This is a genomic window from Collimonas sp. GW821-FHT07E08, from assembly GCF_059418905.1.
In genome coordinates, this window is sequence record NZ_JBWKQR010000002.1 from 288,358 (window position 1) to 346,028 (window position 57,671).

A 57,671-nucleotide genomic window follows, 5' to 3' on the forward strand; every position below is an offset into this window, starting at 1 on the left:
GTCAGCGTCACGGTGATTGCAAATTCGCGGAACAGGCGGCCGACGATGCCGCCCATCAGCAGCAGCGGGATGAACACCGCCACCAGCGAAACCGAAATCGAAATAATCGTAAAGCCGATTTCGCTCGCTCCCTTGTAAGCCGCTTCCATCGGCGACATGCCTTCTTCGACGTAGCGGTAGATATTCTCCAGCATCACGATCGCATCGTCGACCACGAAGCCGACCGCGATGGTGAGCGCCATCAGCGACAGGTTGTCGAGGCTGAAGCCGAGCAGGTACATGACGCCGGCAGTGCCGAGCAGCGCCAGCGGCACCGTCACGCTCGGGATCAGGGTGGCCGGGACGTTGCGCAGGAACAGGAAAATCACCAGCACCACCAGGGCGATGGTCAGCACCAGCGTGAATTCCACGTCGGCGACCGAAGCGCGGATGGTCTGGGTGCGGTCGATCAGGGTGTTGACCTGCACCGTCGGCGGGATTGCCGCCCGCAGGCGCGGCAAGGCAGCCTTGATGCGGTCCACGGTTTCGATCACGTTGGCGCCCGGCTGCTTGGTGATCGCCAGCACGATCGAACGGCCGTTGGTTATCGTGTTGCCGGCCGGCGCGGCGGCGCCGGCGTAGGCCCAGCCGGCGACCTTCAGGTTTTCCGCGGCATCGACGGCGACGCCGACATCGCGCACCCTGATCGGCGCCCCATTCTTGTATGCCAGCACCATGTCGTTCCACGGTTCAGCGCTCAGCAGCTGGTCGTTGGTGTACACGGTAAAGCTTTGCTTGGCGCCGTCCACCGTGCCCTTGGGCTGGTTGACGGTGAGGTTGGCGATCACGCCCCGGATATCTTCCAGGCTGATGCCTATCGCCGTCAGCTTGGTCGGATCGACCTGGATCCGGACCGATGGTTTTTGCACGCCGCCGATATTCACCAGGCCGACGCCGGGAATCTGCGAGATCTGCTGCGCCAGGATATTGTCGGCGTAGTCATTCACCTGGATCAGCGGCAGCGCGTCCGACTGCACCGACATCACCAGGATCGGCGAGTCGGCCGGGTTCACCTTGCGGAAGGTCGGCGGACTCGGCAGGTTGGCCGGCAGCTGGCCGCTGGCGGCGGTGATCGCCGCCTGCACGTCGAGCGCCGCGGCGTCGATGCTGCGGTTGAGGTCGAACTGCAGCGTGATCTGGGTAGAACCGAGCGAGCTGGTCGAAGTCATTTGCGACAGGCCGGCGATCAGGGAAAACTGCCGTTCCAGCGGCTGCGCCACGCTCGACGCCATGGTTTCCGGATTGCCGCCGGGCAGGTTGGCGGAGACCTGGATGGTCGGGAAGTCGACCTGCGGCAGCGGCGCCACCGGCAGCAGCGGCCACACCGCGGCGCCGATCAGGAAAATCGCGATGGCGAGCAGCGTGGTGCCGATCGGCCGTTTGATGAAGGCTGCGGAGATGCTCATTTGCTTGCCTTGCTTGCTTTTTCTGCCGTGGCTGCGGGAGCAGGGCTAGCAGCCGCGCCGGCTTCCATGATCTTGGCGCCGGGTTTCAGCTTGTACTGGCCGTCGACCACCACTCGCTGTCCCGCATCCAGTCCCTTGTCGATCACGGCCAGGCCGTCCTGGATGTTGGCGACCTGGATCGCCTGTATTTTCACCGTGCTGTCGGCGTTGACGACGTACGCATAGGTGCCGTCCTGGCTGCGCTGCACTGCCGCTGCCGGCACCGTCAGCGCCTGCTTGCGGTCGCCCAGGACCAGCCTGACATTGACATACTGGCCTGGCCACAGCACATGCGAAGGATTCTGGAAAATGCCTTTCAGCTGCACCGTGCCGGTGCTGGTGTCGATCTGGTTGTTGAGCAGCGCCAGGTTTCCCTGGGCCAGCAGGGCGCTGCTGTTGCGCGCATAGGTCAACACGCTGAGCGGTTTCTGGCTGCCGCGCAAGGCGCTGTTGATGCTCTGGAAGGTTTCTTCCGGCAGGGTGAACACCACCGCGATCGGATCGATCTGGTTGATGACCACCAGGCCGTTGGTGTCCGCGGCATGGACGATATTGCCCGGATCGACCAGGCGCGCGCCGACCCGGCCGCTGATCGGCGCCAGGATGCGGGTAAAGCTGAGCTGCACCTTGGCGTAGTTGATCTGCGCTTCATCGGCTTGCACGGCGGCCTGCAGCTGCGTGACCTGCGCCCGCGTGGCATCCAGCGTCTGTTGTGTCGCGGCGTCCTGCTGCACCAGGGTGGTGTAGCGCTGCAGGTCCAGCCTGGAGTTGGCCAGCTGCGCCTGGTCCTTGGCTTTTTGCGCGACGGCCTGGTCCAGCTGCGCCTGCAGGGTGCGCGGGTCGATCTGCGCCAGCAGCTGGCCGGCCTTGACATCCTGGCCTTCGATAAAACCGACCTTGTCGAGCTGGCCGTCGATGCGCGCCTTGACGGTGACGCTGGCATTCGAGGTAACGGTGCCGACTCCGCTCAGGTACATCGGCACATCCTGTTGCGAGACGCTGGCGGTGTTGACCGAGATCGGGCCGGCGGCAGCCTTCGGCGCCGTCTGGGCGTCGGCCTTGTGGACCATGGTCCAGCCGGCGGCGCCGATCAGGACCAGTATCGCGGCGGTGATCAGCAGCGTCGAACGCGGTTTGGAAAGTGTGGGGGTCATGTTTATCGGCTCGCGGAATTAATCTGTCGTTTTGTTTGTGTGCTGCGCATCGTTTTGCGCCTGGTCGCCGTTCAGCCGGCTGGCATCCCAGCCGCCGCCGACGGCCTTGATCAGCGCTACGCTCGCCAGCAGCTGGCGTCCCAGCAGCTGCACCAGGGTGCGCTCGTTGCTCAGGGCAAGGGTTTGCGCGGTGACCACGGTCAGGTAAGTCGCGGTGCCGGCGCGATACTGGCTCAGCGCCAGCCGTTCCGCCAGCTGCGAAGCCTGCACCGCCTGCTTCTGGGCGATCGCTTCCTGGTCCAGGACATTGAGCGTGGCCAGGTTGTCTTCCACTTCCTGGAAGCCGCCCAGCACGGTTTGCTTGTATTGCGCTACCGCGGCGTCGTAGGCGGCGATGGCCTGGTCGCTATGCGCGCGCCGCAGGCCGCCGTCGAAAATGGTTTCGGCCAGCGCTGCGCCGAGCGACCAGACCCGGCTTGGCGTATCGAACCACTGGGCCAGGCTGGCGCTATTGAAGCCGCCGCTGGCGCTCAGGGTCAGCGCCGGGAAAAAGGCTGACTTGGCGACGCCGATATTGGCGTTCGCTGCCGCCGCACGGCGTTCGGCGCTGGCGATGTCGGGGCGGCGTTCCAGCAGGTCGGATGGGAGGCCGGCCGGGACCGGCGGCAAGCCTGCCTGCATCTTGCTCAGCATTTGCGTGTCGGCCGGCAATGCCGCCAGGTTGAATCCGGAAGGCACCTTGCCGGTCAGGATCGCGATTGCATGCTCCAGCTGGCTGCGCTGCGCCTGCAGGTCAATGGCTTGCGCTTCCGCGGTTTTCAGCTGGCTTTCGGCCAGCGCCACGTCGGAGCGCAGCGCCACGCCGGCGGCGTACTGGCTCTGGGTCAGCTGCAGCGAACGGGCGTAGGCAGCCGTGGTGCGCGCGTACAAATCTTTCAGCAGGTCGGTGATGCGCAGTTGCAGGTAGTCTTGGGCCAGGGTCGCCTGGATGCTGAGGCGGGCGGCAGCCAGGTCGGCCGCGCTGGCCTGGCTGCCGGCATCGCCGGCTTCCACCGAGCGCCGCACGCTGCCCCAGATGTCGGGCTCCCAGCTGCCTTGCAGGCCGGCGTTGTAGCTGTTGCCGATCTTGACGCCATTGGTGTTGCTGCGCGAACGGTCTACCCCGGCGCTGACGCCCGCCGTCGGCCAGAAGCCGGCGCGCGCCGCGTCGCCGGCGGCACGCGCCTGGCGATATTGGGCCTCTGCCGCGCGGATGTTCTGGTTGGCCTGGTTGGCTTGCTGTATCAGGCCGTTCAGGGTGGCGTCGCCATAGACTTCCCACCAGTTGCCGCTGTCTATCTGTTGCGGCTGCGCCTGTTTCCACGGGCCGGTCTCTTTATAGGCGGCGGGCACATCCATGGCAGGGCGCACGTAATCGGGGCCGACTGCGCAGCCGGCCAGCGCGAACGCAACCGCGGCAGCCATGACGGTGGCTGAGAAAGTTCTTGGGGGAGGGGGAAAATTCATGAGTCCTGAGCTGACACGTTCGGCACATCGGATGAAATATCCGATGTGCAGGTCAACAACAAGCGCAGCATCGGACAGTATTTGGGAATACTTTAAAGCTTGCTGCGGTACGGGAGGCTGTCGCTAATATGACAATTCTGTCAGTTTCGCCCGTGTTTGATGCGCAATGCGCTGATGATGGTAGCAAGCAAGGTCGCGCTGGCCGCCAGCCATAAGGACATATGGACTGCGCTGGCGTCGATCTGGGCGGTGTCGGCCGCGGCCTGGGCGATGCTGGTCGCCGCCAGCACTACCGCGACCAGTGCGGCGCCCAGCGACTGGCCGAAGGTACGGGCAATCGCCAGCACGCCGGAAGCGGTGCCGCTGCGCGCGCGCGGCGCGTTGCTCAGCATTTCGCGATTGTTGGGGCTCTGGAAAAAACCGAAGCCGAGCCCGCAGACGAAGGCGCGCCACAGGATGTCCGGCACCGATGCGTGCGCACCGAGGCAGGCCAGCAGCACCAGGCCCAGCGTCAGCACCAGCAGGCCGCAGGTCGACAGCAGCGAGGCTGAATAGCGGTCGGCCAGGCGCCCGGCGATCGGCGCGGTGATGGCGATCGCCACCGGCCACGGTGTGAACAGGGCGGCCGACAGCAGCGGGCTGAAGCCGTATGCGCCCTGGAACAGGAACGGTAGTGCAATAAAGGCAATCCCTTGCCCGACAAAAGAGCAGAGCGAAGTGGCGACCGCCATCGAAAAGCGTTGCGATGCAAAAATGTCAAGCGGCAGCAGCGGTGCGGAATAACCTCGTTGTCTAATGATAAACAAAACCACCGACGCCAGGGCGATCCCGCCAAGCAGCAACTCCTGGCTCCAGCTGTCATGGCGCGACAGGCCGTCGACCGCCATGACGATGGCGCCCAAGGCCAGCGCCGAGAGCAGGGCGCCGAGCGCATCGAAGCGGCCGCCGCGGCCCGGATCGCGCGGCAGCACACGGCGCGCCAGCAGCAGGGTGAGGATGCCGATCGGCACGTTTACCGCAAACAGCCATTGCCAGCTCAGCACCGACAGCATCAGGCCGCCGATGGCCGGCCCGGCAGCGGTGGAGGAGGCCACCACCAGGGAGTTGATGCCAAGCGCCGCGCCCAGCAGGCGGGTCGGGAAGATATTGCGGTAGAGCGCCGGCCCGATGCTCATGGCGGCAGCGCCGCCGACGCCTTGCAAGAATCGCATGCCGTTCAGCATCGCCAGCGAGGGCGACAGGGCGCAGCCCAGCGAGGCCAGGGTGAACACCAGGATGCCGCTCATATATACACGGCGAAAGCCCAGCACTTCGCCCAGCGAGGCGAACGTGACCATGGTCATGGCGCCGGCAAGTATGTAAGCGTTGGCGATCCAGACCGCGGCGGCCGGGTCGACCTGCAGGCTGCGCGCGATCATGGGCAGCGCGACATTGACAATGGAGCCGTCCAGCACGGTCATGCTGGTGCCGAGGATCATGACGATGATCGCTACCCGGCGCGCCGCTCCGGGCAGGCCGTCATCCTCGGGCAGGTCGCCGAACAGCCGGCTCATGCAGCGAGGCGGCGCGGCTTTGGCGCAACACTTGTTTGAAATAATGGCGAGATAGGCACGGGCGACAATAGAATGAGGAAAGCATTGATTGGGCGGGGCGGAAGCCGCGAATTATCACATGAAGCGCAATTCCACGCAGGCACCGGGCCTGGCCGCCGGTCGGGCGATCGCGGGGCGGCCGGCAAAAAGGCGTTATTTTTCAGATCGCCGGCGGCTGCCGCGGCGCCTGTTTGATGTATAATTCGAATTTCCCGCATGTGCCGTTCGGCACCTTCCGTAATGACTAAGTTTGTATTTGTTACCGGCGGCGTTGTCTCTTCCCTTGGTAAAGGGATTGCAGCCGCCTCTCTCGCCGCGATTTTGGAATCGCGCGGCCTTAAAGTCACCCTTCTTAAACTTGATCCGTACATCAACGTCGATCCAGGCACCATGAGCCCGTTCCAGCACGGCGAAGTGTTTGTGACCGACGATGGCGCAGAGACCGACCTCGACCTCGGCCACTATGAGCGCTTCATTACGGCCAAGATGAAGAAGGTGAATAACTTCACTACCGGCCAGATCTACGAATCGGTGATCCGCAAGGAACGCCGCGGCGAGTACCTGGGCAAGACGGTGCAGGTTATTCCGCATATCACCAACGAGATCCAGGATTACATCTATCGCGGCGCCGAAGGTTTCGACGTGGCGCTGGTGGAAATCGGCGGCACCGTCGGCGATATCGAATCCTTGCCTTTCCTTGAAGCGGCGCGCCAGCTGAGCCTGCGCGCAGGCCGCAAGGCGGCGGCCTTCGTCCACCTGACGCTGGTGCCTTACCTGGTCTCGGCCGGCGAGCTGAAGACCAAGCCGACCCAGCACAGCGTGCAGAAACTGCGCGAGATCGGTATTTCGCCGGACGCCTTGCTGTGCCGCGCCGACCGTCCGATCCCGGATGACGAACGGGCCAAGATTTCCCTGTTCTCCAACGTCCAGGGCGATGCCGTGATTTCGGTGTGGGATGCCGACACCATCTACAAGATTCCGCAGATGCTGCACGACCAGGGGCTGGATGCGATCGTCTGCGAAAAGCTGGGCCTGTCGCCCAAGCCTGCCGACCTCTCGGTCTGGACCAAGCTGGTGCACGCACTGGAAAATCCAACCTACGAAGTCACCATCGGCATGGTCGGCAAATATGTCGACCTGACCGAATCGTACAAGTCGCTGACCGAGGCATTGCGCCACGCCGGCATCCATACCGGCAGCCGGGTCAATATCGAATACCTGGATTCCGAAGAAATCGAAGCCAGCGGCACCGGTGCATTGGCCAAGTACGATGCGATCCTGGTGCCGGGCGGTTTCGGCAAGCGCGGCGTCGAAGGCAAGATCGCGGCGGCGCGTTTCGCCCGCGAAAACAAGATCCCTTACCTGGGTATTTGCCTCGGCATGCAAGTCGCACTGCTCGAATATGCGCGTAACAAGGCCGGCCTGCCGCACGCCAATTCAACCGAATTCGATGCGCAGACCGACCAGCCGGTAGTGGCCCTGATCACCGAATGGCAGAATCACGACGGCAAGGTAGAGCTGCGCGACGTCAATTCCGACCTGGGCGGCACCATGCGCCTGGGCGCGCAGACCTGCGATGTCAAGCCGGACACCCTGGCCGCCGAAGTCTACGGCCCGACCGTGACCGAACGCCATCGTCATCGCTACGAAGCCAACAACCATTACCTGGACCGGATCGAAGCGGCCGGCCTGGTGGTGTCGGCCCGCACCCCGACTGAAGACCTGTGTGAAATCATGGAATTGCCGCGCACCGGCGAGAATGCCCATCCTTGGTATGTCGGCGTCCAGTATCACCCGGAATTCAAATCGACTCCGCGCGATGGCCATCCCTTGTTTATTTCGTTCATCAAGGCTGCGCTGGCGCACAAGCAAGCTAATACTGCAACTGCAGCGTAAGGAAAGAACATGAAACTTTGTGGCTTTGACATCGGCCTGGATCAGCCGTTTTTCCTGATCGCCGGTCCGTGCGTGATCGAATCGCGCCAGATGGCGCTCGACACTGCCGGGAAACTGAAAGAGATCACCAGCGAACTGGGCATCAACTTCATCTACAAATCGTCTTTCGACAAGGCGAACCGTTCTTCCGGTTCTTCTTTCCGCGGCCTCGGCATGGAAAAAGGGCTGGAGATCCTGGCTGAAGTCAAAGCGCAAATCGGCGTGCCGGTGCTGACCGATATCCATGAAATCTATGAAATCGAGCCGGTGTCGGCGGTGGTCGATGTCTTGCAGACACCCGCCTTCCTGTGCCGCCAGACCGATTTCATCAACGCTTGCGCCCAGTCGGGCAAGCCGGTGAATATCAAGAAGGGCCAGTTCCTGGCGCCGCACGACATGATCAATGTCATCGCCAAGGCGCGCTCCGCCGCCCGCGAAGCCGGCCTGCCTGAAGACAATTTCATGGCCTGCGAGCGCGGCGCTTCGTTTGGCTACAACAACCTGGTGTCCGACATGCGTTCGCTGGCGATCATGCGCGAAACCGGCTGCCCGGTGGTGTTCGACGCCACCCACTCCGTGCAGCTGCCAGGCGGCCAGGGCAGCACATCAGGCGGCCAGCGCGAATTCGTGCCGGTGCTGGCGCGCGCTGCTATCGCGGTGGGCGTGGCCGGCGTGTTCATGGAAACCCATCCGAATCCTGCCGAAGCCAAATCGGACGGACCGAATGCGGTGCCGCTGAACCGTATCAAAGAATTGTTGTCGACCATGATAGACCTGGACCGGGTCGTCAAGAAGAATGGCTTTATCGAAAGCAATTTCGGTTGATTGCTTGAGGGATGGAATATATCGCTGCCGCTATACAAGCAAGTGGCGGTGCGTGAAGTCTGGTCCCGCAAATGGTTTTAATATCGCGCATATTTTTATTTGATAGGGAAATACATGAGTGCAATCGTTGACATCATTGGCCGCGAAATCATTGATTCGCGCGGTAATCCGACAGTCGAATGCGACGTCCTGCTGGAATCCGGCGTCATGGGCCGTGCGGCCGTGCCGTCCGGCGCGTCCACCGGTTCGCGTGAAGCGATCGAACTGCGCGACGGCGACAAGAGCCGTTACGGCGGCAAGGGCGTTTTGAAAGCCTGCGAGCATATCAACACTGAAATTTCCGAAGCCATCATGGGCCTGGATGCCAGCGAACAAGCGTTCCTGGACCGCACCCTGATCGATCTCGACGGCACCGAAAACAAAGGCCGCCTGGGCGCCAACGCCATGCTGGCGGTATCGATGGCGGTGGCCAAGGCCGCAGCTGAGGAAGCCGGCCTGCCGCTGTACCGTTATTTCGGCGGCAGCGGCGCGATGCAGATGCCGGTGCCGATGATGAACGTCATCAACGGCGGCGAACATGCCGACAACAACCTGGATATCCAGGAATTCATGATCATCCCGGTTGGCGCACCGAGCTTCCGCGAAGCGCTGCGTTACGGCGCCGAAGTGTTCCACGCGCTGAAGAAAATCCTGCACGACAAGGGCTTGTCGACCGCGGTCGGCGATGAAGGCGGCTTTGCGCCGAACCTGGCCAGCCACGAAGAAGCACTGAAGCTGATCATCCAGGCGATCGAAGCCGCAGGCTACGAGCCAGGCACCCAGATCGCCCTCGGCCTGGATTGCGCCGCCAGCGAATTCTACAAAGACGGCAGCTATGTGCTGGCCGGCGAAAACATGACCCTGACCGGCGCTCAGTTCACCGGCCTGCTGGCGTCGTGGTGCGACAAGTACCCGATCATCAGCATCGAAGACGGCATGGCGGAAAACGACTGGGATGGCTGGAAACTGCTGACTGAAACCCTCGGCAAGAAGATCCAGCTGGTGGGCGACGACCTGTTCGTCACCAACACCAAGATCCTGAAGGAAGGCATCGAGAAAGACATCGCCAACTCGATCCTGATCAAGATCAACCAGATCGGCACCCTGACCGAAACTTTCGCTGCGATCGAAATGGCCAAGCGCGCCGGCTACACCGCGGTGATCTCGCACCGTTCGGGCGAGACCGAAGATTCGACCATTGCGGATATCGCGGTTGGCATGAACGCCTTGCAGATCAAGACCGGCTCGATGTCGCGTTCGGACCGCATGGCAAAATACAACCAGCTGCTGCGCATTGAAGAGGACCTGGGCGACATCGCCAGTTATCCTGGACGTGGCGCGTTTTACAATCTGAAGTAATCAAGCCGGGGTGGGCATCAGTGTCCGCCCCGATTTACATATAAGACAGTAGAACCAAGCCCGAAACGATGCGTCTGATTGCCATTTTCCTGACTGCCTTGCTGATACTGGTCCAGTACCCACTGTGGCTAGGCAAGGGCGGCTGGCTGCGCGTCTGGGACATGGACCAGCAGGTGCATGCGGCGCATGACAAGATCGACGAACTGAAAGCCCGCAACGCCAAGCTGGATTCGGAAGTGCACGATTTGAAAGAAGGCACCGGTGCGGTCGAAGAACGGGCGCGCACCGAACTGGGCATGATCAAGCAGGACGAGATCTTTATCCAGATCCTCGATCCGAACGGCAATCCGGCCGATGCGCCGGCGCCGCCCAATGCCGCATTGACGGCGGTAGAAAAGACCGTAGCGGTCGCCGTGCCGACGGAAAAGAAACCGGAACGCTGATATCCCTCAACCGGCAGGGCGCCCATGCAGTTGCAGCGCCCCGGTCCCCACTTGATTCTTAATGTTTGCTGCTGCCGGTGGGCAGCAGCGCTTCAACCGGCGCCGCGCTGGCAAACAGGTGCGCGCAATCGACTTTGTCGAACTCATAATGCTGGCCGCAGAAATCGCAGTCTACCGCCAGCTTGCCGAGGTCGGCGAGCGCTTCTTCGATTTCGGGCTGGCCCAGCATCTTCAGCATGTTGCCGACTTTTTCGCGTGAGCAGTTGCACTGGAAGCTAGGCTGCTGCGGTTCGAAAACACGGATGGTTTCTTCCCAGAACAAGCGGCGCAGCAAAGTCTGGATGTCGGTCGACAGCATTTCTTCAGGACGCAAGGTGCCGCCCAGCGCCAGGAAGCGGTTCCATGTTTCCAGCTCATCGTCGACCGGGACGTCGATGCCGCCGTGATTCGGCAGTTTCTGCAGCAGCAGGCCGCGTGCGACCTTGTCGTCGGCGGCCAGCCACAGCTTGGTGTCGAGCTGTTCCGAACGCAGCATGTAGTTTTCAATGACGGTCGCGACATTCTCTCCGTCCAGCGGCACGATGCCTTGGTAAGCCTGCTGGCCCGGCATCTTGTCTTGCGGGTCGAGCGTAATGGCAAAGCGGCCCTGGCCGTTCAGGTTGACCAGCTGCGGCATGCTGGCGTCGGGATCGATCACCGCGTCTGGCGCCAGCTTGGCGGTGGCGCGCATCTGCAGCTGCGAATCGCATTCGACCACCAGCAGCCGGATCGGGCCGTCGCCATGGATCTGCATGACGATGACGCCGTTGAATTTCAGGTTGGCCGACAGCAAGGCCGCTGCCGCCATCATCTCGCCCAGCAAGGTCTTTACCGGTGCCGGGTAGTGGCGGTGCGCCAGCACCTGCTGCCAGGTGGAAGACAACTCCACCAGCTCGCCGCGCACGGCGGCATTCTCCACCATGAATTTTTGCAGTGAATCGCCATGTGCATCGCCTGCATTCGTCATCTTTATTACGTCCATATTTTTTATCCGCTGATTTATTGCTTGATTACTGCTGCTTGTCACACGATTGTTACCCGATTTGCTTCAGGCCGTTCTTGTACTCTTGTCCGCGTTCCATGTAGTGCCTGGCGTTGCCGGCCAGCGCCGCCACGTCCTGCTCGCTCAGGGTGCGCACGGCTTTGGCCGGGCTGCCGATGATCAGCGAGTTGTCCGGGAATTCCTTGCCTTCGGTGACCAGCGCACCGGCGCCGACCAGGCAGTTCTTGCCGATCTTGGCGCCGTTCAGGATCACCGCCTGGATCCCGATCAAGGCGCCGTCGCCAATCGTGCATCCATGCAACATTGCCTGGTGGCCGACCGTCACGTTCTTGCCCAGCGTCAGCGGAAAACCCATGTCGGTATGCAATGTACAGCTCTCCTGCACGTTGCTGCCCTGGCCGACCGTGATCAGCTCGTTGTCGCCGCGGATGTTGACGCCGAACCAGACGCTGGCGCCGGCTTCAATCCTGACCTTGCCGATCAGGTTGGCGGAAGGCGCAATATACGCAGAAGGGTCAATATCGGGGGCATGTTCGCCCAATTGGTAGATGGCCATAAATTTCCGTAAAATGCTGGTTGCCGGGCATGGCCCTGATTCAATCCCTGTAGATAGGTCCAAGTTGCGATTTTTCAACCGTAGCGCCATTTTACCGCTGTCAACATGAACCATTCACTCTTTGCCGCGCCATCCGACTTGCGTAGGGCTGCCTTGCACTGTTTGTGCGAGGCTGATGTCGCTGCCAAGGTCGCCGGCGTCGAGGCGATGGCGACGGCCTGGGAGAATGCCGCCATGGCGCTGGACAGCGGGTGTGAATTGCGTCCGGGCCTGGGCATACCGGGGCGTCCGCCGCAGCCGCTGCTGGTCCCGCCGCGCGAGGTCAAGCATCGCTCCATGGCTACTGTGGAAGGGCGCGCCGCCATGATCCATGCCCTGGCGCATATCGAATTCAACGCCATCAACCTGGCGCTCGATGCGATCTGGCGCTTTGCCGGCATGCCGCGCGATTATTATGCCGACTGGCTGCGCGTGGCCAAGGAAGAAGCTTATCACTTTAGCCTGCTGGCAAGGCATTTGCGCAGCCTCGGGTTTGCCTACGGCGATTTCGCGGCGCATAACAGCTTGTGGGAGCTGACCGAGAAGACCAGCCATGACATCCTGGCCAGGATGGCGCTGGTGCCGCGCCTGATGGAAGCGCGTGGCCTGGATGCCTCGCCGCGCACCCGCGCCAAGCTGGCGCAGGCCGGCGACGAAGAGGCGGCGGCCATCATAGACATCATCCTGCGCGACGAGATCGGCCATGTGGCGATCGGCAACCGCTGGTATGGCTGGCTGTGCCAGGCGCGCGGACTGGAGCCGCTGGCGACATTCGCCGCCCTGGCCGTGCAGCACAAGGCGCCGCAGCTGCGCGGACCGTTCAATCTGGAGGCGAGGAGGGCGGCAGGTTTTTCCGAAGCAGAATTGCAGGTCTTGTTGCAGGAGATAGAGCAGGGCCTAAACGGCCATCCGGCCTAGGCCCTAGTGATACCACTTGTGCTTGCCGGGACGTTTGGCGATTTCCGCCATGTTGACCAGCTTGGTGCCGGCGATGCGGTCGTGCAGGAACTGGCGCTGCGGATCGAGGTAAACGGTCATCGCCCACAGCAGGAAATTCGCGGCCGGGATCCAGACCAGCATCCAGGTATGCGCGCCTAACGCCCACGCCAGCGCCAGCCCGGGCAGGAACCAGCACCAGCTGAGCAGGAAGCGGATGGCGGCGCGGCCGGCCTTGACTGCGCTGCCGTCGCGGTTGACCAGCTGGATACGCCAGGTTTTCATGGCCAGCGTTTGTCCGCCGTGGCTCCAGCACCAGACGAAATACAGGGTCAGCACAAGGAACAGCCAGGCTTGCTGGGCGTGCCGCAGGTACAGCGCGTGGCGCTGCTGCAGCAAGGTGGAAAAAATCCAGCCGGAAATGAACAGGATGCCGAACAGCAGCATGGATTCATACATGATGCTGCCGAAACGGCGTTTCAGCGATGGCGTTTGCTGCTGGCTGGGGGGCGCGCTGGTAGCGGAAGGATCCAAAATTCTTATTTCGCGGTTGGCGCCAGTACCGGGCCGGGGCCTGGCGCCGTCGCCGCCGCAGGAGCGACCACGGCAGTCTGTTCCTGGCCGGCCGCCGGCGTCAGGCTGGCTGGCGCGGCAGGCTTAGGTTTATTCAGTTTGGCCGCCGGCATGGTAGTTACCCGCTTGTGGTTCGGCGCGGCTTGTTCGGCCAGCTCTTTCTTTTGCTGTTCCGACAATTGCTGGTACTGCTGCCAGCGCAAGGCCCGTTGTTCGGTATCGAGCTTGTTGGCGCGGGCATAATTCTCGCGCGCGATACGGCGTTGTTCAGGAGTCAATGTTACCCAGCCGCGCATCCTCGCCTGCAGCCTCTCCTGCTCAGCCGGCGTCATGCTGGCGTAGCGGTTGCTGATTTCCAGCCATTTCTTGCGGGTAGCCGGCTTCAGCTTGTTCCAGTCGCCTGCCAGCGGCTCCAGCACATGCTGCTGGACAGCGCTCAATTCATTCCAGTTAGGCGCGGTGATGCCCACCACCTTGGTCATTTTTGGAGGGGGGAGCGGCGCCGGCTTGACGCTGGCCGCAGCCGGCTGCGCAGCTGCAGGCTGTGCAGCTGCCTGGGTCGACGTGAACGGCCCCAGCACCGCCAGCGCCGCGCCGCCGCTCACCAGCAGCGCGCAGGCGGCGCCGATCAGGCGCTTGCGGCGGCTGCTCAGCATGCCTGGCTTGGAAGAGGAGGTTGGCGTCATTGGTCTTGCTGCTGTTGGGCGAGATAGGCGCTAAAGCCGCTATCCAGGTAGGCCGACGGCGGCAATTCGTCCGACAGCACGGCAGCGTCGATGTCGGCGGTGGCGGCGATCCGGTGTTGCTGTTCATATTGGTACAGGCCCGACAGCAGCACCATGCCGACCAGGATAGGCGCAGCGACGCCGAGCCGCGTCAGCCAGGACAGGCGGTTGCCGAAAAAGCTGCCGGCGTGGCCCGCCAGCACGCCTTGGCGCGCCAGCACGCGGGTCGGCGCATCTTTTTTCTTGCGTGCCATGGCCGCCTTGCGGGCAGCCGCCAGGCGGTCGGCGGCAGGGGCCGGCAAATTGTCCAGGTTTTCATTCAGTGCGTGCCGCACCTTGAAAGCGAAATTGATTTGTTTGTGGTTCATAAACTGATTCCTTTGGCCTTGAGCGATAGCGCCAGAGCGTGCGTTGCGCGAGAGCAGTGCGTTTTCACGCTGCCTTCCGAGCATCCCATTGCGGCCGCGGTCTCGGCAACATCCATGTCCTCCCAATAACGCATCAGGAAGGCTTCTCGTTGACGCGCCGGCAGCTTCTGTACTTCTTCGTCGATGATGTTGAGAATTTGCTCACGTTCCAGCTTGTTGGCGCTGGATTCGGTCGCTTGCGAATCTTCATCCGACTCGAAGGTTTCGAGGACGTCGTAATCCTCGTCATTGGCGTTGTTGCGCCCCATGCTGGAAAACAGGCTGACCCAGGTGTTGCGTACTTTTTCCCTGCGGAAATAGTCGTGGATCGTGTTCTGCAAGATACGCTGGAACAGCATCGGCAGCTCAGCTGCAGGTTTGTCGCCGTATTTTTCCGCCAGCTTGATCATCGCGTCCTGGACGATGTCCAGCGCGGATTCGTCTTTGCGGACGGCGTAGACCGCCTGCTTGAAAGCCCGGCGTTCTACGTTTTCAAGGAAATCGGAAAGTTCTTTATCGGTGGCCATGCATCGCGGCGGATTGGGTCATACACTACTGCTGATTCAAGATTCTCAAAATTCTGTTATGCGGCCGGAACACAGTCACAGGCAGGGAGGCCCCGTGTTGACTGGTTTACGCTAGCCGCCCTTGGCCTGTGCCTGGAAATCGCGGTTCGCCTTGCCTTCATAACGATGGCTTACGATTAATTTCCAGACTGGCCGAATGCTAGCAAAAAAGGCGGGGTTTGTGGGCAAATCTACTGCAAAAGACACGATTTAACTCGGATTTCATGTAATTTGGCTTGACCGGAATGAAACTACGCATTATGGTAGCTATCCACTTCAGAACCCTGGAGTGCCAGCCTTTTCGCTGACGACTCAAGATGTTGTTCAACGGACAGGCATGCTTCACATTTGTAAGCTGTTTGCTCCAACCCGTGCCACAAGCGCGAGAAACAGGCAACGGCGTAATCAGAATTTTCGGCCGAACGAGTAGCGTTTAGCGCCATTTTGAATCGTATCTACGGCTACGCAACGGAATGACGTGATCGCACAAAAAAGGGACGCCGTGGCACTGGTACGCTGCGCCATTTCGTCAGGAAAGAGCATCCGATCAATTTCCAATGGACCTTGAAAGGATCTAGTCATCATGAACAAAGATACAAACCTGCCTGTTACCGGCGCGGAAATTCTCGTGCGCTGCCTGGCGGAAGAGGGTGTCGAACACGTGTTCGGTTATCCCGGCGGCGCAGTGCTGTACATCTACGACGCCATATTCCAGCAAGAAAAATTCCAGCATATCCTGGTACGTCATGAGCAAGCTGCGATTCACGCAGCCGATGCCTATTCCCGCAGTTCGAACAAGGTTGGCGTGGCCATCGTCACGTCCGGCCCCGGCGTCACCAATGCGGTGACCGGCCTGGCCACGGCCTACATGGACTCGATCCCGATGGTGGTGATTTCGGGCCAGGTGCCGTCGTATGCGATCGGCGAGGATGCGTTCCAGGAATGCGATACGGTCGGCATCACCCGTCCGTGCGTCAAGCACAACTTCCTGGTCAAGGATGTCAAGGACCTGGCGTCGACCATCAAGAAAGCTTTCTTTATCGCCAGAACCGGCCGTCCCGGCCCGGTATTGGTGGATATCCCTAAAGACATCTCCATGCACCGCCACGTTTTCGACTATCCGAAGGAAGTCGAAATGCGTTCCTACAAACCTGTCGACAAAGGCCACTCGGGCCAGATCCGCAAGGCGGTGCAACTGCTGCTGAGCGCGGAACGGCCGATGATCTACGCCGGCGGCGGCGTGATCCTGGCGAATGCCTCGCCTGAGCTGAACAAGCTGGTGGACCGCCTGGGCTACCCATGCACCACCACCTTGATGGGCCTCGGCGGCTACAAGTCGTCCAGCGACAAGTTTGTCGGCATGCCCGGCATGCATGGCACTTATGAAGCCAACATGGCGATGCAGAACAGCGATGTGCTGATCGCCATCGGCGCCCGCTTTGACGACCGCGTGATCGGCAATCCGAAGAATTTCACCTCGGTCTCGCGCAAGATCATCCATATCGATATCGATCCGTCGTCGATTTCGAAGCGCGTCAAGGTCGATATCCCTATCGTCGGCAACGTCAAGGATGTGCTGCAGGAACTGCTGGCGCAGCTGGATGCCGCCGAGACCCGGCCGAATGCGCCGGCCTTGTCCAACTGGTGGAAGCAGATCAACGACTGGCGCGGCCGCGAGTGCCTCAAGTTTGCCGATTCCAACGAAGTGATCAAACCGCAGTCCGTGGTGCAGAAGGTGTGGCAGATCACCGACGGCGACGCGTTCATCACCTCCGATGTCGGCCAGCACCAGATGTGGGCGGCGCAGTACTACGGCTTCGACAAGCCGCGCCGCTGGATCAATTCCGGCGGCCTCGGCACCATGGGTGTCGGCTTGCCGTATGCGATGGGCGTGCAGATGGCCAACCCGGGTTCGACCGTGGCCTGCATCACCGGCGAAGCATCGATCCAGATGTGCATCCAGGAACTGGCTACCTGCAAGCAATATCACCTGACGCCGAAGATCATCCTGCTCAACAACCGTTTCCTCGGCATGGTCCGGCAATGGCAGCAGATCGATTACGGTTCGCGCTATTCCGAGTCCTACATGGATTCGCTGCCGGATTTCACCAAGCTGGCGGAATCCTTCGGCCACGTCGGCATGAAGATCGAAAAGCCGGGCGACGTCGACGGCGCGCTGAAAGAGGCGTTCGGCTTGAAGGATCGCCTGGTATTCATGAATTTCATTACGGATCAAACCGAAAACGTCTGGCCTATGGTCAAGGCGGGCAAGGGCTTGACTGAAATGCTGCTCGGTTCGGAGGATCTGTAATCATGCGACACATCGTTTCTGTACTGCTGGAAAATGAAGCGGGCGCCCTGTCGCGCGTGGTCGGCCTGTTTTCCGCCCGTGGCTACAACATCGAGACATTGACGGTCGCACCGACCGAAGATGCCACCTTGTCACGCATGACCATCGTGACAAGCGGTTCGGATGACGTGATCGAACAGATCACCAAGCACCTGAACCGTCTGATTGAAGTCGTCAAAGTGGTCGACCTGACCGAAGGCGCACATATCGAACGCGAACTGATGCTGATCAAGGTGCGCGCAGTCGGCAAGGAACGTGAAGAAATGAAGCGCACCGCGGACATTTTCCGCGGCCGCATCATCGACGTCACCGACAAGTCCTATACCCTGGAACTGACAGGCAACAAGGGCAAGCTGGATGCGTTCATCGATTCGATCGACCGCGCGGCGATCCTGGAAACCGTCCGTACCGGCGGCTCGGGCATCGGTCGCGGCGAGCGCATCCTCAAAGTTTAAATAACATTTAAATAAGCAGTCATCGCGCTGGAGCGTCCAGCGCGTTTTACAGCAAAATTCACATCAAATTACATATATAGGATCCAAAATGAAAGTTTTCTACGACAAAGACAGCGACCTCTCCCTGATCAAAGGCAAGAACGTTGCCATCATCGGTTACGGTTCGCAGGGCCATGCCCATGCACAAAACCTGAACGATTCCGGCGTCAAGGTCACAGTCGGCCTGCGCAAGGGCGGCGCATCGTGGGACAAGGCAAAGAACGCCGGCCTGAACGTGGCTGAAGTGAACGATGCGGTGAAAGCCGCTGACGTCATCATGATCTTGCTGCCGGACGAAAACATCGCCCAGGTTTATGCGGAAAACGTCGCGCCGTTCGCCAAGCAAGGCGCTACGCTGGCATTCGCCCACGGCTTCAACGTGCACTACGGCCAAGTCGTGCCGCGCGCCGACCTGGACGTGATCATGATCGCTCCCAAGGCGCCTGGCCACACTGTGCGTGCGACCTACACCCAGGGCGGCGGCGTACCGCACCTGATCGCCGTCTATCAAGACAAGTCCGGCAGCGCCCGCGACATCGCCTTGTCGTATGCAACCGCCAACGGCGGCGGCCGTGCCGGCATCATTGAAACCAACTTCCGCGAAGAAACCGAGACCGACCTGTTCGGCGAACAAGCCGTGCTGTGCGGTGGTGCGGTGGAACTGATCAAGGCTGGTTTTGAAACCCTGGTGGAAGCCGGCTACGCGCCTGAAATGGCTTACTTCGAGTGCCTGCACGAACTGAAGCTGATCGTCGACCTGATCTATGAAGGCGGCATCGCCAACATGAACTACTCGATCTCCAACAACGCTGAATACGGCGAATACGTTACCGGCCCGCGCATCGTTACCGAAGATACCAAGAACGCCATGCGCCAGTGCCTGAAAGACATCCAGACCGGCGAATACGCGAAGAGCTTCATCCTGGAAAACAAGGCCGGCGCACCGACCCTGATTTCCCGTCGCCGCATCACTGCAGAACATCAGATCGAGCAAGTCGGTGAGCAGCTGCGTGGCATGATGCCTTGGATCAAAAAGAACAAGATGGTTGACCAGTCGAAGAACTAATCATAAGTCGATTGGCCCCAAAAAAAGGACGGCATTGCCGTCCTTTTTCATTTCAGGCGTCGGAGCGGAAGCAATTGACCCGCAACCGTACATTGTTTAGATTGTGGCATCACCAATCGCGTAATTTTCCTGGGCAATATGGCAACTAACACAATCGGCAGCAAATTCGGCAAGCCCGACCGCGGCTGGCGGGAGCGCCTGTACACGATTATTTTTGAGGCCGACACCGCCGCCGGGCGCCGCTTCGATACCGCCTTGCTGATCATCATCGTGCTCAGCGTGGCGACCGTGATCATCGACAGCGTCGGCGCCGTGCGTTCGCGCGATTTGCTTGCGCTGAATATTCTCGAATGGCTGTTCACCATCTTGTTCACCATCGAATACGTGGTGCGCCTGCTGTGCGTCAAGCGCCCCTTGCGCTATGCCCTCAGCCTGTTCGGCATCATCGACCTGATATCGATCCTGCCGACCTACCTGGCGATCCTGCTGCCGGAATTCCATTTCCTGATCGATGTCCGCCTGCTGCGCATGCTGCGCGTATTCCGCGTGATGAAGCTGCCGCGCTATTTCGACGAATCGCAGATCCTGCTGCAGGCGCTGCGCAACAGCCGCCACAAGATCCTGGTGTTCCTCGGCGTGGTGCTGATCATGAGCGTGATCCTGGGCACCATCATGTACGTGATCGAAGGGCCGGAAAACGGCTTTACCAGCATCCCGGTCGGCATGTACTGGTCGATCGTGACGCTCACCACCACCGGCTATGGCGACATCCATCCGAAAACGCCGATGGGCCAGCTGATTACTTCCTGCGCCATGCTGCTGGGCTACGGCATCATCGCCTTGCCGACCGGGATCGTCGGCGTGGAACTGGCGATGACCATGATGAAGGGCACGCCGACTACCCGCACCTGCAGCCATTGCCTGACCGAAGGGCATGAAGCCGATTCCCTGTTTTGCAAACACTGCGGCGAGAAGCTGGAGCCCTATCAATACGATGCCGCCGCAGCCGGCGCCGATCCGTTCAGCACGCTGGCGGAATTCAAAGGCCGCATGGGCCGCAATGTGCACCAGGATCCACCGAAAAAATAAGGCCGCGGCGCGGCTTTTTGCGATCTTGCGTTTGCCACCAACAACAGGCAATATTGTCAGCGAACTAATTCGACAGAACACAATCGAAAGTTGGTCTGTAATTGATAGTCGTTGGGGCGCACTTCCGGTAGCGCTCCATTTTTTCTTGGAGAAGAATATGTCGCGATCACGCAAATTGATGCTGTCGTCACTGTTGGCTGCAACGGGTTTCGCCGCGCACGCCCAGGCGCCGACCAGCGGTACCCTGGTAGTGGTGCCGGCCTACGGTGAAGTCAAGCACGCCAATGACCAGGTAAGGATTACCTTCAACGTTGAAGAGCAGGACAAGGACAAGGCGGCGGCAGCTTCCCGCGTCAACCTGAAGATGAAGCAGGGCACCGATATCCTCAAGCGCCAGGACCCGCAGGCGGTCTTGCAGACACGCGGTTACTACACCTACCCGGTCTATCCGGAAGACCAGCCGCAGCCGCGCGGCAATGCCAACAAGCCGCGCCAGCCAACCGGCTGGCGCGTCGGCCAGTACCTCGATGCCACCACCACCAATCTCAACAACCTGCCGAAAACGGTCGCCGCGGTGCAAAGCATCCTGGGCCTCAACGGCCTGTATTTCGGCCTGAGCGACGCCACCAGCAAAAAGCTGGATGACCAGCGGATCGCCGCCACCTACCAGAACCTGACCGAGCGCATCGCTTCCATCGCCCGCGCCATGGGCCGCAATGTTTCGGACGCCGTGCTCGACACGGTGGATTTCGAAGGATCCGGCAACTATGCGCAGGAAGCAGCGGCGCCGAAAGCGATGATGATGCGCGCAGCAGCCATGAATGACTCGGCCCAGGTGGAAGAACCCAGTTTCGAGCCGGGCGAAACCACCCTGAACATGCGCGTGGTTGGCAAAGTCCGCTTCAAATGAGCCGCCTGGCCGTCTTTAGCCTGGCCCTGGGCATGACATTGGCGCTGGCCGCTTGCAAGCCGTCGGCGCCGACGCCGCAAGTCTTCAAGGCCCAGGCCGATGCGCTGGAAAAGGCAAAAGGGGTTGAACAGCAGTTGCAGCAAGCCCAAGACAAGGCCAAGGCAGCTGAAGAAGAACAGCAGAAATAAGAAAGGGAAGCTGGAGCGCTCGCTTCAGCTTCTTTTTTTCCGCGATATCCCGTATAACCATTGTCATATTGAAAATATTTCCCCGATTGTGTTTATCCAGCCCAATAAAACCGAGCGAAAAGCTTGGTCTTTTTATACAATGCCAAGGCGCTGTTTCTTTCGATGAACATCCAGGCCCCTGATATCATGCAGGCGGCCTCATATCACCGACTTGCCAGCGTTAGTTAATCAAGAAGCGGCATGGCGGCTGGCAGAACTGGCTGTGCGCCCCCGGCAAGCAATAAAGCGGCAGGTTACATTTATTTCCCGCTCGACTAGAATAGCCACGCTTTCAAATTTCCATCATTTACCCAGATAATCCGGAGTGCAGTTGAATAATTACCCCCATCCTATTATTGCCCGCGAGGGCTGGCCGTTTTTGGGCATCGCCTTTGCGGTCGCGCTGCTGATCACGTTTTTCTCTCCTGCATGGTCGCTGCCATTCTGGATTATTGCCTTGTTCGTATTGCAGTTTTTCCGCGATCCGGCCCGTGTGATTCCACAGAATCCTGCCGCAGTGCTGTCGCCGGCCGACGGCCGCATCGTCGTGGTGGAAAAAACCATGGATCCTTACGCTAATCGCGAAGCCCTGAAAATCAGCGTCTTCATGAACGTATTCAATGTCCATTCGAATCGCGCGCCGGTCGACGGCAAGATTGAGAAGGTGGAGTATTTCCCGGGCAAGTTCGTCAACGCCGACCTCGACAAGGCTTCGATCGAAAACGAGCGCAACGCCCTGGTCATCACCGCCGCCAACGGCCAGACCGTGACTTGCGTACAGGTCGCCGGCCTGATTGCGCGCCGCATCCTGTGCTACGTCAAAGTGGCCGACGTGCTGGCGCGCGGCCAGCGCTACGGCTTTATCCGTTTCGGTTCACGGGTCGATGTCTACCTGCCGCTGACGGCCACGCCCAAGGTTGCAGTGGGCGACAAGGTATCCGCCACCGAGACCATCCTGGCCGAATTTTAAGCAGTGTTGCTGGTAATCAGAGTCGATTGAAACGGAACTTACATGGCCACATTCAAGCGCCGTAAAGCGAAGAACAACATCGCGCAGTTCCCCAAGGCGCTGCGCCCGAACAAGAACACCGAACGCAGCGAATACCTGGACCAGGACGCAGGGGACCAGCCGCCGGTGCGGCGCCGGCGCGGCATCTACCTGCTGCCGAACGCTTTCACCACGGCGGCGCTGTTCTGCGGTTTTTATGCGATCGTGATGGCGATGAACCTGCGTTTCGACCAGGCTTCGATCGCCATCTTCGTGGCGATGGTGCTGGACAGCCTGGACGGCCGCGTGGCGCGCCTGACCAATACCCAGAGCGAGTTCGGCGCGCAATACGACAGCCTGTCCGACATGGTGTCGTTCGGCGCCGCGCCGGCGCTGGTAGTGTATGAGTGGTCCTTGCGCGGCATGGGCAAGCTGGGCTGGCTGGCGGCTTTCGTGTATTGCGCCGGCGGCGCCTTGCGCCTGGCGCGCTTCAACACCAACATCGCAGTGGTCGACAAACGCTATTTTCAGGGCTTGCCCAGCCCTGCGGCAGCGGCCCTGGTGGCCGGTTTTGTCTGGCTGATGGACGATCTCGGTTTTCGCGGCGCATCGCTGAGCTGGGCAGCCTGGGCGATTACCCTGTACGCCGGCCTGACCATGGTCAGCAATGTCCCCTTTTATAGCTTTAAAGACATCAACCTGCGCAAACCGATGCCGTTCATCGCGGCCTTCCTGGTGGTGCTGGCGCTGGTGGCGATTTTCAGCGATCCGTCGAAGGTGCTGTTCGGCCTGTTCGTGCTGTATGGCCTGTCCGGCTTTGGCGTGTATTTCTGGCGCTGGTTCAAGGGCAAGCCGGTCAGCATCGTGCAGACGGAACTAGAGCATGACGATAAGGACTAAGGTAATGCCTGTGAAACATTAGTAAGGTTAAATGTTGTTAAACCTTGGGTTGCAAGCGGCACGGTAGCGAGGCTAGTGGCATCATCCTTTTTCAACTACTACTGGAGAAAAAAATGGGTTTACTTTCTTTTTTTAAAGAAGCTGGCGAAAAACTGCTGGGTACGAAGAAGCCAGAGGAAATCGCTGCAGCTCCCGATGTTGAAGATCTGCAAAACAAGGCAGCAGATGCGATCAAGACCTATGTCGGCACGCAAGGCATCGACACCAGCGGCCTGACGATCGCCTTTGACGCAGCGTCGTCGACGGTGACCGCCAGCGGCGAGGCGCCGGACCAGGCGACCCGCGAGAAAATCATCCTTTGCTGCGGCAATGTCAAGGACGTCGCCGGCGTCAACGACAACCTGACCGTGGCTACGCCAGCCGATGAATCGCAATGGTATACCGTGGTCAGCGGCGACAATCTGTCGAAGATCTCCAAGCAGTACTACGGCGATGCAAACAAATACAATGCAATTTTTGAAGCCAACAAGCCGATGCTGAAAAGCCCTGACCTGATTTATCCGGGCCAGATGCTGCGTATTCCGCCACAGTAATTCGGATTCAACCTGAACAGAGCCGCCCGGTAAGCCCCGGGCGGTTTTTTTACGGCCGTCGCTTTGTGATTTTTATACCGGATTCCCTCAAAGTCTTTAAAATTGATGGTTTACAAGACCAATCAGGAGCACAGCATGGCCGCCAACTCGCCCGAAAAACTGATCATATTCGACACCACCTTGCGCGATGGCGAACAATCGCCCGGCGCCTCGATGACCAAAGATGAAAAAATCCGTATCGCCAAGCAGCTGGAACGGATGAAAGTCGACGTGATCGAAGCCGGGTTTGCTGCTGCTTCTCCCGGCGATTTCGAGGCGATCAAGGCAATCGCCGGCATCATCAAGGATTCCACCGTCTGTTCCCTGTCGCGCGCCAACGACAAGGACATCGCGCGCGCTGCCGAAGCGCTGCAGCCGGCCGAACGCAAACGTATCCATACCTTCCTGGCGACCTCGCCGCTGCATATGGAAAAGAAGCTGCGCATGACGCCCGACCAGGTGTTCGAGCAAGCCAAGCTGGCGGTGCGCTATGCCCGCAAATTCACCGACGATGTCGAATTCAGCCCGGAAGACGGCAGCCGCTCCGACATGGATTTCCTGTGCCGGGTGCTGGAGGCAGTGATCGCGGAAGGCGCGACCACCATCAACTTCGCCGACACCGTCGGCTACGGCGTGCCGGAACTGTACGGCCATATGCTGAAAACCCTGCGCGAGCGGATTCCGAATTCGGACAAGGCGATCTGGTCGGTGCACTGCCACAACGACCTCGGCATGGCGGTCGCCAATTCGCTGGCGGGCGTGATGATAGGCGGCGCGCGCCAGGTCGAATGCACCATCAACGGACTCGGCGAACGGGCCGGCAATACGGCGCTGGAAGAGATCGTCATGGCGGTCAAGACCCGGCGCGATTACTTCAACCTGGACATCGGCATCGACACCACGCAGATCGTGCCGGCGTCCAAGCTGGTGTCGCAGATCACCGGGTTTGCCGTGCAGCCGAACAAGTCGGTGGTGGGCGCCAATGCTTTTGCCCATGCCTCCGGGATCCATCAGGACGGCGTGCTGAAGGCGCGCGACACCTATGAAATCATGCGCGCCGAAGATGTCGGCTGGAGCGCCAACAAGATCGTGCTGGGCAAGCTGTCGGGACGCAATGCATTCAAGCAGCGGCTGGAAGAGCTGGGCATTGCGCTGGATTCGGAGACGGAAGTGAATGCGGCTTTTGCGCGCTTCAAGGAACTGGCGGACCGCAAGTCGGAGATATTCGACGAAGACATCATCGCACTGGTTTCGGACGAGCAGCATTCGCACGACAAGGAGTTTTATCGTTTCGTGTCGTTATCGCAGCATTCGGAGACTGGCGAAAAGCCTAGCGCCAGCGTGGTGTTTTCGATCGACGGCAAGGAGTCGCGCTGCGAAGGGGAGGGCAACGGACCGGTGGACGCCATCGTCAATGCCATCGAAACCAAGGTGGCCAGCGGTGCCGAGCTGCTGCTGTTCTCGGTCAATGCGATTACCACCGGCACCCAGTCGCAGGGCGAAGTGACCATGCGCTTGTCCAAGGCCGGCCGCATCGTCAACGGCGTCGGCGCCGACCTGGATATCGTGGTGGCGTCGGCCAAAGCCTACCTGTCAGCGCTCAACAAGCTGCATTCGAAATCGGAGAAGCTGAACCCGCAGCTCTAGCAGCAGTTAAATAGGGTCAGAGTCGAATTATTGAACAACAATAATTCGACTCTGACCCTATTTAACGAACTACGGAGTGCTGGCCTTAGCGCTTGGAATTGCCTGATGAACTTCGATCGGATTCCAGTTGCGCCCACAGCCGCGCCAGGTATGGATCGCGGAATCCTTCCTTGAGCAGCCCTTCCAGGGTATGCCGCAAATAATCCCTGGCCGGCCCGTAGAGTCCGCAGGCGTCGCGCAGGTGCGAAACCACTTTCAGGTCCGGCAGGCGGCCGGTATAGCTTTCATGCTGGCGGTTCATGACGAACGCCAGCGCCTTGACGCGCGGGCCGTTCTTGCCCTTGAGCTGCATCGGCAGCCAGCGCGGCAGGTAAGCGCCTGTCATCATTTCGCGGCGCCATAGCATTTTCAGTTCGGTTTCGATGCTGATGGCGGGGATGCGGAAAGCGATGCCTTGGCAGGAGCCGCCGCGGTCCAGTCCCAGCACCAGGCCGGGATTATCCCAAGTGCCGCGGTTGATGCGCGAATACAGGTAAAAGCCGCGATGATAGCCGTACAGCATGGCCGGCACGCGCTCGCTGTATTCCACCATCGGATTCCAGATCAGGGAACCGTAGCCGAACAGCCAGACATCGCCTTCGGGATCGGGCAGGGACGCCAGCGCGGCGCGCCAGGACGCCTCCAGCGCTGCTTCGGACAGCAGGGCGGAAGCAATCGGGGTGTTATCCAGGATGGTCCGCAGGCGGTCCTGTTCAAGATCTTCACGCGTGATACTCATGCCTACAGGATAAGCCAGATCAGCCGTCCGCAACAAGTGCTTTGCCAAACTGGCGGCGGACTTGCCTCACCCCTTGAGGGCAGCCGGAATAAACATTCGCTGCCACCAGCGTCGCCACAAGGGAACGGCAGCCGCGCCGGCGCCGACGGCTGCCGTACAGGGCGCGCTGCCGCTTGCCTGCAGCCGCACCCAGCCGCTGCGCTGCACCACATGGCATTCGCCTTCGCTGACCGTGAAATGCGTGTCGACAGCCAAGCCGCTTTCGCTGACAAGGATGTTGCCTTGCGTCGATACGATGGCGGTTCCGCGCGCAGCATGGAACATGCTGGAAGCCTTGAAAAACGCCGCGATGTCGGCAGGCTGCCGGCGGCAAAGCAGCAGCCCGTAAACTAATTTGAACCCAGTATTTCTTCTACCTGCGCTGCGCGCGGAATCGGCGCAACCGCGCCATAACCTGTCGTCGACAGGGCGGCGCAGACATTGGCGTAGCGGGCGGCGCGGAAGGGATCGTCGCCGGCCGTCAGGCGCGCGATGAAAGCGCCGCCGAAACAATCGCCGGCGCCGGTTGCGTCGACGGCTTCCACGCCGTAAGCCGGCACCAGGCGCCGTTCGCCGGCGGTGGCGACATAACAGCCTTCGGCGCCAAGCTTGAAGGCGACCAGGCCGATGCCGTAGGACAGCAGGGCGTCGACAATCGCATCGCGGTCGTCAAGGCCGGTGAGGGCGCTGACGTCATCCCAGCTGGGCAGGCAGATGTCGCACAGCGCAAACGCCTCGCGCATTTTTTCGCGGGCCCGTTCCAGCGGCCAGAGTTTCAGCCGCAGGTTGGTGTCGAGCGAGGTGCGTACGCCATGCTTGCGCGCATGCGCCATCGCCGCCAGGCCGGCGTCGCAAGCCGATTCGCTGATCGCCAGGCTGATGCCCGACAAATGCAGCACCTTGGCCGCAGCGATCGCCGCCAGCGGCAGCTGTGCGCTGGCATAGCGGCTGGCGGCCGAGCCGGCGCGCAGGTAGTCGAAGTGATGGCCGTCCTGGTCATGCGAAACAAAATATACGCCGGTGGCGGCGTGCGGATCGCTGGCGACATGGCTGGCGTCTACCTGTTCGGCCAGCCACAGGTCGCGCAGTTTCTGGCCGAAATGATCGTTGCCGAGCGCGCTGATATAACCGCTGCGCGCACCCTGGCGGGCCGCGGCGATGCAGAAGTTCGAAGTGTCGCCGCCGAAGCCCTGCAAGTACATGCGCGCATCGTGCTGCCGCTGGTTGAACTCCACCATGGCTTCGCCATAGGCCAGGATATCTGTAGTCATTGCGTGTGCCGGCATAAAAATTAAAAGAAGGTCTGGATCACGTCCACCACCTGGTGCTGCGCATCGAGCACCGCTATCTGGCGCCACTTGTCGAAGGTCAGGCAAGGATGGGAGATGTCGAAGCCGATCATGTCGCCGACCTTGATGTCGTCGCCTTCAGCGATCTGCAGATACGCATGCTGGTCCATCATGCCGGTCAGCTGCCAGTGCGCCGGGGTGGCCGCCGGCGCCGGGCTGCCGGGACGATAGTGCAGCGCCGGCGACGGCAGGCCGGCGTCGAATGCGGCGTCGCGCTTGCCGAGTGCAATGATGGCCTTGCCGGTTTCGGGAATCGATTGCACATACGCCCACAGCTGCAGGGCCGGCTGCAGCTCGGTGCGCATTTTGCGCGCGATAGGATTGCGGGTCTGGATCTGCGCCTGCGCCGCACGATAGATGCCGACGTCGTGGGTCAGGTAGCAGCCGGGGCGCAGCACTACATCCAGCGGCAGGCCGATCTCGGTCTTGGCGAATTCTTCTGCGACCACGTCGTACCAGGCCGAGCCGGCGCCGGTCAGGATGACCGGCCGCGCCGCGCCGCCGGTGCGGGCGGCAAAGCGGCCATCCTTGGCCAGCTGTTTGGTGCAGGCCACCGCATGCTGCAGGAAAGCGCGGATATCCGCTTCTTCTTTCAGCACGCCTTCGTAGACTTCGACGCCGGCCAGCACGATGCTCTCAGGCCAGCGCGCCAGCGCCGCCAGCACCGCCGCCTGCTGCTGCGGATTGCGGATGCCGGTGCGGCCGCCGTCCGGCCCCAGTTCCAGCAGCACATGCAGCTTTTGCTTGCGCGCCTGGAAGAACGCGCCTAGCTGGTCGACGCCGTCGGCTGAATCGACCAGGCAGCAGAATTCAAAGGACGGGTCAGCCAGCAAATCGGAAATGAGCGCCATGTTCTGCTTGCCGACCAGCTGGTTGGCCATGATCACGCGCCGCACGCCGTGCCGGTAGGCGACCCGGGTCTGGTGGGCGGTCGCCAGGGTTATGCCCCATGCGCCTCCGGCCAGCTGGCGCGCAAACAGTTTTGGCGCCATCGTGGTTTTGCCGTGCGGCGCGAGCTTGACGCCGTATTCCGCTACGAACTGCTGCATCCACTGCAAGTTGTGCGTCATGCGCTCGTCGGACAGCACGGCGGCAGGCAGGCTCAGGTCTTCCCGCAGCAGGTTCCAGTTGCGCGCCTTGACCTCGGCGGCAGGCAATCCCTGCTCGAATGCACCCAAGCCTTTGTTCAAGGGATCGATTACCGGATTCTCGTAATCGCTGTGATAGTCGCCGTGATAGTTAATAACATTCGTCATCAAATCTCCTCCTTCAGAATTCATTTGACGTAATCATATCCTTGAATTTACTATATTAAAAATATGTTACAAAGTAACATTCCGTTTTCTTCCTGCCGTGTCCGTTGCCGGGATGCTGCGCTTTTATTGCCATTCCACCTGTGTTGCTGGATCAGCAGCGGATGACCTAAGCCGATGACCCAATTATTCGATATTGTCTCGCGCATCGCCGAACGCAGCAGCCAGCTGCGCCTGGCTGAGCAAAAAGTGGCGCAGGCAATCCTGGGCGACCTGCCGTTTGCGGCAAGCGCCAGCATCCAGACCCTGGCCAGGCAGGCCGGCGTCAGCGAAGCCAGCGTGACGCGTTTTGCCAAGGCCATCGGCTGCCGCGACGTGCGCGAACTGAAGATGCGCCTGGCCCAGGCGGCGGCGATCGGCCAACGGTTTTTGCGGGTGGAAAATTCCATTGCTGAAAACCAACTTCCGCAAATCGTCGACATTGTCTATGCCGATATCCACAAATCGCTGGAGGTCAACCGCAGCTTGCTGAGCCAGGACAACTTGCTGCAGGCAGCGCAGGCGCTGTTGCGGGCGCGCATGATTTACGCCTTTGGCATGGGCGGCGGCTCGACTATGCTGTCGGATGAGGCGCGCTATCGGCTGGTGCGCCTGGGGCGCCCGGTGGCCACCTACCACGACGCCATGCTGCAGAAAATGGTGGCGGCGACGCTTGACAAGGACGACGTCATCCTGGCCCTGTCGACGACCGGCAACGTGCCCGAACTCAACGCCAGTTGCGCCATCGCCAAGGAGTACGGGGTGCGGCTGGTGGCGATCACCGCCCTCGGTTCGCCGCTGGCGGCAATGGCCGATGTGCTGCTGCCGCTGAAGTCGCTGGAAACCGATTTCATTTTCAAGCCTTCATCGTCGCGCTACGCCATGATGATGGCGCTGGACGTGCTGATGACAGAGTTGGCATTGCTGCAAAAAGATCGCAGCCAGGAGTTGCTGCGGCGCCTGAAATTCACACTGGATACACATCGCGGCGGCGGCAATCGCGAACCGTTGGGAGATTGAGATGAGCACTGATTCACATTCAAATGCATTGCCTGCGCCAGGCGGCGATCTAAGCTGCGACACCCTGATCCGCAACGTATCGGTGATCGACGGCAGCGGCAGCCCGGCCTACGTCGCCGACGTCGCGCTGGCCGGCGGCCGCATCCTGCATATCGAACCGCACAGCGAAGCCCGCGCCGGCGCGCTTGCCGGCTGGCAGGCCGGGCAGGTGGTGGACGGCAGCGGCAAGGTCCTGAGTCCCGGCTTCATCGATGTCCACACGCACGACGATACCAACGTGATCCGCACGCCGAGCATGCTGCCGAAACTGTCGCAGGGCGTCACTACCGTGGTGGTCGGCAATTGCGGCATCAGCGCCGCGCCGGTCAGCCTCAAGGCGGAACCGCCGGATCCGATGAACCTGCTGGGCGAAGCCAGCGCTTTCAGCTATCCGACTTTTGCATCCTATGTCGCAGCCGTGACCGAGGCCCGGCCGGCGATCAATGTCGCCGCGCTGATCGGCCATACCGCCTTGCGCAGCAACCAGATGGACCGGCTGGACCGCGCTGCCACCGAAACGGAAATCGCCGCCATGTGCGCGCAGCTGCGCGAAGCGCTGGCGCATGGCGCGCTCGGGCTCAGCACCGGCCTGGCCTACGGCAATGCAATCAATGCGCCGACCGCCGAAGTGCTGGCGCTGGCGGAACCGCTGGCCGAGGCAGGCGCGATTTACGCGACCCATTTGCGCAGCGAATTCGCCGACATCCTGGAAGCCATGGATGAAGCATTCCGCATAGGCAAGCACGCCAGGGTGCCGGTGGTGATTTCACACCTGAAATGCGCCGGCGTCGAAAACTGGGGCCGCAGCGCCGAAGTGCTGGAGGCGCTGGAGCAGGCCCAGCGCTACCAGCCGGTCGGCTGCGACTGCTACCCCTATACCGCCAGCTCATCCACCCTGGACCTGAAACAGGTGACCGACACCATCGACATCATGGTGACCTGGTCCGAGCCCGAACCGGCCATGGGCGGCAAGCTGCTGGCCGAGATCGCCGCCGAATGGCAGGTCGACCTGATGGCGGCGGCGCGCCGCTTGCAGCCGGCCGGCGCCGTCTATCACTGCATGCAGGACGACGACGTCAACCGCATCCTGAGCCATCCGGCCAGCGTGGTCGGCTCGGACGGCCTGCCTAACGATCCCTTGCCGCATCCGCGCCTGTGGGGCGCATTCCCGCGTGTGCTGGGTTATTACAGCCGCGAGCAGAAGCTGTTCCCGCTGGCCGTGGCGATCCGCAAGATGACCGGCTTGTCGGCTGAGCGTTTCGGCCTGGCCGAGCGCGGCCTGGTGCGCGAAGGTTATTGGGCCGACCTGGTGCTGTTCGATGCCGAGACCGTGCGCGACGCCGCCACGTTTGCCGATCCGATGCAGCCGGCCGAAGGCATCGAAGCGGTATGGGTGAATGGCGCCTTGTCTTACCTGGGCGGCGCGCAAAAAGCGCCGACCGAGTTGCGGGCGGGGCGTTTCCTGGCGCGGCAGGCCGGCGTCAGCGGCAGTCTTGCTGGTTGAATTTTGTTTTTTACCGAGGAGAAGTCATGACAATCAAACGATATGGTGTTGAAGGTGGTTCGGGAACCGGCGGCCAGCATTTGCCGTTCGCGCGAGCAGTGGAAGCCGACGGCTGGCTGTATGTATCCGGCCAGGTGGCGATGGTGGACGGCGAAGTGATCGACGGCGGCATCGTCGCCCAGTCGCACAAGACCATCCAGAACGTGCTGGCGATCCTGAAAGAAGCCGGCTACGGCCCGGAACACGTGGTGCGTTGCGGCGTCTGGCTCGACGATACGCGCGATTTCCAGTCGTTCAACCGGGTCTTCAAGGAATATTTCGGCGCCAACCCGCCGGCCCGCGCTTGCGTGCAGTCGAGCATGGTGGTCGATTGCAAGGTGGAAGTGGATTGCATCGCATATAAAAAATAAACCGGGTCCAGGCCGGCGAATAGACTGGCAACCGGTAGTGAATAGTTGCAAAATGGCGCCGTCATGGATGTGCGGCGCCGAGGCCGGCAGCGGGCATGTGGCGGTGTCAAAAAATAAATCGGACTTTAGGAGGATTTGATGGAGATGGTTCAGGGAAATATGTTGCTGCTCTATGCAGTGATTGCCGTGATCGCACTGGTGGTGCTGATCGCAAAGTTAAAGATGAATCCGTTCATCGTGCTGATCGTGGTGTCGGTGATCTTGGGCCTGGTGGTCGGCATGCCGATGGCCAGCATCGTCAAGTCCTACGAAACCGGTGTCGGCGGCGCTTTGGGGCATATCGCGCTGGTGGTCGGGCTGGGCACCATGTTCGGCAAGATGATGGCCGAATCGGGCGGCGCCGAGCGCGTGGCCAACACCTTGATCGGCGTATTCGGCCCCAAGCGGGTGCACTGGGCCATGATGGTGGTGGCGCTGATTGTCGGTTTGCCGGTGTTCTTCGAAGTCGGTTTCGTGCTGCTGATCCCGATCGCATTCAACGTCGCCAAGCGTACCGGGACGTCGATGATCATGGTCGGGATCCCGATGGTTGCCGGCCTTTCTGTCGTACACGGGCTGATCCCGCCGCATCCGGCCGCGCTGTTCGCCGTGACCGCTTACAACGCTGATATCGGCCGCACCATCATGTATGCGCTGATCGTCGGCGTTCCTACCGCGATCATCGCCGGTCCGCTGTTTGCCAAGCTGATCAGCCGCTTCGTCGTGCCGAATCCGGACAATCCATTGATCGCCCAGTTCGTGGAAGAAGACAAGAACCGCGAACTGCCGGGTTTTGGCATCACCATTGCGACCATCCTGTTGCCGGTGGCGCTGATGCTGATCGGTAGCTGGGCCGACGTGTTTTTCACTCCCAAAACCTTTGCCAACGATTTCCTGCGCCTGATCGGCAACTCGGTGATTGCGCTGCTGATTGCGACACTGGTAAGTTTTTATACCTTCGGCAAGGCGCGCGGCTTTGATCGTGCGGCGATCCTGAAATTTACGACCGAGTGCCTGGCGCCTATCGCCGGCATCACGCTGATCGTTGGCGCCGGTGCCGGTTTCGGCCGGATCCTGATCGATGGCGGCGTGTCCAAGGCAATTGTCGAACTTGCCAACAATGCGCATTTGTCGCCGTTGCTGCTGGGCTGGTTCGTGGCGGCGCTGATCCGGGTTGCCACCGGTTCGGCCACCGTGGCGATGACTACCGCCTGCGGCATCGTCGCGCCTATCGTCACCGCTGCCGGCGTCACAGTCAGGCCGGAGCTGATGGTGCTGGCCACCGGCGCCGGTTCGCTGATCCTGTCGCACGTCAACGACGGCGGTTTCTGGCTGGTCAAGGAGTACTTCAACATGACCGTGACGGAAACCTTCAAGACCTGGACCGTGGCCGAGACCATCATTTCGGTAGTGGCGCTGTTGCTGACCCTGGGATTGGCTACAGTGATCTGATCCGCCACAAGGCCGGTTTTCAAACGCCGCGGCGGGGCGGAACGTTCGCCGTCAAAACGGTTTGCAGAACATCATTCTGCAAACCGTTTTTTTCGCCTTGTATCTAGTCTTGTATCCAGCGCTTATGACGATCGCTTATTTAAAGATAGCTCTGCAATGTTGTATTTTTGAAACATTGTTTTGTTAATTCTAGAAATATTTTTATTTAACAAAATAAGGCGGTGCCTGATCCGGACCGGTCGGGAAATAAACGGGATTTAGTGTTATCTGAACGTCGTCGTATATAGGCAACTATTGCGTCGTGCCCGCGCCTTGCAGTCTCGGATCAGGTAGAACCGAAGAGCCGGGGCCTCATTTATTTGCCATGCAAAATTGTAAGAAAATATTCTTGAAATGTTAATTAATAAAAATTAAACGTTAACTATTGTTAACTAACAAAATAAACATTACTTCGATATTCAATATCTTTGAAATACGTCTAAAATGACAATTAATTTCCATATGGAATTATTTTTGTATGGAAAGTTTGATGTCGGATATTCAGCGTCGTTCCTGGCCTGAAGCATCGCGCAGCATCATGCGCCTGCAACGATGCGGCAAGCATGTCAGTTTCTTGCATCTCATTTTCCTGATGTAGCCGCCGCCGCGGAAATTGAGCCAGAGGTTCCTGGACTAGCAATTGGAGTCAGCCATGGCAACACGGACTTACCCGGTCACAGAAAATATCTCTTTTCCCCATGCGTACTTCGTCATCCAGGCAAGGTGCAGCCTCATAGAAAGTTTTGTTGCAGCTGCAATGCGCTGGGGATAAGCCGCCTCCAAAGCATCGCCGGCAGTGCTTAGCCGAACGGGCAACGCTGCACCAGGCATGCTTGGTCTCAATCCAGACTGAGACTACATCCCTGTTTTTTACGCCGATTTCCTTCGCCACGGACTGTTCCCGGCGTTGAGGGCTCCTTTTTGCCTGTTTTTTTGTATTTTTCCGGAGAACGTGATGAGCAAGACCTATCGTTTGGTATGGAGCAAAACACAAGGTGCGCTGGTAGTGACATCGGAGCTTGCCAAGGCCAATGGCAAGGGAGCCTCCAACCTGCTGCTGTCGACTGCTCCGGCCGGCGCCGCCAGCGGCCTGTCCGGCCACGACGACGCAGCTCCGCAGCTGAGGCGTTTGCCGGCGCTGCTGGCACTGGCGACCAGCGGCTTTTTTGCCTTGAACGGTTCGGCAGTCTGGGCCAACTGCACCCCGGCCAATCCGGCCGCCGGCGCCACGGTCACCTGCGCCGGCGCCGCATCGCTGCTGGCGCCCTCGTTCAGCAGCGCCGCCAATAACCTGACAGTGAACGTGAACACCGGCGCCAGCGCCGGCGTGTTGCTGGGCCTGCTTGGCACGGCCATGAATTTGACCGGCAACAATGTCACGCTGAATAACGCAGGCACCATAGATCCGTCGCTGCTGGGAGCGGCCAGCCTGTTATCGACCGGCACCGTGATCGGCAATGCCGCGGCCAGCACTGTCACCGTTAACAATAGCGGCACCATGAAGGGCACCAGCGGCTTGCTGGGGGTGAGCCTGAGCAATTTGAACGGTGTCGCGCTGGCGGTGCAGAACGGCACCGGCGGCGTCAGCAATCTCTCCAATACCGGCTCCATCGGCAGCTCGCCGCTGCTAGGCGTTTCGGTGCTGGCATCCGATGCGCCGGTGGTCGCAGCCTACGGCGGCGGCCAGGTCAACTTCGTCAACACCGGCACCATCAACGGCCGGGTTGCGTTCGAGGCTTCGGGCACTGCCGGCACCGGCAATACATTCATCAATTCCGGGACCATCAGCGGCAGCGTATCGATGGGCGCCAACAGCAGCAATACCTTTACCGCGGTGACCGGCTCCATTGTCGATTCAGGCGGCAGCCTGGGCCTCAACCTGCTGAGCGTGGCCGGCCTGAACCTCGGGTTTGCCGCAACCGGGACAATCGACGGCGGCGCCGGCGGCAACAACACCTTGCTCCTGCAAAATTCAGCAACCGGCACCGGCAGCGGCAGCACCGGCTCGGGCACCATTACCAGCGGCACCTATATCAACTTCCAGCACCTCGGGCTCAACAGTGGCAGCTGGACGCTGAGCGGAGCGCAGACATTCCAGGATGCGACGCTGAACGGCGGCCTCGCGCTGTTCGACAATTCGGCATCCTTCGGCACCGGTGCAGTTTCGGTGAACGGCGGCGCGATCCAGGCCACTGCCGGCGGGCTCGACCTTGGCAATGCCTTCAACCTGCAAGGCAGCGGACTCACGGTCCAGGGCGCCAGCGGGCTGACCATATCGGGCATCATTTCGGGCGCCGGGGGATTGACCAAGAACGACAGCGGGACGCTGACCTTGTCCGGCGCCAATAACTATAGCGGCAACACCAACCTCAACGCCGGCGGACTGACCCTGGGGAACGCGACGGCTATCGGCAGCGGGGCCCTGGCCGTGGGGGGCAATGCGACACTGGATACCAGCATCGGACTGACGCTGGGCAACAACATCAGCCTGGCTAGCGGAGCGAACCTGACCCTGGCGGGCAGCAATAACCTTGGCTTGAGCGGCGTTATTTCCGGCGCCGGCGGCCTTGTGAAAAATGGCAGCACCACTGCCACGCTGACCGGCGCCAACACCTTCACCGGCGGCGCCACGATCAATGCCGGCACGCTGGCGATCGGCGCCGGCGGCAGCCTGGCGCCGACGGTGGCAGTCAACGTTGCGGGCGCCGGCGCCGGTTTCGATATTTCCGCCGGCGGCAACCAGACCATCGGTTCGCTGGCTGGCGTGGCAGGCAGCACGGTGGCTCTGGGCGCGAATAACCTGACCTTCGGCGACGCCACCAATCAAACCTATGGCGGCGTGATCGGCGGCGCGGGCGGCTTGATCAAGCAGGGCGCCGGCACTGAAACCCTGACCGGCGCCAATACGTTCACCGGCGGCGCCACCATCAACGCCGGCACGCTGGCCATTGGCGCCGGCGGCAGCCTGGCGCCGACCGTGGCAGTCAACGTTGCGGGCGCCGGCGCCGGTTTCGATATTTCCGCAGGCGGCAACCAGACCATCGGTTCGCTGGCTGGCGTGGCCGGCGGCACGGTGGCCTTAGGGGCGAATACGCTGACCTTCGGCGATGCGACTAATCAAACCTTTGGCGGCGCCATCGGCGGCACGGGTGGTTTGATCAAGCAAGGCGCCGGCACGGAAACCCTGACTGGAGCAAACATATTTACCGGCGGCGCCACGATCAATGCCGGCACGCTGGCCATTGGCGCCGGCGGCAGCCTGGCGCCGACCGTAGCAGTCAACGTCGCCGCAGCTGGCGCAGGCCTGGACATTTCCGCAGGCGGCAACCAGGCCATCGGTTCGCTGGCTGGCGTGGCAGGCAGCACGGTAGCCTTGGGCGCCAACACACTGACCTTCGGCAATGCGACTAATCAGACTTTTGGTGGCATCATCGGCGGCGCAGGGGGTTTGGTCAAGCAGGGCACAGGCACTGAAACCCTGACGGCTGCCAATACCTTTACCGGCGGCGCCACGATCAACGCCGGCACGCTGGCATTAGGCGCCGGCGGCAGCCTGGCGCCGACCGTGGCAGTCAACGTTGCGGGCGCTGGCGCAAGCCTGGATATTTCCGCCGGCGGCAACCAGACTATCGGCTCGCTGGCTGGCGTGGCCGGCAGCACAGTGGCCTTGGGCGCCAACACATTGACCTTCGGCGATGCGACCAACCAGACCTTCGGCGGCGCGATCGGCGGCACGGGCGGTTTGATCAAGCAAGGCACCGGTACGGAAACCCTGACCGGCGCCAATACATTTACCGGCGGTGCGACGATCAACGCCGGTACGCTGGCCCTGGGCGCAGGCGGAAGCCTGGTGCCGACCGTGGCGGTCAATGTTGCAGCGGCTGGCGCCGGCCTGGATATTTCCGCCGGCGGCAACCAGACCATCGGCTCGCTGGCTGGCGTAGCCGGCAGTACGGTGGCCCTGGGCGCGAATACCTTGACCTTCGGCGACGCCACCAACCAAACCTTTGGCGGCGCAATCGGCGGCACGGGCGGCTTGATCAAGCAAGGTGCCGGTACTGAAACCCTGACCGGCGCCAATACGTTCACCGGCGGCGCAACCATCAATGCCGGCACGCTGGCATTGGGCGTCGGCGGCAGCTTGGCGCCGAGCGTGGCAGTCAACGTCGCCGCAGCTGGCGCCGGCCTGGATATTTCCGCGGGTGGCAGCCAGACCATCGGTTCGCTGGCTGGCGTGGCAGGCAGCACGGTAGCCTTGGGCGCCAACACACTGACCTTCGGCAATGCGACTAATCAGACTTTTGGTGGCGTCATCGGCGGCACGGGCGGCTTGGTCAAGCAGGGTGCAGGGACTGAAACCCTGACGGCCGCCAATACCTTTACCGGCGGCGCCACGATCAATGCCGGCACGCTGGCCATTGGCGCCGGCGGCAGCCTGGCGCCGACCGTGGCAGTCAACGTTGCAGGCGCCGGCGCAAGCCTGGATATTTCCGCCGGCGGCAACCAGACCATCGGTTCGCTGGCTGGCGTAGCCGGCAGCACAGTGGCCTTGGGCGCCAACACACTGACCTTCGGCGATGCGACCAACCAGACCTTCGGCGGCGCGATCGGCGGCACGGGTGGTCTGATCAAGCAGGGTACCGGTACTGAAACCCTGACCGGCGCCAGCACCTACACCGGCGGCACCACCATCAATGCCGGCACATTGCAGGTCGGGAACGGCGGCACCACAGGCAGCATCGTCGGCAACATGGTCGACAACGGCACACTGGTGTTCAACCGCTCCGACAATATCACTTATGGCGGCGTGATCAGCGGCACCGGCAGCGTAGTCAAGCTGGGCGCGGGGGTGCTGGATTTGAGCGGCGCCAGCACTTACAGCGGGCCAACCACAGTGAATGGCGGCACGCTGGCGGTAAGCGGGTCGATCGCCAACTCGACTGTCACGGTGAACAGCGGCGCAACCGTCCAGGGACCGGGGACCATCGGCGGACTGCTGGTCAATAGCGGCGGCACCGCCGCTATTGCAGGCGCCGGCCAGCCTATCGGCAGCCTGACTGTCGCCGGCAATGCAGCCTTTGCGCCCGGATCGATTTACCAGGTAAAGGTCACGCCACAACAGAGCGACCTGGTCAGCGTCGCCGGCAGCACTACATTAAGCGGCGGCACGGTGCAGGTGCTGGCGGCGATCGGAGACTACAAGCCGACCAACAACTACACGATTCTTACCGCCGCCGGCGGTGTCAGCGGCGCATTTTCCGGGGTGACGTCGAACCTGGTATTCCTGACCCCCAGCCTGAGCTACGGCGCCAATAATGTATTCCTGCAGCTGTTGCGCAACAATGTGTCGTTCCAGCAGGCGGCCGCCACGCCGAACCAGCAAAGCGTGGCAAACGCCGTCACCATCCTCGGCGGCGGCAACACGATTTACGACACCATCACCTCGCTTGGCCTGGCATCCGCGCAAGCGGCGTTCGACAGCCTGTCCGGCGAGATTCACGCCAGCGCGCGCAGCGTCTTCCTGGAAGACAGCCGCTACATCAGGGACGCGGTCACGGCCCGTGCCCGCCAGGGTTCGGCTGCGCGTTCAGGCACCTTGTCGGCACTTTCCGGCGGCGGCTCGGCCACCTGCACGGCAGACAGCGCGACCCGGCAGAACGACCAGCTGCGCGCCGATAACGCGTGCAGCGACGACCGGCGCAATGCACGGGTTGTCTGGGGCCAGGTGTATGGCGCCAAGAGCAACCTGGATGGAGAAAACGGCGTCGCCAATGTGAATCGCAGCAGCGGCGGCTTCATCGTCGGCGTCGATACGCCGCTGAACGATACCTGGCGGGCCGGCGTCGCCGGCGGTATCGGCCACACCTCGTTCGACACCAGCCGCTCCAACGGCTCGGGTTCAGTCGACAGCTACCACCTGGCGCTATACGGCGACGCCCAGTTCGGCGCACTCGGCGTACGGCTGGGAACGGCGTATACCTGGAACAAGCTGGATACCGACCGCACCATCGTATTCCCAGGCTTCTCGGACAGCGCCAAGTCCAGCTACGATGCCCACACCACCCAGGTTTTCGGCGAACTGGGCTACGCCATCGCGGCAGGCCAGGTTGCGCTGGAGCCGTTTGCCGGCCTGGCGTATGTCAACCTGCATACCGGCGGCTTCAGTGAAAACGGCGGCGCCGCAGCCCTGAGCGGCAAGAGCAACAGCCAGGATGTGACCTTCTCCACGCTGGGGGTCAGGGCGGCAACCCGTCTCGGCGCGCCCGGTTCAAGCGTCACGGCGCGCGGCACGGTCGGCTGGCGCCACGCATTCGGCGGCGTGACGCCGACCGCGGAGCTGGCGTTCAAGAGCAACGCCGCTGCGTCATTCGCGGTGACGGGCGTGCCGGTAGCGCGCGACGCCATGCTGGTGGAAGCGGGGATCGACGTCAGCATCAGCAAGAGCGCAACGCTGGGACTGGGATATGCGGGTCAGTTCGGCGACAAGGTAAGGGATAACGCCATCAAGGCAAACATCGCGTGGAAATTCTGACGGCGTGATTTTGCGTAGCTGAAAACCGCCTCGCATTTGCGGCTTCATCTCGGAAACACCGGGACAGCCGCATCTGCAAGGTGATCGTCTGCCAGCCTCCGAGCCTGTCTGCCTGGCTTTCTCCTTGTCATTCCCGCGTCACATTCGATCCTTACAATCAGGATTGCCATATTGGTAATTGCTGAAAAATCCGCCCGTGTCCTTCCCTCCGACCATTTTCTGACCAGACCATGACTTTCCCATTGCTCAATCGCGAACTCGGCGTGCTTGCCTTTAACGAGCGGGTCCTGGCGCAAGCCGAAGACCCTGCGGTCCCTTTACTGGAACGGCTGCGTTTTGTCTGTATCACCAGCAGCAACCTGGATGAGTTTTCCGAGATTCGCATGTCCGGCCTGCAGGAGCAGATCCGGGTGGCGGTGGATGGCGTGACGCCGGACGGCATGTCGCTGCAGCATGCGTACAGCACCATCAGCGAGCGCGCCCAGAAACTGGTGGCGCGCCAGTATGCCTTGTTCAACGATGTGCTGCTGCCGGCGCTGAACGCAGAGGGCATCGCTTTCTACCAGGAATCCGAGTGGAATGAAGAGCAGACCGCCTGGGCGCATGAATTTTTCAAGACCGAGCTGTTGCCGGTGCTGACGCCTATCGGCCTCGATCCGGCCCATCCGTTCCCGCGGGTGCTCAACAAGAGCCTGAATTTCGCGGTCAAGCTGAGCGGCAAGGACGCCTTCGGCCGCGAGACCGAACTGGCTATCGTGCAGGCGCCGCGGGTGCTGCCGCGCCTGGTCCGGATGCCGGAGCATTTGTCGGCGCACGCCTACGGTTTTGTGCTGCTCAGCAGTTTCATGCAGCGTTTTGTCGGTGAGCTGTTTCCGGGCTTGTCCATCGGCGGCTGTTATCAGTTCCGCGTGACGCGCAACAGCGACCTGTTTGTCGACGAGGACGAGGTCACCGACCTGCGGCTGGCGCTGCAAGGCGAGCTGCCGACGCGCCAGCTGGGCAATGCGGTGCGCCTGGAAGTGGCGGACGGCACGCCGGCTTCGCTGGTGCAGCGCCTGCTCAACCAGAACGGATTGGCGCCTGGCGATTGCTACCGGGTCAACGGCGCGGTCAACCTGGTGCGCCTGATGCCTTTGCCGGACCTGGTCGACCGGCCCGACCTGAAATTCACGCCGCATGCGCCGGTGCTGCCGAAAGCCTTTGTCACCGGCGCTTCGGTGTTCGACATCATCGACCAGCAGGACGTGCTGCTGCATCATCCCTACGAAAGTTTCCAGCCGGTGCTGGAGTTGCTGCAGCAGGCGGCGATCGATCCCGATGTGCTGGCTATCAAGCAAACCATTTACCGTACCGGCAACGATTCGCCGCTGATGAGCGCCTTGATGCAGGCGGCCAAGAACGGCAAGGAAGTCACGGTGGTGCTGGAGCTGATGGCGCGTTTCGACGAAGAAACCAATATCGGCTGGGCGGCCAAGCTGGAAGCGGTCGGCGCCCATGTGGTGTACGGCGTGTTCGGCTACAAGACGCATGCCAAGATGCTGCTGATCGTGCGCCGCAAGCGCCACGCCAAACATATGAGGTTGAAGCGTTACGTGCATCTCGGCACCGGCAACTATCATCCGAAAACCGCGCGCCTGTACACCGACTTCGGCTTGATGACCAACGACGACAAGATTTGCGAAGACGTGCACAACGTGTTCCAGCAGCTGACCGGTTTCGGCAAGCAGGTAGCGCTCAAGCGCTTGTGGCAATCGCCGTTCACCCTGCACGCGAATGTGCTGCATGCGATCCAGAAGGAAGTCGACGCCGCCAAGGCCGGCAAGCAAGGCTACATCATCGCCAAGATGAATGCCTTGCTGGAGCCGACGGTGATCGAAGCCTTGTACCTGGCGTCACAGGCCGGCGTCAAGATTCAGCTGCTGATCCGCGGCGTATGCGCCTTGCAGCCCGGCGTGCCGGGCTTGTCGGAAAACATCAAGGTGCGTTCGGTCATCGGGCGCTTTCTTGAGCATCACCGGGTCTTCTATTTTTATGCCGACGGCGAGGAGCACGTGATGCTGTCCAGCGCCGACTGGATGGACCGCAACCTGTTCCGCCGCATCGAAACCGCATTCCCTATCCTCGACGGCAAGCTCAAGCGGCGCGTGATCGAAGAGAGCCTGCTGGTGCATTTACAGGACAATGCGTCGGCCTGGGACATGGACAGCGACGGCGGCTACCATAGGGCCGACCCTGGCGACGCCACGCCTCTGGTCAGCCAGATCGATCTGCTGTCGCGTTTCTGATTTGCGTTTTTAATTGGATTTGTGGGCCTGTCCCAGCTTGCTTTCCAGGCGGCTTTGCAAACGCTCGAAACACAGGCTCAGGCACCAGTAGATCGCCGCGGCGGCCAGGTATAGCGGCAGCGGACGGAATGTCACCGCGATGATTTCCTTGGTGGCCAGCATCAGTTCTGTCACCGTGATGACCGATACCAGCGAGGTATCCTTGATCAGGCTGATCAGCGTATTGCTCATCGACGGCACCGCAATCCGGACCGCTTGCGGGATCACGATGTAGCGCAGCGTCTGCCAATAGTTCAGGCCGATGCTGTAGCTGGCCGACCATTGCCCTGCATGCACGCCGAGAATGGCGCCGCGCAGGCTCTCCGACAAATAGGCGCCGGCATTCAGGCTCAAGGCCAGGATGCCCGCGGTCAGCGGCGAGAAACTGATGCCGATGCTGGGCAGGCCGTAATAAATCACGAAGATCTGCACCAGCAGCGGCGTGCCGCGCATCAGGCTGACATATATGCTGGCCGGCCAGCGCGCCAGGCGCGACGGCAGGATCCGCGCAATCGCCAAAGGAAAACCGAGCAGCAGCCCGCCCAGCATCGACGCTACCGCAAACACCAGGGTGTAGCCCAGGCCCTGGAACAGGGTCGGCGCCGCCTGCTGCAGCAAATCCAGTAATTCCATAAGGTCTCTGTTAAATCCGGACTTCCCAGGTTAAAAAAACATCCCCGCGGCGGGCGGGGATGGTGGGTGTCAGGAGTGTAGCGCAAAAATTATCAATGCGTTATCAATGCGTTGTCACTGCGCTGATGGCGCTTTGCTAACATCGAAACCGAACCACTTGAAGGACGCTTGCTTGAAACTGCCGTCTTTCAGGATCTCGTCGAGCGCTTTGTTCAGCGCGGCCTCGAATTTCGGATTGCCTTTCTGGAACGGGATGCCGATCTTGTCGATGTCGCCGAAGGTGGCGCCGGCTTTCAGCGGCAGGCTGGAGCTCTTCAGCAGGTAGCCGACCAGCAGCCGGTCGTTCAAGGCGGCATCGATGCGGCCGCTGGCCAGATCGGCCAGGTATTCCGGCGAACCGGGATATGTCTTGACGTCGATGCCGGGGACCGCCTTGGCTTTCTGCTCAAAGTTGGTGCCCTGGCCCAGGCCAAGCTTGTAGCCTTTCAGCGATTCCAAAGTAGGGAAGCTGCGCTTCTCGTCTTTGCGCACAATCAGCTGCGCCGTCGACAGGGTGTACGGCTGGGAAAAATCGAAGGCTTTCTGGCGCGCTTCGGTAATCCCGACCTGGTTCAGGATGACGTCGTATTTGCCGGCGCCGAGGCCGGCCAGGATGCCGCTCCATTCGGTGGTCGTGAATTCCGGCTTCACGCCAAGCTTGGCCGCCAGCAGTTTAGCGACGTCGACTTCAAATCCGGTCAGTTCGCCGCTTTTCGGATCCTTGAAATTGAACGGCGGATAGTTGCCTTCCATCGCCACTTTCAGGGTGCCGCGGGATTTGACGGTATCCAGCAGGTCAGCCGCGAACGCATTGAGCGTGACGCCGGTGATCAGTATCGCTGCAGCAATCTTGCTGAGTTTGGACAGTGTGGTGGCCATTTTTTTTCCTTTTGGTTGGTGGGCACTGCTAGCTGACGACTATGTTAAGCGTTTTCCCCGGCAAATGTGAAATGACCGTTTTGCCACTCTATATGCACTTTTTGTCTTTGCATTTCAGAAAAATATCAGCTATCGGTTGTCCGTGCAATTTATGGTTTGCCGTTTTTCTTGCGCAGGGCCAGGTCGGCAGTCAACGCAGCGAACTGCCGGTACAGCCCGGCAACCTGCGGCCGCCATTGCTGGACTGCCTGGTATTGCCTGGCGACGGTAGCCGCGTCGCCGCGCGCGATGGGGCCGGTAAGGGCGGCGGCGGGACCGAGCCGGAAGGCATTGGCCGCACTTTCGGACAGTAATGGCGCGATCAGCTGCAAGGCGAGTTCGGGCGCAATGCCGGCGGCAACATAAGCCTGTTGCGCCACGTCTATCAGCGTCACCTGGTAGTTGGACGCGAAGACCGCGGCAGCGTGGTACAGGGTCTTTTGCTCACGATGGATATCCACCAGCTGGGCGCCGATGGCGCTGAACGCCGGGCCGAGGACGGCGAGGGCGGCGGCGTCGCCTTCGCAGCCGCACCAGGTGCCGGTGAAATGCTCGGCTACCTGCTGTGGCACGGCAAAGCTGCGGATGGGGTGGATGCTGGCGACTGCAGCGCCATGGCCGGAAGCAGCGGCGAGTTCGAGCGACGACAGGGCGCCGCTGCAATGGAATACGATGCTGCCTGGCTGCAATTTTCCGGCTGCGGCGAGGGCGCTGCAGCAAGCGGCGATCTGGTCGTCGCCGGCGGCGACCAGGTAGACGTCAGCGCTGCGCAGGCCGTCATAGGAAGCCACTACGCTGCCGGCGCCGATGAAGGCGCTGGCCTCTTGTGCGCTGGCGGCGGTGCGGTTGAGGATGTCGAGCAGGGAAAAAGCGCGGCTGTCGTGCCATAGCCGGCCCAGGGTGCGGCCGACCTTGCCGCAGCCGATGATGCTCAGGGTTGGCGGACGGCGTTCGCTGCCGCCCTGCATTGCGCCTAGCTGCCCAGTTGCTCCAGTGCTTCCTGCTGTTCCAGCCATTCCGCCTCCAGTTGCGTCAGTTCCTTGGCGTAAAACGCCTGATCGGCGAGCAGCGTCGCCAATTCCTTTTTCTTGTCTTTATCGTAGATTTCCGGATCGGCCAGGCGCGTATCGACAGTATGCTTCTGTGCGCTGCGTTTGGCGATCTGTTCGTCGAGGCGCTTGATGCGTGCTTCGATAGGCTTTTTCTGCGCCGCCAGCTTTTGCCGGGCTTCCGCTTCGGCGCGTTTCTGTTCGCGGCGGTCGGCGCTGTCGGCGGGAGCCGCGGCTGCCGGCGCTACCGCACTGGCGATGGTGGCCTTGCTGCTGGCTTTTGGCAGCGCAGCATCGGTTGCGCTGTTCTTGGCCGCCAGCTTGGTCTTGAACAGCCAGTCCTTGTAATCGTCGAGGTCGCCGTCGAACGGCGCTACCTTGCCGTCGGCGACGATGATGAACTGGTCGGTAGTGGCGCGCAGCAGGTGGCGATCATGCGACACCAGCACCAGCGTGCCCTCGAACTGCGCCAGCGCCATGGTCAGCGCCTCGCGGGTTTCCAGGTCCAGGTGGTTGGTCGGCTCATCCAGCAGCAGCAGGTTGGGGCGTTGCCAGACAATCAGCGCCAGCGCCAGGCGCGCTTTCTCGCCGCCGGAAAACGGTGCGATCGAGCTGGTCACCATGGCGCCGTTGAAATTGAAGCTGCCGAGGAAATTGCGCAGCTCCTGCTCGCGTACTGTCGGCGCGATCTTGCCCATGTGCCACAGCGGCGATTCGTCATGGCGCAGCATTTCCACCTGGTGCTGGGCAAAGTAGCCGATCGACAGGCCCTTGCCGAACTGGGCGTCGCCGCGCAACGGCTTGAGTTCTTCCGCGATGGTCTTGATGAAGGTCGATTTGCCGGCGCCGTTGACGCCCAGCAGGCCGATGCGCTGGCCGATCTGCAGCGAGAAGTTGATGCCGGAGACGATCACTTTTTCAGTGACATCGTGGCTGGTCTCGCTTTCGGTGCGATAGCCGGCGCTCACATCTTCCATCACCAGCAGCGGGTTCGGCGCGCTCAGCGGCACGCGGAATTCAAACGAGAACTCGGCTGCCGCGCGCAGCGGCGCCAGTTCTTCCATCTTGGCCAAGGCTTTCATCCGGCTTTGCGCCTGGCGCGCTTTGCTGGCCTGGGCCTTGAAACGGTTGATGAACGACTCCAGGTGGGCGCGCTGGCGCATCTGCTTTTCCAGGGTGCCGGCCGCCAGTTCCAGCTGCGCGGAACGTTGCCGTTCGAACGAGGAGTAGTTGCCCGAATAGCGTTTCAGCTTGCGTTCATCGATATGCACGATCACATTCACCACGCCGTCCAGGAAATCGCGGTCATGGGAGATGATGATCAGTGTGCCTGCATAGCGCTTGAGCCAGTCTTCCAGCCAGATGATGGCGTCCAGGTCCAAGTGGTTGGTCGGTTCATCGAGCAGCAGCAGGTCGGATGGGCACATCAGCGCCTGCGCCAGGTTCAGGCGCATGCGCCAGCCGCCGGAGAAGCTGGCTACCGGCTGGTCCATCTGCGCCAGCGAGAAGCCGAGGCCGGTCAGCAGCTGTTCGGCGCGCGAGCGCACCGTGTAGGCATCGGCATCGGCCAGGGCGCTGTACAGTTCGCCGATCAGGATGCCGTTGGAAGTGCTCTCCGGTTCGCTTTCAAGGAACGCCAGTTCTTCTTCCAGCCGGCGCAGGGTGACGTCGCCGTCGATAGCGTATTCGATCGCCGGGCGGTCCAGCGCCGGGGTTTCCTGGGCAACGTAGGCCATGCGCCATTTCGACGGAAAGTCGATCTCGCCCAGGTCGGCATGGAGTTCCCCGCGCAGCAGTCCGAACAGGCTGGACTTGCCGGCGCCGTTGGCGCCGATCAGGCCGATCTTGTCGCCCGGGTTGAGGGTGACGTCGACATTGTCGAGCAAAGGCTTGATGCCGCGCATCAGGGAAACTTGTTGAAAACGTATCATGTCTGCTATCTGCTATCTGCTAACTATCTTGCTAAATGAGTGGCCATGCATGTGGTTGAAACGACATGCAGGTCGTGATGATCTTGCTATTTACTGTTGTCGGGGCGCCGCGCCCGTGCCGCTTACGGCAGCTGGTCTGCGGTCAGCAGGAATACCATGTCGTCGCCGGCGCTGGTCGAGACCCAGGTCATTTCCAGGTCCGGGAATGCCGCTTCGGCAAAGGCGCGCTCGTTGCCGATTTCGACCACCAGCACGCCGTTTGCGGTGAGGCGCTGCTTGGCGCCGGCGACAATCTTGCGCACCAGGTCCATGCCGTCGTCGCCGCCGGCCAGGGCGATGTGCGGTTCGCGCAGGTATTCCGGCGGCAGCTTGCCCATCGAGCCGGAATTGACATATGGAGGGTTGGTGACGATCAGGTCGTATTTTTTTGCCGGCACCTTGCTGTACAGGTCGGATTCGATCAGCGTGATGCGGTCCTGCAGTTCGTAGTCGTCGACATTGCGGCGCGCTACGGCCAGCGCATCGACCGAGATGTCTGCGGTATCGACATGCGCTTGCGGGAAAGCGTCCGCCAGCATGATCGGCAGGCAGCCGGAGCCGGTGCACAGTTCCAGTATGTTGCTGACCGCCTCGGGGTCTTGCAGCCACGGCGAGAAATGGTCGGGAATCAGTTCCGCGATGAACGAGCGCGGCACGATCACGCGCTGGTCGACATAGAACCGGTAATCGCCCAGCCAGGCTTCATTGGTGATGTAGGCGGCAGGAACGCGATCGGTGCTGCGCCTTTCAATGACCTGCAGCACGGCGTCGATTTCATGCGGCAGCAGGCGGGCGTCAAAGAACGGTTCAATCTTGTCCAGCGGCAGCTTCAGCGTATGCAGGATCAGGTAGGCCGCCTCGTCCAGCGCGTTGCTGCTGCCATGGCCGAAGAACAGGCCGGCAGTATTGAAACGGGTCACTGCATAGCGCAGCAAGTCGCGGATGGTGGTAAAGGATTGTGGTGTCATGGCACGGGCTGTAAAAGTAAGGCTGGTGATGCAGCGCCTGGGCGTGGCGCTTTGCAAATGTCAGGCGGATTCTAACGGAAATGCCAGGCTGGATGGGCGCGGCCGGCTGAATAAGCCGGGTATCGGCGCTATCTTGTCAGGATTTGGTCAAGACCGCATTATATCTGAGTGTGTCCAAGGCCTTCCGGACATGATCGGCCGCCCCGCTGCGCAGCGCGTGGGGATCGTCGATGCGCCGGCCGCCCTTATCCTTGAATTCGAGCATATTCTGTTGTTCTTGTTGCAGGATAAAGCCGGCCAGCCGGGCTTGGGCATGGTTGCCGTCCAGTCTGGGAAGGGCCGGATCGTACGCGCGAGCTCTTATGCCGAGGCTGGTGGCAACAGGTTCTCCAGCGTACGGCGGTAGATGTTCTTCAGCGGATCGATGAACTGCACTTCAACATGTTCGTCGATCTTGTGGATGCTGGCGTTGGGCGGCCCGAATTCGATCACCTGCGGGCAGATCTGGGCGATGAAACGTCCGTCCGAGGTGCCGCCGGTGGTGGACAGCTCGGTATTGATGCCGGTTTCGGCCTTGATGGCGGAGGCGATGGCGTCGCTCAGCGCGCCGCGCGGCGTCAGGAACGGCCGGCCGCCTACGGTCCAGGCCAGGGTGTATTCCAGGCCATGCTTGTCCAGGATCGCATGCACTCTTTGCTGCAAGCCTTCGACGGTGCTGGCGGTGGAAAAGCGGAAGTTGAAATCGATCACCACTTCGCCCGGGATCACATTGGAGGCGCCGGTGCCGCCATGGATATTCGACATCTGCCAGGAAGTCGGCAGGTAATATTCGTTGGCTTCGTCCCATTTTTCGGCGGCCAGTTCCGCCAGGGCCGGAGCCGCCAGGTGGATCGGGTTCTTTGCCAGCTGCGGATAGGCGATGTGGCCCTGTATGCCCTTCACCGTGAGCTTGCCGGACATGGTGCCGCGGCGGCCGTTCTTGATCATGTCGCCCAGCGTCGAACTGGAGGTCGGTTCGCCGACGATGCAGTAGTCGAGCTGTTCGCCGCGCGCCTTGAGCTTTTCGCAGACCACCACGGTGCCGTCGGTAGCCGGGCCTTCTTCATCGCTGGTGATCAGGAAGGCGATGGAGCCGGAATGGTCGGGACGGGCTTGGGTGAATTCTTCCACCGCCACCACCATCGCTGCAATCGAGGTTTTCATGTCGGCGGCGCCGCGGCCGTACAGCTTGCCGTCGCGGTGGCTGGGCAGGAAAGGATCGGATTGCCATTGTTCGCGCGGGCCGGTCGGCACCACGTCGGTATGGCCGGCAAACACCAGCAGCGGCCGCGTCGCGCCCTTGCGCGCCCACAGGTTGGTGACGTCGCCCGACTGGATGGTTTCGCAGGCAAAACCGAGCGGCGCCAGCAGTTCGATCAGGAGCGCCTGGCAGCCTTTGTCTTGCGGCGTGACGGACGACAGGGCGATCAGCTGTTCGGCCAGCGCCAGGGTTTTGCTATGGTTGCTCATTGTGGTTGTGTGCGGCATTTCCGTTGTGTCTTGTGTAGAGCTTGGCGGCTCGACTTATTGGCTGAATATCTCTTGGTACAGCGCATCCGAAAAGCCGACATACGCTTGCTTGCCGGTGAACAGCACCGGCCGCTTGATGACGGACGGCAGTTCCAGCATCAGGGGAGTGGCGCTGATGCCGTCGGTGATGCCGTTGCGCCGCTGTTCCGGCAGGCCGCGCCAGGTAGTGCCCTTGCGGTTGACCAGGGTATCCCAGGGGATGTCCTTCAGCCAGGTGGCGACCAGCTCCGCGCTGACGCCGTCTTTCTTGAAATTGTGGAATGTGTACGCGATTTCTTGGTCTTCGAGCCAGGTGCGGGCTTTCTTGACCGTGTCGCAGTTGGGAATGCCGTACAGAGTAATTGCCATGGATTGCGTGCGGGTGAAAGTGTTTACAGGTCGAGCGTGAATTCGGTGAAGGTTGCGCCTTCGACCCGTTCCGGTTCCGGCAGCACCGGCATCGCGTTCTTTTTGGAGCTCGGCGTGTGGTTATTGATCAGCCAGTACAGGTTGCTTGGCGAATCGGCGTGCGCCAGCGCTTCGTCCTGGGTGATGATGCCGTCGTCGATCAGTTGCATCAGCGCTTGCTCGAAGGTCTGCGAGCCAGGCGCCAGGCTCTTCTCCATCGCTTCCTTGATCTGGCTGATGTTGTCTTCTTCGATCAGTTCGGAAACGTGGCGGGTGTTGAGCATGATTTCCACTGCCGGCGTGCGTTCGCCGGTGACGGTGGTGACCAGCCGCTGCGACACGATCGCCGCCAGGGTCGAGGCCAGGTCTTCCAGCAGCGCCGGCCGGTTCTCCAGCGGATAAAAGCTGATGATGCGGTTCAGCGCGCGATAGGTATTGTTGGCATGCAGCGTCGATACCACCAGGTGGCCCGACTGGGCGTAAGCCATGGCGGCCGACATGGTGGCCTTGTCGCGGATTTCGCCGATCAGGATGCAGTCCGGCGCCTGCCGCAAGGCGTTCTTCAGGGCACCGTTGAGGTCGGTGGTGTCGCTGCCGATTTCACGCTGGTTGACGATGGAGCGATGGCTCTGGAACAGGAATTCGATAGGATCTTCCAGGGTCAGGATATGGCCCGCCTGGGTCTTGTTGCGATAGTCCAGCATCGAGGCGATGGTGGTGGACTTGCCGGAACCGGTGGCGCCGACCACCAGCAGCAGGCCGCGCTTGCGGCCTATCAGCTCGGTCAGGGCAGGCGGCAGGCGCAACTCTTCGAAAGCCGGGATTTCATAGGGAATATAGCGGATCACGGCCGAGATGCTGCCGCGCTGGCGGAACGCCGACAGCCGGAAACTGCCGACGCCGGCCACCGGCAAACCGAGGTTCAGTTCGTTGTTGCGCTCCAGTTCCTGCAGGCGGTCGGCCGGCAGCACTTCCTTCAGCAGCATCTGGATCGTGTTATCGTCCATGGTCTGCTGGTTGACCGGGACCATCTGGCCCTTGATCTTGAGATGAATCGGCGAACCCGGCGCCAAGAACATGTCCGATGCTTCCTTCTCCTGCATCAGACGAAACAAGCGATCCATTGCCATCAAAAAACTCCTCGGTGCAAGAAAAGTGCAAATTATTATTATGAAATTGCAACGGGCTTGCGTATTTTTACGTCAAGCCCGGGCTTGCCTGAATCAGGCTTCGCGCAGCAGTTCGTTGATGCCGGTCTTGGCGCGCGTCTTGGCGTCGACGCGCTTGACGATAACCGCGCAATACAGGCTGTATTTGCCGTCCGCCGAAGGCAGGCTGCCCGACACCACCACCGAACCCGACGGGATGCGGCCGTAAGTGACTTCGCCGGTGGCGCGGTCATAGATCTTGGTCGACTGGCCGATGTAGACGCCCATCGAGATCACCGAGTTTTCTTCAACGATCACGCCTTCGACGATTTCCGAGCGGGCGCCGATGAAGCAGTTGTCTTCGATGATGGTCGGGTTGGCCTGCATCGGTTCCAGCACGCCGCCGATGCCGACGCCGCCGGACAGGTGGACGTTCTTGCCGATCTGGGCGCAGGATCCGACCGTAGCCCAGGTGTCGACCATGGTGCCTTCATCGACATACGCGCCGATGTTGACATAGGACGGCATCAACACGACGTTCTTGCCGATGAAGCTGCCATGGCGGGCAACCGCCGGCGGCACCACGCGGAAACCGCCCTTGGCGAAATCTTCCGCGGTGTAGCTGGCGAACTTGGTGGGCACCTTGTCGTAGAACTGCATGTTGTCGCCGGCTGGCATCGGCAGGTTGTCTTCCAGGCGGAACGACAGCAGCACGGCTTTCTTGATCCATTGGTTGACCACCCAGTTGCCGTCGGTTTTTTCGGCGACGCGCAATGTGCCCTGGTTGAGTTCGGCGATGACCTTGGCGACGGCTTCGCGGACGTCGGCCGGCGCTGTCTTAGGCGAGAATTCGGTGCGCTGTTCCCAGGCTTGGTCGATAAATGCTTGCAAGGATTGAGTCATGATTATTCGTTGATTGAAAGTTTAAAAACATGAATTTGACCATGACGGTGCATAAAGTACATCGCCATGGCGCAATACGCAGGATCAGGCTGCCCGGAGCCGCAGGCTAGAGGCCGTGGCAAAACGCTGCGATGCGTTGCGCCGCCTCCAGGCACTCCTCGACTTCCGCCACCAACGCCATGCGGATGCGTTGCCGGCCCGGATTGCTGCCATGGGCGTCGCGCGCCAGATAGCTGCCGGGCAATACCGTTACATTATATTCGGCATACAGCCGCTTGGCGAAGTCGGTGTCGGAGATTGCTGCCGACTTGTTGTCCTTGCTGCCTACCTTGGCCCACAGGTAAAAGCCGGCGTCCGGCAGCGCCACATCCAGCACGGTTTGCAGCACGGGGGTGACTTGTTGAAATTTAGCCATGTATTTGGCGCGGTTTTCGACGACGTGGGTTTCGTCGTTCCAGGCGGCGACCGAAGCCGCTTGCACCGGCGGGCTCATGGCGCCGCCGTGATAAGTACGATACAGCAGGAATTTCTTCAGGATGGCGGCATCGCCGGCGACGAAACCGGAGCGCATGCCCGGCACGTTAGAGCGTTTCGACAGGCTGGAAAAGGCGATCAGGCGCGGATAACCCTCACGGCCCAGCATGTGGGCCGCCTGCAGCCCGCCCAGCGGCGCTTCCGGCTTGAAATAAATCTCGGAATAGCACTCGTCGGCGGCGATCACGAAACCGTGGCGGTCCGACAGCGCAAACAGTTCTTTCCAGTCCTCCAGCGACAGCACGGCGCCGGTCGGATTGCCGGGCGAGCACAGGTACAGCAGCTTGACGCGCGGCCAGACATCGTCCGGCACGCCGCGATAATCGGGGGCGAAGTTGCGGTCCGGGTCGGAATTGACGAAATACGGCTGGGCGCCGGCCAGGTAGGCCGCGCCTTCATAGATTTGGTAAAACGGATTGGGACACATCACCAGCGCATCCTGCTGGGCAGGATCGACCACCGTCTGCGCCAGCGCGAACAGCGCCTCGCGCGAACCGTTGACCGGCAGGATCTGGCTGGCCGGATCGAGCGGCGGCAAGCCATAGCGGCGCTCCAGCCAGCCGGCAATCGCCGCCCGCAAGGGTTCCGCGCCGATGGTGCTGGGATAGCTTGCGAGGCCGTTCAGGTTGTCGGCCAGGGCTTGCTGGATGAATTTCGGGGTCGGGTGCTTGGGTTCGCCTATTCCCAGGCTGATGGGCTGGTACGCAGGATTGGGCGTGACGCCGGCGAATAGGGCGCGCAGTTTTTCAAACGGATACGGCTGCAGCCGGTCTAGTAATGGATTCACGTGGCGGTTGGCAAATAAGGACGGATGAATAACAAAAATGGAAAGGGGAAAACGGCTGCAAAAGGCAGGATTGCGCTGTTTGCATTATATACAGAAGTGCGGCTTTGATCGCTGGCATTGCCGGGTTTTGCGAATGAGAAAAGCAGATTCCGCATGATTTTTTCGGCTTTCCATTGTCTTCTTGAACTTTTTTGGCGCTGCGTCTACAAAATGGAAGCTCATCCTTCTTGTGCGGCGGTCTGTTAATCGGCACAGGTTTTGCCGTTAAAGTAACAATCATATTTCCGGCCCATGACGGCCATCGGATCGCATATATGGCGGGGCGGAATGTTATGATGTCGACCTCCTGCGAGGTTTTTCCTCGTTTTTATAGTGTGAAGTGTGGCGGCTGCTTTTTCGCCGACTTTGATAAGAACTGTCGATAACGTGCGTCTAACCTCCATTAAATTATCAGGATTCAAGTCTTTCGTCGATCCCACCAATTTCCAGGTCCCCGGCCAGCTGGTCGGCGTGGTCGGACCTAATGGCTGCGGCAAGTCCAACATCATCGATGCGGTGCGCTGGGTCCTGGGTGAATCCAAGGCTTCCGAGCTGCGCGGCGAATCGATGCAGGACGTCATTTTCAACGGTTCTTCGCACCGCAAGCCGGCTGGCCGTTCATCGGTCGAACTGGTGTTCGACAACGGCCTCGGCAAAGCCGCGGGGCAATGGAGCCAGTATGCGGAAATCGCCGTCAAGCGCACCTTGACGCGGGACGGCACGTCCACTTATTACATCAACAACCAGGCGGTGCGGCGGCGCGACATCCAGGATATCTTCCTCGGCACCGGCCTCGGCCCGCGCGCTTACGCGATCATCGGCCAGGGCATGATTTCGCGCATCATCGAGGCGCGTCCGGAAGAGCTGCGGATTTTCCTGGAAGAGGCCGCCGGCGTTTCCAAGTACAAGGAACGCCGCCGCGAAACCGAGAACCGGCTCAACGACACCCGCGAAAACCTGGTGCGGGTCGAAGACATCCTGCGCGAGCTCAACGCCAACCTGGAGAAGCTGCAGTCGCAGGCGGCCGTCGCCCAGAAATTCCATGAGCTGCAAGGCGACCAGGAAGAAAAGCAGAAACTGCTGTGGCTGCTGCGCAAGAACGAGGCCAAGACCGAGCAGGAAAAACATTTCCGCGATATTGAAAAAGCCCAGCTCGACCTGGAAGAGCAGACCGCCAAGCTGCGCCATGTCGAAACCGAGCTGGAGCACATGCGCCAGGCGCACTATGCCGCCGGCGACCGCATGCACCAGGCGCAAGGCCATCTGTACCAGACCAATTCCGAAATCGGCAGCCTGGAAGCGCAGATCAAGTTTGTCATCGAGTCGCGCAACCGCCTGCAGTCCCAGCTCAATTCCCTGACCGCGCAGCGCGACCAGTGGCAGCGCCAGGGCAGCCAGTTCCAGGACGACCTGGTCGAGGCCGAGATGCACCTGGAAGAACTGGCGGCGCGGGTCGAGCAATCGCAAGTAGCGTCGCAGCAGCACAACGACCAGCTGCCGGCGCTGGAGCAGAGCTGGCGCGAGGCGCAGCTGAAGAGCACCGAGTCGCGCGGCCAGATCATGCAGATCCAGCAGCAGATCGAACTCGAATCCACCCACCAGCGCAACGCCTCGAATATCTTGAACGGCCTGGGCAGCCGGCGCGAACGCCTGGCGCAGGAAAAGAACGGCTTGAACCTGCCGGACAATGCGCACCTGACCAACCTGCGCATGCAGCTCGAAGAGAAGCAGGCCGGGCTGGAAGAAGTCGGCATGCAGCTGGAAGAAGTACAGGAACAGCAGCCGCGCCTGGAAGAAGAGCGGCGCGACGCGCAGCAGCAGGTGAACACCGAAAGCGCCAACAACGCGCAGCTGGAAGCGCGCCTGACGGCGCTCAAGCAATTGCAGGAAAGCGTACAGACCGAAGGCAAGGTGCAGCCCTGGCTGCAAAAGCACGAGCTGGCGGGATTGCCGCGCCTGTGGCAAAAACTGCATATCGACGGCGGCTGGGAAACCGCGCTGGAATCGGTGCTGCGCGAACGTACTTCGGCGCTGGAGATGTCGAACCTGGATTGGGCCAAAGCCTTCTTCAACGATGCGCCGCCGGCCAAACTGGCCCTGTTCTCGCCGAACGGCGTGGCGCCGGCCGGCAATATTGAAGCACCCGCCGGCCTCAAGCCCTTCCTGAACCTGCTGCAGCTGAACGATCCGGGTTTGCGGGTATTGATGCAGGATTGGCTGCACAACTTCTACGCCGCCGACGACACCGTGACCGCCTTTGCCGAGCGCAGCAAGCTGCCGCTGGGAGCCAGCTTTGTGACCCGCCAGGGCCACATCATCAGCAAGACCGGCGTGCGTTTCTATGCTTCCGATTCGGAGCAGGACGGCATGCTGGCGCGCCAGCAGGAAATCGAAAACATCACCAAGCAGCTGCGCGCGCAGCAGATGCTGGCCGACGAAGCCCGCTCGCGTTCGGTGCGCGCGGAGGCGGCGCTGTCGCAGGCCACCCAGCGTTTGCAGGAAATGCGCCAGCGCCATGCCGGCCTGACGCAGGCAGTGCACGGTTTGCAGATCGATGTCATGAAATTGTCCGAGCTGCAGGAGCGCTTTAACCAGCGCAGCTCGCAGATTGCTTCCGACCTGGCTGAAATCGCCGCGCAGGAAAGCGAGCAGCAGCAGGTCAAGATGGAATCGGAAGCCAAGTTCGAGCAGCTGGACATGGAACTGGCGGAGCTGCAGGAAAAACACGAAGACGGGCAGACCGATTACCTCGGCAAAGAACAGCAGCTCAACGATGCGCGCCAGCGCCTGCGCGAGATGGAGCGTGCGGCGCAAGAAGCCGAGTTCGCTGAAAAATCCCACCGCAACAAGATCGAAGAACTCAAGCGCAGCATCGCCACCGCGCTGGAGCAGGCGGCGCAGCTGTTCGCCAACATGCAGCAGGGCCACCTGGAGCTGGAAAGCCTGGACGACCAGGCGGCGCAAGCCGGCCTGCAGGATTTGCTGGACAAGCGTAGCGAACAGGAACGCGCGCTGGCCGATGCCCGCCACGAGCTGGACCAGGTATCGCAGAACCTGCGCCAGCATGAAGAAACACGCTTGCAAGCCGAGCGCAGCCTGCAGCCGCAGCGCGAGCGCATCATGGAATTGCAGCTGAAAGAGCAGGCCGCGCGCCTGAACCAGGAACAGTACGTGCAGCAGCTGCTCGAAGCGCAAGCCGACGAAGCCGCCTTGAGCGAGAAGCTGACCGCTGAAATGCGGCCCTCGTATCTGCAGGGTGAAGTTACCCGCCTGACCAATGCCATCGCTAGCCTGGGCGCGGTCAACCTGGCGGCGCTGGACGAGCTGGCGCAGGCGTCCGAACGGAAGAATTTCCTGGATGCGCAAAACGCCGACCTGACCGAAGCCATCAATACGCTGCAGGATGCGATCCACAAGATCGACAAGGAAACGCGCGACTTGCTGCAAGATACGTTCGACAAGGTCAACCACCATTTCGCCGAGCTGTTCCCGATCCTGTTCGGCGGCGGCCAGGCCAAGCTGATCATGACCGGCGACGAAATCCTCGACTCCGGCGTGCAGGTCATGGCGCAGCCGCCGGGCAAGAAGAATGCAACGATCCACCTGCTGTCCGGTGGTGAAAAGGCGCTCACCGCGACGGCCCTGGTGTTTTCGATGTTCCAGCTGAATCCGGCGCCGTTCTGCCTGCTGGACGAGGTCGATGCGCCGCTTGACGATGCCAATACCGAACGTTTCTGCAACATGGTGAAGCGGATGTCGGCCAATACCCAGTTCCTGTTCATTTCGCATAACAAGATCGCGATGGAAATGGCGCAGCAGCTGATCGGGGTGACGATGCAGGAGCAGGGCGTGTCGCGGATTGTGGCGGTCGACATGGAAGCGGCCAGGAGTTTTGCCAGCGACGCCGTGGCCGCTTAAGCGGAAAACCAAGGTCGCGGGCGGGCTGTCATCGAAGCTTGGCCGGCTTGACAACTTTTTTAGACGCCACTAAGCTGAATTTCTGGTCGTAATGCAATATATTGTAAAAAATTGTCTCAATATTTTTACGTTGGCGGTATATACAGTAATACTTGTATTGTTTTTATAAGAAAAAATGGTTTTGATGGGGAGTACTTTGGGTTTTAAATAAGAAATAACCATATACGCGGTCACTGACAACTATTTTAGAAGTGTTTTTTCCTCGGATTCAATCAATGACCAGTCCTCGATTTCAATCGCGAATTCACAGCGCGTTCGCCGCTTGCTCGGCAGCGTCCGCTATTAAGGCATCAGCAGAATGACAGATTTACAAGCAAGCCTGTTTATCATCGGAGGCGCGTTTCTTGTCGGCGTCATTTCCTATAACAAGTGGCAGGAATACAAAGCCAAGAAGAGTGTCGAGCGGGCGTTTTCAGGATCGCATGACGATGTCCTGATGACCCCCGGC

At 61.0% G+C, this 57,671-nt stretch carries 48 protein-coding genes (2 of these 48 only partly in view); 23 read left to right on the forward strand and 25 right to left on the reverse strand.

Annotated features, from left to right (window positions below; translation table 11 throughout):
* The 4 genes from AC07RZ_RS03840 to AC07RZ_RS03855 all read right to left on the reverse strand — a co-directional run.
* A protein-coding gene (locus tag AC07RZ_RS03840; RefSeq protein WP_494666960.1) for an efflux RND transporter permease subunit crosses the window boundary here: on the reverse strand, positions 1 to 1,445 show its 5' end (the start). The gene continues 1,705 nt to the left of window position 1, outside the view; only the first 1,445 of its 3,150 coding nucleotides appear in the window; its start codon is at positions 1,443 to 1,445; its stop codon lies beyond the left edge, outside the window.
* Entirely contained in the window at positions 1,442 to 2,638 is a 1,197-nt protein-coding gene (locus tag AC07RZ_RS03845; protein ID WP_494666961.1) for an efflux RND transporter periplasmic adaptor subunit, read from the reverse strand. Before AC07RZ_RS03845 ends, AC07RZ_RS03840 begins: the two co-directional genes overlap by 4 nt.
* Positions 2,639 to 2,656: 18 nt before the next feature.
* Positions 2,657 to 4,102 (reverse strand): efflux transporter outer membrane subunit, encoded by a 1,446-nt coding sequence (locus tag AC07RZ_RS03850; protein ID WP_494666962.1) that lies wholly within the window; start codon positions 4,100 to 4,102, stop codon positions 2,657 to 2,659.
* A gap of 182 nt (positions 4,103 to 4,284) precedes the next feature.
* Positions 4,285 to 5,697, reverse strand: a complete 1,413-nt coding sequence (locus tag AC07RZ_RS03855) for an MFS transporter (protein ID WP_494666963.1) — start codon at positions 5,695 to 5,697, stop codon at positions 4,285 to 4,287.
* A gap of 279 nt (positions 5,698 to 5,976) precedes the next feature.
* Between AC07RZ_RS03855 and pyrG the strand changes: the two genes are divergently transcribed.
* The 4 genes from pyrG to ftsB all read left to right on the forward strand — a co-directional run bounded on the left by pyrG (position 5,977) and on the right by ftsB (position 10,337).
* On the forward strand, positions 5,977 to 7,632 hold the full coding sequence (pyrG, locus tag AC07RZ_RS03860) for a CTP synthase (protein ID WP_092396314.1): 1,656 nt from the start codon (positions 5,977 to 5,979) through the stop codon (positions 7,630 to 7,632).
* Between the two features lie 9 nt (positions 7,633 to 7,641).
* The gene (gene kdsA, locus AC07RZ_RS03865; RefSeq protein ID WP_144738774.1) at positions 7,642 to 8,496 is read left to right on the forward strand and encodes a 3-deoxy-8-phosphooctulonate synthase; all 855 of its coding nucleotides are present in this window, start codon (positions 7,642 to 7,644) and stop codon (positions 8,494 to 8,496) included.
* A gap of 114 nt (positions 8,497 to 8,610) precedes the next feature.
* Positions 8,611 to 9,894 (forward strand): phosphopyruvate hydratase, encoded by a 1,284-nt coding sequence (gene eno, locus AC07RZ_RS03870; RefSeq protein ID WP_092396318.1) that lies wholly within the window; start codon positions 8,611 to 8,613, stop codon positions 9,892 to 9,894.
* Between the two features lie 68 nt (positions 9,895 to 9,962).
* Positions 9,963 to 10,337, forward strand: a complete 375-nt coding sequence (gene ftsB / locus AC07RZ_RS03875) for a cell division protein FtsB (protein WP_092396320.1) — start codon at positions 9,963 to 9,965, stop codon at positions 10,335 to 10,337.
* A gap of 58 nt (positions 10,338 to 10,395) precedes the next feature.
* Here ftsB and hslO read toward each other — a convergent pair whose 3' ends face one another.
* Both hslO and AC07RZ_RS03885 read right to left on the reverse strand, forming a co-directional pair.
* Positions 10,396 to 11,343 carry an Hsp33 family molecular chaperone HslO gene (hslO, locus tag AC07RZ_RS03880; protein ID WP_494666964.1) on the reverse strand — a complete coding sequence of 316 codons (948 nt, stop codon included), beginning with the start codon at positions 11,341 to 11,343 and terminating at the stop codon, positions 10,396 to 10,398.
* Positions 11,344 to 11,410: 67 nt separating this feature from the next.
* Complete coding sequence (locus tag AC07RZ_RS03885; RefSeq protein ID WP_494666965.1) at positions 11,411 to 11,935, reverse strand: gamma carbonic anhydrase family protein; 525 nt, start codon at positions 11,933 to 11,935, stop codon at positions 11,411 to 11,413.
* A gap of 105 nt (positions 11,936 to 12,040) precedes the next feature.
* Here AC07RZ_RS03885 and AC07RZ_RS03890 point away from each other — a divergent pair, with 105 nt between their 5' ends.
* On the forward strand, positions 12,041 to 12,892 hold the full coding sequence (locus AC07RZ_RS03890; protein ID WP_494666966.1) for a ferritin-like domain-containing protein: 852 nt from the start codon (positions 12,041 to 12,043) through the stop codon (positions 12,890 to 12,892).
* A gap of 3 nt (positions 12,893 to 12,895) precedes the next feature.
* Here the strand turns inward: AC07RZ_RS03890 and AC07RZ_RS03895 are convergent, their stop codons facing one another.
* The 4 genes from AC07RZ_RS03895 to AC07RZ_RS03910 are packed head-to-tail and all read right to left on the reverse strand — an operon-like array spanning position 12,896 to position 15,142.
* Positions 12,896 to 13,444 (reverse strand): RDD family protein, encoded by a 549-nt coding sequence (locus AC07RZ_RS03895; protein ID WP_494666967.1) that lies wholly within the window; start codon positions 13,442 to 13,444, stop codon positions 12,896 to 12,898.
* Between the two features lie 5 nt (positions 13,445 to 13,449).
* A complete protein-coding gene (locus AC07RZ_RS03900; RefSeq protein ID WP_494666968.1) occupies positions 13,450 to 14,169 on the reverse strand; it encodes a DUF3106 domain-containing protein in 720 nt (239 codons plus the stop codon).
* Positions 14,166 to 14,576: a DUF3619 family protein gene (locus tag AC07RZ_RS03905; RefSeq protein ID WP_144738779.1), complete on the reverse strand. Its 411-nt coding sequence runs from the start codon at positions 14,574 to 14,576 to the stop codon at positions 14,166 to 14,168. Before AC07RZ_RS03905 ends, AC07RZ_RS03900 begins: the two co-directional genes overlap by 4 nt.
* Positions 14,573 to 15,142: an RNA polymerase sigma factor gene (locus tag AC07RZ_RS03910; protein WP_144738780.1), complete on the reverse strand. Its 570-nt coding sequence runs from the start codon at positions 15,140 to 15,142 to the stop codon at positions 14,573 to 14,575. Before AC07RZ_RS03910 ends, AC07RZ_RS03905 begins: the two co-directional genes overlap by 4 nt.
* A gap of 622 nt (positions 15,143 to 15,764) precedes the next feature.
* On the opposite strand from AC07RZ_RS03910, the gene AC07RZ_RS03915 reads away from it, so the two are divergent.
* The 10 genes from AC07RZ_RS03915 to AC07RZ_RS03960 all read left to right on the forward strand — a co-directional run bounded on the left by AC07RZ_RS03915 (position 15,765) and on the right by AC07RZ_RS03960 (position 25,484).
* Positions 15,765 to 17,492 carry an acetolactate synthase 3 catalytic subunit gene (locus AC07RZ_RS03915; RefSeq protein WP_494666969.1) on the forward strand — a complete coding sequence of 576 codons (1,728 nt, stop codon included), beginning with the start codon at positions 15,765 to 15,767 and terminating at the stop codon, positions 17,490 to 17,492.
* A 2-nt stretch (positions 17,493 to 17,494) separates the two neighbouring features.
* Positions 17,495 to 17,986 carry an acetolactate synthase small subunit gene (ilvN, locus tag AC07RZ_RS03920; RefSeq protein WP_014005248.1) on the forward strand — a complete coding sequence of 164 codons (492 nt, stop codon included), beginning with the start codon at positions 17,495 to 17,497 and terminating at the stop codon, positions 17,984 to 17,986.
* A gap of 88 nt (positions 17,987 to 18,074) precedes the next feature.
* On the forward strand, positions 18,075 to 19,091 hold the full coding sequence (gene ilvC / locus AC07RZ_RS03925) for a ketol-acid reductoisomerase (protein ID WP_061942400.1): 1,017 nt from the start codon (positions 18,075 to 18,077) through the stop codon (positions 19,089 to 19,091).
* A 138-nt stretch (positions 19,092 to 19,229) separates the two neighbouring features.
* On the forward strand, positions 19,230 to 20,180 hold the full coding sequence (locus AC07RZ_RS03930; RefSeq protein ID WP_494666970.1) for an ion transporter: 951 nt from the start codon (positions 19,230 to 19,232) through the stop codon (positions 20,178 to 20,180).
* Positions 20,181 to 20,337: 157 nt separating this feature from the next.
* The gene (locus tag AC07RZ_RS03935; protein ID WP_494666971.1) at positions 20,338 to 21,090 is read left to right on the forward strand and encodes an SIMPL domain-containing protein; all 753 of its coding nucleotides are present in this window, start codon (positions 20,338 to 20,340) and stop codon (positions 21,088 to 21,090) included.
* Positions 21,087 to 21,278 carry a hypothetical protein gene (locus AC07RZ_RS03940; protein WP_494666972.1) on the forward strand — a complete coding sequence of 64 codons (192 nt, stop codon included), beginning with the start codon at positions 21,087 to 21,089 and terminating at the stop codon, positions 21,276 to 21,278. The genes AC07RZ_RS03935 and AC07RZ_RS03940 overlap by 4 nt, the downstream gene beginning before the upstream one ends.
* A 364-nt stretch (positions 21,279 to 21,642) precedes the next feature.
* Entirely contained in the window at positions 21,643 to 22,287 is a 645-nt protein-coding gene (locus AC07RZ_RS03945; RefSeq protein ID WP_014005253.1) for a phosphatidylserine decarboxylase, read from the forward strand.
* A gap of 42 nt (positions 22,288 to 22,329) precedes the next feature.
* Positions 22,330 to 23,205 (forward strand): CDP-diacylglycerol--serine O-phosphatidyltransferase, encoded by an 876-nt coding sequence (gene pssA, locus AC07RZ_RS03950; RefSeq protein ID WP_092396346.1) that lies wholly within the window; start codon positions 22,330 to 22,332, stop codon positions 23,203 to 23,205.
* A gap of 113 nt (positions 23,206 to 23,318) precedes the next feature.
* A complete protein-coding gene (gene lysM / locus AC07RZ_RS03955) occupies positions 23,319 to 23,798 on the forward strand; it encodes a peptidoglycan-binding protein LysM (RefSeq protein ID WP_144738784.1) in 480 nt (159 codons plus the stop codon).
* A 135-nt stretch (positions 23,799 to 23,933) separates the two neighbouring features.
* Positions 23,934 to 25,484: a 2-isopropylmalate synthase gene (locus AC07RZ_RS03960; RefSeq protein ID WP_494666973.1), complete on the forward strand. Its 1,551-nt coding sequence runs from the start codon at positions 23,934 to 23,936 to the stop codon at positions 25,482 to 25,484.
* Between the two features lie 85 nt (positions 25,485 to 25,569).
* On the opposite strand, the gene AC07RZ_RS03965 is transcribed toward AC07RZ_RS03960, so the two are convergent.
* The 4 genes from AC07RZ_RS03965 to AC07RZ_RS03980 form a co-directional block, all read right to left on the reverse strand.
* Complete coding sequence (locus AC07RZ_RS03965; RefSeq protein ID WP_494666974.1) at positions 25,570 to 26,262, reverse strand: gamma-glutamylcyclotransferase; 693 nt, start codon at positions 26,260 to 26,262, stop codon at positions 25,570 to 25,572.
* 66 nt (positions 26,263 to 26,328) lie between these two features.
* On the reverse strand, positions 26,329 to 26,586 hold the full coding sequence (locus AC07RZ_RS03970) for a hypothetical protein (protein WP_494666975.1): 258 nt from the start codon (positions 26,584 to 26,586) through the stop codon (positions 26,329 to 26,331).
* 65 nt (positions 26,587 to 26,651) lie between these two features.
* On the reverse strand, positions 26,652 to 27,572 hold the full coding sequence (locus tag AC07RZ_RS03975) for a sugar kinase (protein ID WP_494666976.1): 921 nt from the start codon (positions 27,570 to 27,572) through the stop codon (positions 26,652 to 26,654).
* 20 nt (positions 27,573 to 27,592) lie between these two features.
* Complete coding sequence (locus AC07RZ_RS03980) at positions 27,593 to 28,906, reverse strand: amino acid deaminase (protein WP_494666977.1); 1,314 nt, start codon at positions 28,904 to 28,906, stop codon at positions 27,593 to 27,595.
* Positions 28,907 to 29,080: 174 nt separating this feature from the next.
* On the opposite strand from AC07RZ_RS03980, the gene AC07RZ_RS03985 reads away from it, so the two are divergent.
* The 6 genes from AC07RZ_RS03985 to ppk1 all read left to right on the forward strand — a co-directional run bounded on the left by AC07RZ_RS03985 (position 29,081) and on the right by ppk1 (position 42,262).
* Positions 29,081 to 29,962: a MurR/RpiR family transcriptional regulator gene (locus AC07RZ_RS03985; RefSeq protein WP_092396354.1), complete on the forward strand. Its 882-nt coding sequence runs from the start codon at positions 29,081 to 29,083 to the stop codon at positions 29,960 to 29,962.
* 1 nt (position 29,963) lies between these two features.
* Positions 29,964 to 31,505 carry an N-acyl-D-amino-acid deacylase family protein gene (locus AC07RZ_RS03990; protein ID WP_494666978.1) on the forward strand — a complete coding sequence of 514 codons (1,542 nt, stop codon included), beginning with the start codon at positions 29,964 to 29,966 and terminating at the stop codon, positions 31,503 to 31,505.
* A gap of 26 nt (positions 31,506 to 31,531) precedes the next feature.
* Complete coding sequence (locus tag AC07RZ_RS03995; RefSeq protein WP_014005262.1) at positions 31,532 to 31,915, forward strand: RidA family protein; 384 nt, start codon at positions 31,532 to 31,534, stop codon at positions 31,913 to 31,915.
* A 138-nt stretch (positions 31,916 to 32,053) separates the two neighbouring features.
* Positions 32,054 to 33,406, forward strand: coding sequence for a GntP family permease (locus AC07RZ_RS04000; protein ID WP_144738792.1), 1,353 nt, complete (start codon positions 32,054 to 32,056; stop codon positions 33,404 to 33,406).
* A 994-nt stretch (positions 33,407 to 34,400) separates the two neighbouring features.
* Positions 34,401 to 39,977 carry an autotransporter domain-containing protein gene (locus AC07RZ_RS04005; protein ID WP_494666979.1) on the forward strand — a complete coding sequence of 1,859 codons (5,577 nt, stop codon included), beginning with the start codon at positions 34,401 to 34,403 and terminating at the stop codon, positions 39,975 to 39,977.
* 230 nt (positions 39,978 to 40,207) lie between these two features.
* Complete coding sequence (gene ppk1, locus AC07RZ_RS04010) at positions 40,208 to 42,262, forward strand: polyphosphate kinase 1 (RefSeq protein ID WP_494666980.1); 2,055 nt, start codon at positions 40,208 to 40,210, stop codon at positions 42,260 to 42,262.
* Positions 42,263 to 42,271: 9 nt separating this feature from the next.
* Here ppk1 and AC07RZ_RS04015 read toward each other — a convergent pair whose 3' ends face one another.
* From AC07RZ_RS04015 to dapC, 11 genes are all read right to left on the reverse strand, one after another.
* Positions 42,272 to 42,934, reverse strand: a complete 663-nt coding sequence (locus AC07RZ_RS04015; RefSeq protein ID WP_494666981.1) for an amino acid ABC transporter permease — start codon at positions 42,932 to 42,934, stop codon at positions 42,272 to 42,274.
* A 114-nt stretch (positions 42,935 to 43,048) separates the two neighbouring features.
* Positions 43,049 to 43,852, reverse strand: a complete 804-nt coding sequence (locus AC07RZ_RS04020; RefSeq protein WP_092396364.1) for a cystine ABC transporter substrate-binding protein — start codon at positions 43,850 to 43,852, stop codon at positions 43,049 to 43,051.
* A gap of 149 nt (positions 43,853 to 44,001) precedes the next feature.
* Complete coding sequence (locus AC07RZ_RS04025; protein ID WP_494666982.1) at positions 44,002 to 44,907, reverse strand: Rossmann-like and DUF2520 domain-containing protein; 906 nt, start codon at positions 44,905 to 44,907, stop codon at positions 44,002 to 44,004.
* Positions 44,865 to 46,871 (reverse strand): ATP-binding cassette domain-containing protein, encoded by a 2,007-nt coding sequence (locus AC07RZ_RS04030; RefSeq protein WP_494666983.1) that lies wholly within the window; start codon positions 46,869 to 46,871, stop codon positions 44,865 to 44,867. The genes AC07RZ_RS04025 and AC07RZ_RS04030 overlap by 43 nt, the downstream gene beginning before the upstream one ends.
* A gap of 122 nt (positions 46,872 to 46,993) precedes the next feature.
* On the reverse strand, positions 46,994 to 47,878 hold the full coding sequence (gene prmB / locus AC07RZ_RS04035; RefSeq protein ID WP_494666984.1) for a 50S ribosomal protein L3 N(5)-glutamine methyltransferase: 885 nt from the start codon (positions 47,876 to 47,878) through the stop codon (positions 46,994 to 46,996).
* Between the two features lie 136 nt (positions 47,879 to 48,014).
* Positions 48,015 to 48,242 carry a hypothetical protein gene (locus AC07RZ_RS04040; RefSeq protein WP_494667040.1) on the reverse strand — a complete coding sequence of 76 codons (228 nt, stop codon included), beginning with the start codon at positions 48,240 to 48,242 and terminating at the stop codon, positions 48,015 to 48,017.
* Complete coding sequence (gene dapE / locus AC07RZ_RS04045; RefSeq protein WP_494666985.1) at positions 48,239 to 49,387, reverse strand: succinyl-diaminopimelate desuccinylase; 1,149 nt, start codon at positions 49,385 to 49,387, stop codon at positions 48,239 to 48,241. Before dapE ends, AC07RZ_RS04040 begins: the two co-directional genes overlap by 4 nt.
* A 54-nt stretch (positions 49,388 to 49,441) precedes the next feature.
* The gene (locus AC07RZ_RS04050) at positions 49,442 to 49,795 is read right to left on the reverse strand and encodes an ArsC family reductase (protein WP_494666986.1); all 354 of its coding nucleotides are present in this window, start codon (positions 49,793 to 49,795) and stop codon (positions 49,442 to 49,444) included.
* 23 nt (positions 49,796 to 49,818) lie between these two features.
* Positions 49,819 to 50,964 carry a PilT/PilU family type 4a pilus ATPase gene (locus tag AC07RZ_RS04055; protein WP_144738800.1) on the reverse strand — a complete coding sequence of 382 codons (1,146 nt, stop codon included), beginning with the start codon at positions 50,962 to 50,964 and terminating at the stop codon, positions 49,819 to 49,821.
* A gap of 93 nt (positions 50,965 to 51,057) precedes the next feature.
* Positions 51,058 to 51,885 (reverse strand): 2,3,4,5-tetrahydropyridine-2,6-dicarboxylate N-succinyltransferase, encoded by an 828-nt coding sequence (dapD, locus tag AC07RZ_RS04060; RefSeq protein WP_092396380.1) that lies wholly within the window; start codon positions 51,883 to 51,885, stop codon positions 51,058 to 51,060.
* A gap of 106 nt (positions 51,886 to 51,991) precedes the next feature.
* Positions 51,992 to 53,206 carry a succinyldiaminopimelate transaminase gene (gene dapC, locus AC07RZ_RS04065; protein ID WP_494666987.1) on the reverse strand — a complete coding sequence of 405 codons (1,215 nt, stop codon included), beginning with the start codon at positions 53,204 to 53,206 and terminating at the stop codon, positions 51,992 to 51,994.
* A 426-nt stretch (positions 53,207 to 53,632) separates the two neighbouring features.
* Here dapC and smc point away from each other — a divergent pair, with 426 nt between their 5' ends.
* The gene (smc, locus tag AC07RZ_RS04070; protein WP_494666988.1) at positions 53,633 to 57,163 is read left to right on the forward strand and encodes a chromosome segregation protein SMC; all 3,531 of its coding nucleotides are present in this window, start codon (positions 53,633 to 53,635) and stop codon (positions 57,161 to 57,163) included.
* Positions 57,164 to 57,521: 358 nt separating this feature from the next.
* On the forward strand, positions 57,522 to 57,671 hold the beginning of the coding sequence (locus AC07RZ_RS04075) for a cell division protein ZipA C-terminal FtsZ-binding domain-containing protein (RefSeq protein WP_144738805.1). It continues 969 nt past the right edge of the window; the window shows 150 of its 1,119 coding nt (coding positions 1-150); its start codon is at positions 57,522 to 57,524; its stop codon lies off the right edge, out of view.

Bases quoted from the DNA above. Each gene is read 5' to 3' on its own strand.
- AC07RZ_RS03845 (WP_494666961.1), bottom strand. From the start codon at position 2,638: ATGACCCCCACACTTTCCAAACCGCGTTCGACGCTGCTGATCACCGCC.
- AC07RZ_RS03850 (WP_494666962.1), bottom strand. From the start codon at position 4,102: ATGGCTGCCGCGGTTGCGTTCGCGCTGGCCGGCTGCGCAGTCGGCCCC.
- AC07RZ_RS03855 (WP_494666963.1), bottom strand. From the start codon at position 5,697: ATGAGCCGGCTGTTCGGCGACCTGCCCGAGGATGACGGCCTGCCCGGA.
- pyrG (WP_092396314.1), top strand. From the start codon at position 5,977: ATGACTAAGTTTGTATTTGTTACCGGCGGCGTTGTCTCTTCCCTTGGT.
- kdsA (WP_144738774.1), top strand. From the start codon at position 7,642: ATGAAACTTTGTGGCTTTGACATCGGCCTGGATCAGCCGTTTTTCCTG.
- eno (WP_092396318.1), top strand. From the start codon at position 8,611: ATGAGTGCAATCGTTGACATCATTGGCCGCGAAATCATTGATTCGCGC.
- ftsB (WP_092396320.1), top strand. From the start codon at position 9,963: ATGCGTCTGATTGCCATTTTCCTGACTGCCTTGCTGATACTGGTCCAG.
- hslO (WP_494666964.1), bottom strand. From the start codon at position 11,343: ATGACGAATGCAGGCGATGCACATGGCGATTCACTGCAAAAATTCATG.
- AC07RZ_RS03885 (WP_494666965.1), bottom strand. From the start codon at position 11,935: ATGGCCATCTACCAATTGGGCGAACATGCCCCCGATATTGACCCTTCT.
- AC07RZ_RS03890 (WP_494666966.1), top strand. From the start codon at position 12,041: ATGAACCATTCACTCTTTGCCGCGCCATCCGACTTGCGTAGGGCTGCC.
- AC07RZ_RS03900 (WP_494666968.1), bottom strand. From the start codon at position 14,169: ATGACGCCAACCTCCTCTTCCAAGCCAGGCATGCTGAGCAGCCGCCGC.
- AC07RZ_RS03905 (WP_144738779.1), bottom strand. From the start codon at position 14,576: ATGAACCACAAACAAATCAATTTCGCTTTCAAGGTGCGGCACGCACTG.
- AC07RZ_RS03910 (WP_144738780.1), bottom strand. From the start codon at position 15,142: ATGGCCACCGATAAAGAACTTTCCGATTTCCTTGAAAACGTAGAACGC.
- AC07RZ_RS03915 (WP_494666969.1), top strand. From the start codon at position 15,765: ATGAACAAAGATACAAACCTGCCTGTTACCGGCGCGGAAATTCTCGTG.
- ilvN (WP_014005248.1), top strand. From the start codon at position 17,495: ATGCGACACATCGTTTCTGTACTGCTGGAAAATGAAGCGGGCGCCCTG.
- ilvC (WP_061942400.1), top strand. From the start codon at position 18,075: ATGAAAGTTTTCTACGACAAAGACAGCGACCTCTCCCTGATCAAAGGC.
- AC07RZ_RS03930 (WP_494666970.1), top strand. From the start codon at position 19,230: ATGGCAACTAACACAATCGGCAGCAAATTCGGCAAGCCCGACCGCGGC.
- AC07RZ_RS03935 (WP_494666971.1), top strand. From the start codon at position 20,338: ATGTCGCGATCACGCAAATTGATGCTGTCGTCACTGTTGGCTGCAACG.
- AC07RZ_RS03940 (WP_494666972.1), top strand. From the start codon at position 21,087: ATGAGCCGCCTGGCCGTCTTTAGCCTGGCCCTGGGCATGACATTGGCG.
- pssA (WP_092396346.1), top strand. From the start codon at position 22,330: ATGGCCACATTCAAGCGCCGTAAAGCGAAGAACAACATCGCGCAGTTC.
- lysM (WP_144738784.1), top strand. From the start codon at position 23,319: ATGGGTTTACTTTCTTTTTTTAAAGAAGCTGGCGAAAAACTGCTGGGT.
- AC07RZ_RS03960 (WP_494666973.1), top strand. From the start codon at position 23,934: ATGGCCGCCAACTCGCCCGAAAAACTGATCATATTCGACACCACCTTG.
- AC07RZ_RS03965 (WP_494666974.1), bottom strand. From the start codon at position 26,262: ATGAGTATCACGCGTGAAGATCTTGAACAGGACCGCCTGCGGACCATC.
- AC07RZ_RS03970 (WP_494666975.1), bottom strand. From the start codon at position 26,586: ATGTTCCATGCTGCGCGCGGAACCGCCATCGTATCGACGCAAGGCAAC.
- AC07RZ_RS03975 (WP_494666976.1), bottom strand. From the start codon at position 27,572: ATGACTACAGATATCCTGGCCTATGGCGAAGCCATGGTGGAGTTCAAC.
- AC07RZ_RS03980 (WP_494666977.1), bottom strand. From the start codon at position 28,906: ATGACGAATGTTATTAACTATCACGGCGACTATCACAGCGATTACGAG.
- AC07RZ_RS03985 (WP_092396354.1), top strand. From the start codon at position 29,081: ATGACCCAATTATTCGATATTGTCTCGCGCATCGCCGAACGCAGCAGC.
- AC07RZ_RS03990 (WP_494666978.1), top strand. From the start codon at position 29,964: ATGAGCACTGATTCACATTCAAATGCATTGCCTGCGCCAGGCGGCGAT.
- AC07RZ_RS03995 (WP_014005262.1), top strand. From the start codon at position 31,532: ATGACAATCAAACGATATGGTGTTGAAGGTGGTTCGGGAACCGGCGGC.
- AC07RZ_RS04000 (WP_144738792.1), top strand. From the start codon at position 32,054: ATGGAGATGGTTCAGGGAAATATGTTGCTGCTCTATGCAGTGATTGCC.
- AC07RZ_RS04005 (WP_494666979.1), top strand. From the start codon at position 34,401: ATGAGCAAGACCTATCGTTTGGTATGGAGCAAAACACAAGGTGCGCTG.
- ppk1 (WP_494666980.1), top strand. From the start codon at position 40,208: ATGACTTTCCCATTGCTCAATCGCGAACTCGGCGTGCTTGCCTTTAAC.
- AC07RZ_RS04015 (WP_494666981.1), bottom strand. From the start codon at position 42,934: ATGGAATTACTGGATTTGCTGCAGCAGGCGGCGCCGACCCTGTTCCAG.
- AC07RZ_RS04020 (WP_092396364.1), bottom strand. From the start codon at position 43,852: ATGGCCACCACACTGTCCAAACTCAGCAAGATTGCTGCAGCGATACTG.
- AC07RZ_RS04025 (WP_494666982.1), bottom strand. From the start codon at position 44,907: ATGGCTGGAACAGCAGGAAGCACTGGAGCAACTGGGCAGCTAGGCGCA.
- AC07RZ_RS04030 (WP_494666983.1), bottom strand. From the start codon at position 46,871: ATGATACGTTTTCAACAAGTTTCCCTGATGCGCGGCATCAAGCCTTTG.
- prmB (WP_494666984.1), bottom strand. From the start codon at position 47,878: ATGACACCACAATCCTTTACCACCATCCGCGACTTGCTGCGCTATGCA.
- dapE (WP_494666985.1), bottom strand. From the start codon at position 49,387: ATGAGCAACCATAGCAAAACCCTGGCGCTGGCCGAACAGCTGATCGCC.
- AC07RZ_RS04050 (WP_494666986.1), bottom strand. From the start codon at position 49,795: ATGGCAATTACTCTGTACGGCATTCCCAACTGCGACACGGTCAAGAAA.
- AC07RZ_RS04055 (WP_144738800.1), bottom strand. From the start codon at position 50,964: ATGGCAATGGATCGCTTGTTTCGTCTGATGCAGGAGAAGGAAGCATCG.
- dapD (WP_092396380.1), bottom strand. From the start codon at position 51,885: ATGACTCAATCCTTGCAAGCATTTATCGACCAAGCCTGGGAACAGCGC.